Here is a 44,455-nt window from a genome sequence, read left to right as displayed (position 1 = left end):
GACTTCCACGGCGGCTGGCCGGCGCTCGCTCCCGGCGCTGCGCGCCTGAGGGCCTTCGTCGTCGCCAGGGGTTCGAAGAAATGACCGGAGACAAAACATCTCAGCGGTGAGGCCGAGGGCGACGCCCTCGCCCGGATGACCGAGAAGTTCCCGACGTCGGCCTTCGCGGTGCTCGACTTCCACGGCGGCTGGCCGGCGCTCGCTCCCGGCGCTGCGCGCCTGAGGGCCTTCGTCGTCGCCAGGGGTTCGAAGAAATGACCGGAGACAAAACAGTCCCCGGTAGTCCGCACCGATTTCCGTGTCCCAGTCGTCGCTGAGACTCCGGTCCTCGTGCTTTCTGCCGGGGGCCTAACCGGAGTCGAGGGATGGGTCACGCGGATCTTCGGACGTCTCCTCCGACGCGTATGGCTCGTCTCTGGTTCTCTGGTGTAGCTGTAAGTATCCTCCCGATTTGTCCGATGTCAAGAGGGTGCTTCCGTTCGACTGCCGCAGGCGTATGTGCCCAGTTCACCGGGCTGCGGCGTGGCCCGCCTGTCGCTGTCGGCGCGGACCCCGGCGGCCTGCGGTCCGCGGTGGTTGCACCGCCGGGCGTACGGCGGTGCAACCGGCCAGGAGTGAATCAGGCCACTTCCGAGAACGCGTTGCGCATGCTTTCCGCCCCCCGGGGCAGGGCTCCCGATCACCGGTTGTTACTGGTGGGGAACGTAACGGGAACGGAAGGCCAAACGCGACGTGTCGGCACAACTGACCATCCACGTGGGTGAAGAGTGGCGTGAAGCCGCCTGCGGAGCCACACGAGAGATCCTCGATCCCGTCGACGCCACCGTCTTCGCGGTCGTGGCGGAAGGCGGGGCCGAGGACGCCGACGCCGCGATCGCCGCCGCACGCCGTGCGTTCGACCGGGGCCAGGGGGAGTGGCCCCGTACGCCCGTGGCCGAGCGGGCCGCGCTGCTGCGGCGCGTCGCCGGGCTGCTCAGGCGGGACCGCGAGGAGCTCGGGCTCCTGGAGAGCCGGGACGCGGGCAAGACGCTGGAGGAAGGCCGCATCGACGTCGACTGCGTCGCCGACGCGTTCGCGTACTTCGCCGACCTGGTCGTGAACGAGAACGGGCGCGTCGTCGACGCCGGGTCGAGTGACATCCACAGCGTGGTCGTGCACGAGCCCGTCGGCGTCTGCGCGCTCATCACCCCGTGGAACTATCCGCTGCTCCAGGCGAGCTGGAAGATCGCCCCGGCCCTCGCCGCGGGCAACACCTTCGTCGTCAAGCCCAGCGAGCTCACTCCGCTCACCACCGTCGCCCTCGTCCGGCTCCTCCGTGAGGCCGGTCTCCCGGACGGCGTCGCCAACATCGTCACCGGCCCCGGCCACTCCGTCGGAGCCCGCCTCGCCGAGCACCCGGACGTCGACCTCGTGTCGTTCACCGGCGGACTGGCCAGCGGGAGGAAGGTGATGCGCGCCGCCGCCGACAACGTCAAGAAGGTCGCCCTGGAGCTCGGCGGCAAGAACCCCAACGTCGTCTTCGCCGACGCGTGCGCGACCGACGATGCCTTCGACACCGCTGTCGACCAGGCGCTGAACGCCGCCTTCATCCACAGCGGCCAGGTCTGCTCCGCCGGCTCCCGCCTCATCGTCGAGGAGTCCCTGCGCGAACGCTTCGTCGCGGAACTCGCGCGCCGCGCCGAGAAGATCCGCCTCGGCCGCGGCACCGACAAGGACGCCGAGTGCGGCCCGCTCGTATCGGCGCAGCAGCTGGCGAAGACCGAGGAGTACGTGGCCTCCGCGCTGGCGGAAGGGGCGGTGCTGCGCGCCGGGGGAACGCGGCCCGACGGGCCCGGTTACTTCTACCGGCCCACCGTCCTCGACCACTGCCACCGCGAGATGCGCGTCGTCCGCGAGGAGGTCTTCGGGCCGGTTCTGACCGTCGAGACGTTCGCTACGGAGGACCAGGCCGTCGCCCTCGCCAACGACACCGAGTACGGGCTCGCGGGCGCCGTCTGGAGCGGTGACCCCGGACGGGCGCGGCGCGTCGCAGGGCGGCTGCGGCACGGGACCGTGTGGATCAACGACTACCACCCCTATCTCCCGCAGGCGGAGTGGGGCGGCTTCGGCAAGTCGGGCATCGGGCGTGAGCTGGGGCCCGCCGGTCTCGCCGAGTACCGCGAGACCAAGCACATCTATCAGAACCTCGCCCCGCGCCCCGTGCGCTGGTTCGCGGGCTGATCACGGGGAGCACCAAGAGCATGACCGAGCACGAGCACGAACGCGAGTACGAGTACGACTATGTCGTCGTCGGGGGCGGCACCGCCGGATCCGTCATCGCCTCCCGCCTCACCGAGAGCCCGGACGTCACCGTCGCCGTCATCGAGGGCGGCCCGAGCGACGCCGACCGTGAGGACGTCCTCACGCTGCGCCGCTGGATGGGGCTCCTCGGCGGCGAACTCGACTACGACTACCCCACCACCGAACAGCCCCGCGGCAACTCCCATATCCGGCACAGCCGCGCCCGCGTCCTCGGCGGCTGCTCCTCGCACAACACCCTCATCGCCTTCAAGCCGCTGCCGTCCGACTGGGACGAGTGGGCGGAGGCGGGGGCGGACGGTTGGGACGCCGCCGCCATGGGCCCCTACTACGACCGGCTGCTCAACCACATCGTGCCGGTCGACGAGGCTGACCGTAACGCCATCGCCCGCGACTTCGTCGACGCCGCCCAGACCGCGCTCGACGTTCCTCGCATCGAGGGCTTCAACAGGGAGCCCTTCCACGAAGGCGTCGGCTTCTTCGACCTCGCGTACCACCCGGAGAACAACAAGCGGTCGTCGGCGTCCGTCGCGTATCTGCATCCGGTGATGGACGAGCGGCCGAACCTCACGCTGCTGCTGGAGACCTGGGCGTACCGGCTGGAGCTGGCCCCGGGCACCCGGCGCGCGGCAGGTGTCCATGTCCGCGCGAAGGACGGGGCGGAGCGCTTCGTACGGGCGCGGCGCGAAGTCGTCGTCTGCGCGGGCGCCGTCGACACCCCGCGGCTCCTGCTGCACTCGGGCATCGGGCCCGAGGCCGATCTGGAAGCCCTCGGCATACCCGTCGTGCACGACCTGCCGGGCGTCGGTGAGAACCTCCTCGACCACCCCGAGTCGGTGATCGTCTGGGAGACCCACGGGCCGATCCCCGAGAACTCGGCGATGGACTCCGACGCCGGGCTCTTCGTACGCCGTGATCCCGAGCACCGGGGCCCTGACCTGATGTTCCACTTCTACCAAATACCGTTCACCGACAATCCGGAGCGGCTCGGCTACGAACGCCCGCCGCACGGTGTGTCGATGACCCCGAACATCCCCAAGCCGCGCAGCCGCGGCCGTCTCTACCTCACCAGCGCGGACCCGGAGACCAAGCCCGCCCTCGACTTCCGGTACTTCACGGACGAGGACGACCACGACGGCCGCACCCTCGTCGACGGCATCCGCCTCGCGCGCGAGATCGCGAAGACCGCGCCGCTCGCCGAGTGGCTGAAGCGGGAGGTGTGCCCCGGGCCCGAGGTGACGGGCGACGAGGAGCTGAGCGAGTACGCGCGCAAGGTCGCGCACACCGTGTACCACCCCGCCGGCACCTGCCGAATGGGGGCTCCCACCGATGAACGTGCCGTAGTGTCACCGGACTTGAGGGTGCGGGGGCTCGACGGAATCCGTATCGCCGATGCCTCCGTCTTCCCGACGATGCCCGCCGTGAACCCGATGATCGGGGTTCTGATGGTCGGCGAGAAATGCGCGGAACTGCTGCAGACGCAGCCGATGCGGCAGGCGCAGACGCAGCCGCAGACCGGAAGTGAGGCACGATGACCGAGCCGTCCGTATTCGCAGTGCGCGACCTGTGGAAGGTCTTCGGGCCGCGGGCCCGGCGGGTGCCCGGATCCCCGGAGCTCGCTGCGCTGAGCCCCACCGAGCTGCGCGACCGCACCGCCTGCACCGCAGCCGTACGCGACGTCAGCTTCGACGTCCGGCGCGGCGAGGTCTTCGTCGTCATGGGCCTGTCCGGTTCCGGCAAGTCCACGCTCGTCCGGTGCCTGACCCGGCTCATCGAACCGACGTCCGGGTCGATCGCGATCGACGGCGAGGACGTGCTGTCGATGGACAAGTCCCGGCTGCGCGAGCTGCGCCGGCACCGCGCCTCGATGGTCTTCCAGCACTTCGGGCTGTTGCCGCACCGGTCCGTGCTCGACAACGTCGCGTACGGGCTGGAGATCCAGGGCATGCGCCGTGCGCAGCGGCGCGCCAGGGCGGCGGAGGTCGTCGCCAAGGTCGGCCTGGAGGGACTCGAACACCGCCGTCCCGGGCAGCTCTCCGGCGGCCAGCAGCAGCGCGTCGGGCTGGCGCGGGCGCTCGCCGTCGACCCTGAAGTGCTCCTTTTCGACGAGCCGTTCAGCGCGCTCGACCCGCTGATCCGCCGCGACATGCAGGACGAGGTCGTACGGCTGCACCACGAGGAAGGCCGCACGATGGTCTTCATCACCCATGACCTGGGCGAGGCGCTGCGTCTCGGCGACCGGATCGCGCTCATGCGGGACGGACGGATCGTGCAGCTCGGCACGCCCGAGGAGATCGTCGGCTCGCCCGCCGACGACTACGTACGGGACTTCGTCCGCGACGTCCCGCGCGAACAGGTCATGACCGTCCGCACGGCGATGCGCCCGGCGGACGCGTCCGACGCCGACGCGGGCGGGCCCGCGGTGCCGCCCGACGCGACGGTGGCCCAGGCCATCGACGCGGTCGCCCGCGCGGGTGTCCCGGCCCGGGTGATGGACGAGGGCCGGTGCCTGGGCATCGTCGACCATGCGGCGCTGCTCGCGGTGGTGGCGGGCGTGCCGGTGGGGGAGGTGGCGGCGTGAGCGTGTTTTCCCCACCCCGTCCCTTCCCGAACCGGGGCTCCGCCCCAGCCCCCGCCGGAGCTCCGCCCCTGACCCCGACTTCGGGGCTCCGTCCCGGCCCGTGGGCCTCGTTCACGACCGGCGCTCCTTGGGAGCCCGCTCGGCAGGCGCCGATCGATCCCGTCCGTCGTTCGAGGACGGACATGCGGGTCGACTCGTCGGTACCGCCCCACCATCAGCCTGTCCGTCGTTCGAGGACGGACGCTCCGGGCGACGGGGTGGTGCCTGGTCGTCTCGAGGCCGTCCGGCCTTCGAGGACGGACACTGCGGCCGACCGGGCGGTTCCGGGTCTGCTTCAGGCATGGCGGTGTCAGCGATGAGCGTCACCGTGGACGACGTGTCCAAGACCGTCAAGGCCGTGGGCGGGCGCCCGGCACCCGAGCCCGTACGGCGCCGGCGCCGGCTCATGGCAGGCGGCGCGGCCACCGCGTCCGTCGCCGTGCTCGTCGTGCTCGGCATCGCCCTGCTCGGGGGCGGAAGCTGGCCCTCCGGCCTGACCGTCGACATCTCGCAGCCGCTCGACGACGCCAACGCATGGGTCATCGACAACCGCGACACCCACCCCCTCTTCCTGTACTTCCTCCTGCACCTGTCCAACACGGCCACCGACGCGGTCGACGCCGTCCACCGGCTGCTCGACGCGCTCGGCTGGCTCGGCGTCCTCGCTGCCGGCGTCCTGACCGCGTGGCGGGCCGCCGGGCTCGGGCTCCGCGGGTCGCGCGTGGCGCTCACCGCGCTCGGGGCGTTCGCCGTGTGCGGGCTGCTCGGGATGTGGGACGCCACGCTGATCACCATCGCGCTGATGGTGGTGTCCGTGGCCGTCGCCGCTGTCCTGGGCGCGCTGATCGGGCTCCTGGCCGGGGTCTCCGACCGCGTGGACCGTGCGCTGCAGCCGGTGCTGGACACGATGCAGGTGTTGCCGGCGTTCGCGTATCTCCTCCCCTTCGTGCTGGTCTTCGGCACGGGCACGCCGGCCGCGCTCTTCTGCACGGTGATCTACGCGGCCCCGCCGATGGCCCGCCTCACCGCGCTCGGCCTGCGCGGCGCCGACCCGGCCGCGCTGGAGGCTTCCGCGTCGCTCGGCGCGAGCGGCCGGCAGCGGCTGTGGACGGCCCGGCTGCCGCTCGCCCGCCGGCAGATGCTCCTCGGCCTCAACCAGACGATCATGATGGCGCTGTCCATGGTCGTCATCGCCGCCCTCGTCGGGGCGGGCGGCCTGGGCGAGGAGGTGTACTCGGCGCTGTCGACGACGGACGTCGGCAAGGCGTTCGCCGCGGGCGTCCCGATCGTCCTGATCGCCATCTGGCTGGACCGTACGACAGCGGCCGCCGGCGACCGCATCGGCGGCCTGCCCCCGCGCGCGGGGAGTTGGCTGCACGGCGGCCGGGCCTGGGCGCTGGTGCTGGTCGCGGTCGGTGCCGCGGCCGCCGTCCGCACCGCGGCGTGGCCCGAGGCGTGGACGTACGACATCTCGACGCCGGTCAACAAGGCGCAGGAGTGGATCACCGAGAACCTGACGTTCACGGAGGTCTGGGCGCGGGAGTTCACGCTGTGGATCCTCAACCCGCTCCGGGACACCCTGCTCTGGCTGCCGTGGTGGTCGGTGCTGCTGCTCGTCGCCGCCGTGGCGTGGCTCGTCGGCAACTGGACCTCCGCGCTCACCGCGACCGCCGCAATGAGCGCGATCGGGGTGCTCGGCGTCTGGACGAGGTCCCTGGACACGCTCTCCCAGGTGCTGGCCGCGCTGGTGGTCACGCTGGTGCTGGGCTTCCTCACGGGCATGCTGTGCGCGCGGGCCGGGCGGTTGGAGCGCTGGCTGCGACCGCTGCTCGACGCGATGCAGACGATGCCGCAGTTCGTCTATCTGATCCCGGTGGTCGCGCTCTTCGGCGCCACGCGTACGTCGGCGATCGTCGCGGCCGTCGTCTACGCGCTGCCCGCCGTCGTCCGCATCACCACCCAGGGCCTGCGCGAGGTCGACCCGGCCGCGCTGGAGGCCTCCCGCTCGCTCGGGGCCTCCACCCGGCAGCAGCTGCTGCAGGTGCAGTTGCCCCTGGCCCGCCCGGCCCTGCAACTCGCCGTCAACCAGGGCGTGGTGCTCGTGCTGGCCGTGGTCGTCGTCGGCGGCCTCGTGGGCGGCGGGGCGCTCGGGTACGACGTCGTGAAGGGCCTCTCCCGGGGCGAGATGGGCATCGGGATGACGGCCGGGATCGCGATCGTCTGCCTCGGCCTCGTCCTGGACCGGATCACGCAGCGGACCTCCCGCACCGACCGCTGACCCTCACCCTCTCTTGACAGGAGCACCATGCGTACCGTTCGTCCCCTCCGTACCGCTGTGGCCGTCGCCGGCGCCCTCGGCATCCTCTCCCTCACCGCCTGCGGCGCCGCCGACACCGGCAAGAGCAACGACGCGGGCGGCGGGAAAACCGTGAAACTGACCGTCCCCTCGTGGGTCGGCGCCCAGGCCAACGTGGCCGTGGCCCAGCACATCCTGGAGAAGGAGCTCGGTTACACCGTCAAGACCCAGCAGATGGGCGAGGTGCTGGCCTGGGACGCGCTGTCCAAGGGCGACACCGACGCGATCCTGGAGGACTGGGGCCACCCGAAGGAGGAGAAGCAGTACGTCGAGACGAAGAAGACGGTCGTCAAGGGCGGTGACCTCGGCGTCACCGGGCACATCGGCTGGTTCGTGCCCAAGTACTTCGCCGACCAGCACCCCGACGTCACGGACTGGAAGAACCTCAACAAGTACGCCAAGGACTTCAGAACCGCGGAGAGCGGCGACAAGGGCGAGATCCTGGAGGGCTCGCCCGACTACGTCACCAACGACGATGCGATCATCAGCAATCTGAAGCTGAACCTGAAGACGAACTACTCGGGCTCCGAGGCCGCCCAGATCACGGCGATCAAGAAGTACGCGAAGGAGAAGAAGCCCTTCCTGACGTACTGGTGGACCCCGCAGTGGCTCAACGCCCAGATCGACCTCGTCGAGGTCAAGCTCCCCGAGTACACGGAGGGCTGCGACGCCGACCCGAAGAAGGTCGCGTGCGCGTACCCGAACACCCCGCTGCAGAAGTTCTTCAACGCGGACTTCGCGAAGGAGGGCGGCGAGGCCGCCGAGTTCCTGAAGAACTTCACGTGGACGACCGAGCAGCAGAACGAGGTCGCGCTGATGATCGCGGACCAGAAGCTGTCGCCCGAGGCGGCGGCGGAGAAGTGGGTGAAGGCGAACGAGTCCACCTGGAAGGCGTGGCTTCCGAAGAAGTGACGGGGCCGTTGCCCCCGTCCCCCTGTGGGCCCGGGCCGAGGCCGGGCCCACAGGGGGCGCCCCGTGCGGGGCGGTTGCCGAGGACGGCACCGTCAGGTGCGCAGTGATGCCGCCAGGGCGCGGAGGGTCTCCAGCGTCCGCAGCAGCAGGCCGGGGCCGAAGGTGATGCGGGTCGCGCCCAGGCGGCCCAGTTCGGGGTTCTCCGGGGATCCGGGGAACCTGCCCACGTTGATCGGCCCCGTGAGTGCCTCGCGGAGGCGCGGAAGGGCGTCCGCCGGTGCCCCGATCGGGTACACACAGTCCACGCCCGCAGCCTCGTACAGCAGGCCCCGCTCGATCGCCGCCTCCGGATCGGCGACCCCGCTGATGAAGGTGTCGACGCGCGCGTTGAGGAAGAGCGCGCCGCCCGCCTCGGCCCGTACCTCCGCGAGCCGCTCCGCCTGGCGCCGCGGGTCGACGAGGACCCTGCCGGGGCTCGAGTCCTCCAGGTTGATGCCCACCGCGCCGGTGCCGAGGACCCGCTCCACCAGCTCCTCGGCAGGCAGGCCGTAGCCCGCCTCGACATCCGCGGAGACGGGGACGTCCACGGCCCGGACGATGCGGGCGACCGCTGCGAACATCTCGTCCGCGGGCGTCTGCCCGTCCTCGTACCCGAGCGAGGCCGCGACCCCCGCGCTCGGCGTGGCCAGGGCAGGGAAGCCGGCGTCCGCGAAGACGCGGGCGCTCGCCGCGTCCCATGGACCGGGCAGCACGAGGGGGTCCTCGGGGGCGCGGCCGTGGTGCAGGGCGCGGAAGTCGTTCACCGGCATGTGCCGCCCTCCTGGCTCGGTCCGCTGCACAGCTTGAACCGGCCCCGGTCCGCTGCTCAGTGCTTGAACTGTCCCGGCGTGTAGTGGCCGGGCACCAGCCGGTGGGTGACGCCGAAGCGGTTCCAGGTGTTGATCACCGCGATCGCGGCGACGAGCTGGGCCAGCTCCGCCTCCTCGAAGTGCTTCGCGGCCTTCTCGTACACCTCGTCCGGGACGAATCCGTCGGTCAGCACGGTCACCGCCTCCGTGAGCTCGAGCGCGGCGATCTCCTTCGCCGTGTAGAAGTGCTGCGACTCCTCCCACGCGACCAGCTGGATGATCCGGTCCACCGACTCCCCCGCCGCGATCGCGTCCTTCGTGTGCATGTCGAGGCAGAAGGCACAGTGGTTGAGCTGCGAGGCGCGGATCTTGACCAGCTCCAGCAGCACCGGGTCGAGGCCCTTCCGGGCGGCCGCGTCCAGCCGGACCATGGCCTTGTAGACCTCGGGAGCGTGCTTCGCCCACTCCATGCGGGGGGTGTGCTCGGGGTTGAACTCGTCCGTCGTCATGGATACGACCGTACGTGCCATGTGGCACCTCGGTATGGTCCAATCCCATGACGGATGACTGGGCCACTTCCGCGTCCGAGGCGACCAACGGGGCCGACCTCCATATCGAGCTGCGCGGCTCCGGGCTGCGCACGGGCCTCATGGACGCTCTGCGCGACGCCGTGCGCACCGGGCGGCTGGCCCCCGGCACCCGGCTGCCGTCGTCCCGTACGCTCGCCGCCGACCTGGGCCTCGCCCGTAACACCGTCGCCGACGCGTACGCCGAACTCGTCGCCGAAGGCTGGCTCACCGCCCGCCAGGGCTCGGGCACCCGCGTCGCCCGCCGCGCCACCCCGAGCAAGCCGGCGCCCAGCGCCCGGCGGGCGCGGCCCGCGCGCCCGGGGCCCATGTACAGCCTGATGCCCGGCTCGCCCGACCTCGGCTCGTTCCCGCGCGCCGAATGGCTCAAGGCGGCGCGGCGCGCCCTGACCGCCGCCCCGCACGAGGCCTTCGGCTACAGCGACGCGCGCGGGCGCATCGAGCTGCGTACCGTCCTCGCGGACTATCTCGCGCGGGCCCGCGGGGTGTCCGCGGATCCGGACCGCATCGTCATCTGCTCCGGCTTCATCCACGGGCTGATGCTGCTCGCGACCGTGCTGCACCGGCGCCGGGTGCGGGAGGTGGCGGTCGAGTCGTACGGACTCGATCTGCACTGGCAGCGGCTGACGGACGCGGGGCTGAGGCTGCCCGTACTGCCCTTCGACGAGCACGGCACGCGGACCGACGAGCTGGCAGGGCTGAAGGGAGTGGGCGCGGTGCTGCTCACGCCCGCGCACCAGTTCCCGATGGGGGTCGCGCTCCACGCCGACCGGCGGGCCGCAGTCGTCGACTGGGCGCGGAGCGCGGGCGGGCTGATCCTGGAGGACGACTACGACGGGGAGTTCCGCTACGACCGCCAGCCGGTCGGTGCGCTGCAGGGCCTCGACCCGGACCGGGTCGTCTATCTGGGGACGGCGAGCAAGTCCCTGGCACCCGGGCTGCGGCTGGGCTGGATGGTGCTTCCGGAGGGGCTGGCGGCCGAGGTCGCGGAGGCGAAGGGCGAGTCGGACTGGGCGTCGGGGACGCCGGACCAGCTGACGCTCGCGGAGTTCATCGCGTCGGGTGCGTACGACCGGCACGTGCGCGGCATGCGGCTGCGCTACCGGCGCCGCCGCGACCAGCTCGTCGAGGCGCTCGCGGAACGTGCCCCGGACATCCGGGTCAGCGGCATCGCGGCCGGGATGCACGCGGTCCTCGAACTCCCCGCGGGCACGGAGAGCACGGTCGTCCAGGCGGCGGCCTGGCAGGGCCTCGCCCTGGAGGGCCTCTCCAGCCTGCGCCATCCCTCCACCGCCCTCGACCGCGACGCCCTCGTCGTGGGCTACGGGACGCCGCCGGACAGCGCGTGGTCGGGTGCGCTGGATGCGCTGTGCAGGGTGCTGCCGTGAGCGGGGCATCGTCGCGGGCGGACGCAGGGGCCTACCCCCGTGTCGGTGGGCCGTCGTTCGCTCCGGCGGATTCGGGCGCCGGGCCCGGGCCGGGACCCGGCCCCGGGCCCGCGTCCCCCGCCGGCGCCGGGAGTTCGCCGAAGCGGGCCAGCGTCAGCGCCCCGACCACCGAGAGCGCGAACCCCGTGATCGCGAGCCACGCGAGCCCCTCGCGCGTACGGTCACCGAGCCAGATCACCCCCACCGCCGAGGGGATGAGGGTCTCCGCCAGCACCAGACCCGCCGTCGCCGTGGTCACCGAGCCCCGCGCAAAAGCCGAGGTGAGCAGCAGAAACCCCGCCGCCCCGCCGAGCAGCAGCGCGTACAGCGCCGGGCTCGTGAAGTCCACCGAGTCCAGCAGCCGCACCGCCACCTCCGGCACTCCGAAGCCGATGCCGGCGCCCAGGCCCAGCACCAGCGCCCGGGCGCGGCCCGGCAGCCGGCCGGCCGCCACGCCGATCAGCAGGACCGCGACCGACGTGGCGAGCAGCACCCACTTCAGCTCGGGCGGCGCCGATGCCTGGCCCTCGGGACCCGAGGCGAGCCCCAGCATCCCGAGGCCCGCGCAGACCACGCCGACCGCGGCCCACTCGGTGCGGCCGAGCCGCACGGACAGCACCCGCGTCGCGGACACCGCCGTCACCGCCAGGCTCGCCGCGAGCGCCGCGCTCACCGCGTAGATCGGGATCAGCCGCAGCGCCACGATCTGCAGTGCGAAGCCCGCCCCGTCCAGGCAGAGCCCGACGAGATACCGCCACTGCCGCACCGCGCGCAGGAACAGCGCGGGGTCCACCCCCGACGTCGTCGCCGGATCGACGACGGCACGGGCGGCGACCGCCTGGAAGACGGTGGCCAGGCCGTAGCAGACCGACGAGGCGAGAGCGCAGAGCATCCCAAAGAACACAAAGTGACTCTAGTTGCGGACGGTTGGCGGACCGGTCTTACGGCGGGGCGGCGCGGCCATCTAGTCTGTGCGGCGATTCGTTGACTGGCTTGATGTGTACAAGGACGGGGAGGCCGGAAGGATGGCGCGGCGCAGGCTGAGGTCGGGCACAGTGGTGCTCGGTGGGATGGGGGTGCTCGCGGCGACGCTCACATCCTGCGGTTCGGAGCCGGACGAGCGGTGCGTCGACCCGGTGACGTACGAGGTCCTGCCCGACTACGAGTGCGAGGACGACGACGGCGACGGGCACACGTCCGGCCGTCACCACTACGGCGGCAGCATCCGCAGCGGCAAGGTCTCGGGCGGCAGCTACGACAAGTCGGCGGTGGACACCGGCGGTTTCGGCGGTTCCAGCAGCGGCGGCGGCTGAGCCGGGACACGTAGCCACCGATGAAGCGTCACACCACGGAACCGCGCCCCGGCTGGCAGGAGACCGTCGAGGAGCAAGGGCTCGTCTATCCGCTCACCCGCTACCCGGACGGCTCGCTGCGGCCGTACTGGGACGAGAGCGCGTACTACGAGTTCTCGCTGCCCGAGGTCGAGGCGCTGGAGGAGGTCGTCGAGGAACTGCACGCGATGTGTCTGGCCGCGGCCGCGCACATCGTGGAGCACAACCGCTTCGCCGACCTCGGCATCGGCGACCGGCGGCTGGCCAGACGGGTCGCCGAGTCCTGGCGCCGACGCGACGAACTGCCCTCCCTCTACGGGCGGTTCGACCTGCGCTACGACGGCACGGGCCCGGCCAAGATGCTGGAGTACAACGCCGACACCCCGACCTCGCTCGTGGAGGCGGCCAGCCCGCAGTGGTTCTGGATGGAGGATCGCTTCCCCGGCGCCGACCAGTGGAACTCCCTGCACGAGCGGCTCGTCGACGCCTGGAAGCGGCAGGCGCCGCTGCTGCCGCCCGGCCCGGTGCACTTCGTGCACTCCGACGGGGACGAGCTCGGCGAGGACCTGATGACGGTCGCGTATCTGCGTGAGACCGCCCAGCAGGCCGGGCTCGCCACCCAGGCGCTGTCGGTCGAACGGATCGGCTGGGACCGGCTCTCGGGGCGCTTCGTGGACGACCGGCTGCGCTTCATCCGCAGCTGCTTCAAGCTCTACCCGTGGGAGTGGCTGACCACCGACCGCTTCGGGCCGTACGTCCTCGACACCCTGGACAACGGCGGCGGCACCGGCACCACCTGCTGGATCGAGCCCGCCTGGAAGATGCTGCTCTCCAACAAGGCGCTGCTCGCGGTGCTGTGGGAGCTGTATCCGGGGCATCCGAACCTGCTGCCCGCGTATCTCGACGGTCCGCGCGAACTCGCCGCCACCGGCGGCTACGTCGCCAAGCCGCTGCTGGGTCGCGAGGGTGCGGGCGTCACGATCCACGAACCGGGCGCGGAGCCGGTGGTACGGGAAGAGGCCTGCTGCTACCAGGAGTTGGCGCCGCTGCCCGACTTCGACGGCAACAGGGTCGTGCTCGGCGCATGGGTCGTCGAGGGCGAGGCGGCGGGGCTCGGGATCCGTGAGTCGGCAGGGCTGGTCACGGACGAGTACGCGCGCTTCCTGCCGCACGTGATCCTGTAGCGATGTGATCGCTCGGGCCCTGTGCCCGGCCCCCTGTCGCCAGGTTGCCCTGTCCGGCCGATCCGGCCGATCCGGCCGATCCGGCCGATCCGGCCGGACAGGACGGACAGGACGGACAGGACGGACAGTCCGTACAGGCCGGGCCCGCGTGCACTCGTACGCGAGCCCGGCACGTCCTGCCGCGGGCGGTGGGCCGGGCCCCGCGGCCCCGGGCCACCGCCCGCGGGCTCACTCGCCGGCCAGCACCGCGCGCAGCTGGTCGAGGCCCCAGTCCAGGTCCTCCTTGCTGATCACCAGCGGGGGCGCGATCCGGATCGTCGAACCGTGCGTGTCCTTCACCAGCACACCGCGTTCCATCAGATTCTCGGAGATCTCCCGGCCCGTGCCGTGCGACGGGACGATGTCGATCCCGGCCCACAGCCCGCGCCCGCGCACCGCCTCCACGGCCCCGCCGCCGACCAGCAGGCCAAGCTCGTGGTGGAGGTGCTCGCCCAGCTCGGTGGCGCGCTGCTGGAACTCGCCGGTCCGCAGCATCGCGATGACCTCCAGCGCCACGGCACAGGCCAGTGGATTGCCGCCGAAGGTCGAACCGTGCTCACCGGGCTGGTAGACCCCGAGCACCTCGGTCGAGGAGACGACCGCCGAGACGGGGACGACACCGCCGCCCAGCGCCTTGCCCAGGATGTACATGTCGGGGACGACACCCTCGTGCTCACAGGCGAAGGTGCGGCCGGTGCGGCCCAGGCCCGACTGGATCTCGTCCGCGATGAACAGCACGTTCCGCTCGCGGGTCAGCTCCCGCACCCCGGCCAGATAGCCGGCCGGCGGCACCAGGACCCCGGCCTCGCCCTGGATCGGCTCCAGCAGCACGGCCACCGTGTTCGCGCTGCACGCCCGGTGCAGGGCGGTCAGGTCGCCGTACGGGACGATCTCGAAGCCCGGCGTGTACGGGCCGAAGTCGGCGCGGGCCTCCGGGTCGGTGGAGAAGCTGACGATCGTGGTCGTGCGGCCGTGGAAGTTGTTGGCCGCGACGACGATCTTCGCCTGGCCCGGCGGGACGCCCTTGACCTTGTACCCCCACTTGCGGGCGGTCTTCACGGCGGTCTCCACCGCCTCCGCCCCGGTGTTCATGGGCAGCACCATCTCCATGCCGCACAGCTCGGCGAGCTGGGTGCAGAAATCGGCGAACCGGTCGTGGTGGAACGCCCGGGACGTCAGCGTCACCCGCTCCAGCTGGGCCTTCGCGGCGTCGATGAGCCGCCGGTTGCCATGGCCGAAGTTGAGCGCCGAGTACCCGGCGAGCATGTCGAGGTAGCGGCGCCCCTCGACGTCCGTCATCCACGCGCCTTCCGCCGAGGTGACCACGACGGGCAGCGGGTGGTAGTTGTGGGCGCTGTGCGCCTCCGCGGAGGCGATCGCTCTCTCCGTAGCAGACACGGGGTCTCCGTTCGTCCTGCGGCGTGGGTCGGTCGGACAGGCCCGGGGCCCGGATGAGGCCCGGACCAGGCCGGGGTGGTGCCCCTTTCTATCGTCGCTCGGCTACCGCGTGAAGAAACATTGAGCTTCGGAAGCGGCTCGCCGGAGACCTTCCCGTTTCCCTGCGGTTTGGGAACCCGTGGCCGGGCTCCGACGCCGCCGCGAGTAGTGTGGGCGATACGCACGGCGACTGGCGTACGCGGAACGGACCGCGGGGGAGCCGTGTGCGGCAGAACCGACAAGGTGCCGCCCGCCTGGGCACCGAGGGACACATTCCCGTGGGTGCTGCCAATCTCCGCCTTCGGCGGGGACTCCCGGCGGCACCTCGGGGACACCGACTGCCTGCCCGGAGGACGCCATGACACTCCCCACCCAGCCCAACCATCCCGCGCTCACCGCCACCGACCCCGAGCTGGCCGCACTCGTCGGCGCCGAGGAGCGGCTGCAGGCGGACACGCTGCGGCTCATCCCCAGCGAGAACTACGTCTCGCGGGCGGTGCTCGAAGCCTCCGGCACCGTCCTGCAGAACAAGTACAGCGAGGGCTACCCCGGGCGCCGCTACTACGAGGGCCAGCAGAACATCGACAAGGTCGAACTGCTCGCCATCGCCCGCGCGAAGGCGGTCTTCGGCGTCGACCACGCCAACGTCCAGCCCTACTCCGGCTCCCCTGCCAACCTCGCCGTGTACCTCGCCTTCGCCGAGCCCGGCGACACCGTGATGGGCATGGCCCTGCCGATGGGCGGCCACCTCACCCATGGGTGGGGCGTCTCCGCGACCGGCAAGTGGTTCCGCGGCGTGCAGTACGGAGTACGCCAGGACAACGGCCTCGTCGACTTCGACGAGGTCCGCGAACTGGCCCTCAAGGAGCGGCCGAAGGTCATCTTCTGCGGTGGCACGGCCCTTCCCCGCACCATCGACTTCGCCGCCTTCGGTGAGATCGCCCGCGAGGCCGGAGCCGTGCTGGTCGCCGACATCGCGCACATCGCCGGTCTGATCGCGGGCGGCGCGCACCCCTCGCCGGTGCCGCACGCGGACGTGATCTCCACGACGACGCACAAGACGCTCCGGGGCCCGCGCGGGGCGATGCTGATGTCCCGCGAGGAGCATGCGAAGGCCATCGACAAGGCGGTCTTCCCCGGCCTCCAGGGCGGCCCCCACAACCAGACCACCGCCGCCATCGCGGTCGCCCTGCACGAGGCGGCCCAGCCCTCCTTCCGTGACTACGCGCACGCGGTCGTCGCCAACGCCAAGGCCCTCGCGGAGGAGCTGCTCGCCCGCGGCTTCGACCTGGTCTCCGGCGGCACCGACAACCATCTGATCCTGATGGACCTCACGCCCAAGGACGTCCCGGGCAAGGTCGCGGCGAAGGCGCTGGACCGCGCGGGGATCGTCGTCAACTACAACACCGTGCCCTATGACACCCGCAAGCCCTTCGACCCCTCCGGCATCCGCATCGGCACCCCGTCCCTCACCTCCCGCGGCCTCGGCACCGAGCACATGCCGGCCGTCGCCGACTGGATCACCCGCGGTGTCACCGCCGCCCGGGACGGCGACGAGGACGCCCTCGCCGCCATCCGTGCGGAGGTCGCCGACCTGATGTCCGGCTTCCCGGCACCGGGCCTTCCGGCCTGACCTTCTGCCGCAGCGAGCGCTACACGTCCAGCAGCTGCCCGCGCGGGCCCGGCTCCCGGTCCTCGCGGCGGGTGAACGGAGGCCGTGGCAGCCGGGCAGCGAGCGGGCGGAGTGCCAGGCCCACAACCGTCCCGGCAGCCAGGCCCGGTATCGCCCACCACCAGTCGGCGGGGGCGTCGCCTCCGGCGGCCGAGGCCGTCGCCGGAGGTGCCGCCTCCGGCGACGCGCCGCCACCCTCCCACGACGACTGCGGCGGGATGCCCTGGCGGCCGTGCTCGCTGCTCCGCCGGCCCATGACGCCGAGCTTCTTCAGCAGGGCGGTCAGTGCGGCCGGCTCCGTGGCTTTGTGCCACCGGCCGTCGTACGACGCCGGCAGCCCGAGCGCCGAGTGGATCCAGACCGTGCCTCCGTCGTCCGACGGATAGATCCGGTCCAGCCGCCAGGGACTGATGTCGTGCGCCATCCAGGTCACATTGAGCTGCCGCACCCCCGTCATGGAGTCGAGGGACGGCGGCCGGTCCGTGCCGCCCGACGATCCCTGCCCCAGCAGGTCCGTCAGCGCCTGGTACTCCCGGTCGGAGTAGTAGAGCGCGGCCGTCTCGCCGCTCTCCGGGGAGACGACCAGCACGCTGGTCGGGCCCCCGGCCACCGCGGCCGGTGCCAGGAAGAGGGCCGCACCCAGAGACATGACGATCAGCGTCACCAGTGCGGCAAGTCGTCGTAGCGGTCGCATGCTTCCCCCTGCCCTGTCGACGCCCGGTACGGACCGTCCGCACCGTCCGCGTCACCTCTGGTACACCGCCCGAGCCGGTCCGGTTCCCCTCGGCCCGCCGGGGATTTCAGGGCATCGATTCCGCGATCTTCCGCGCCTCGTCCGCGTCCGCCACGCCCTCGAGCCGCAGCGTGGTGCGCTCGTCGGCCGACATCCACAGCAGCGTCGGGCCCGCGGTGCGGCGCGACTCGGTCCACTGCTGCCCGGCGCCGCCGGTCAGCGGGAACCTCAGCACATGGGGCTCGGCGAACCACAGTCCCGTGCGGCCGCGGGACAGCTCCACCCACTGCGGGTGGACCCGCACCTGCTTGGCGAACCAGGGGTCGAGCCGTGCGGCAAACACGTCGAGCCTGAGCGTCCCCGACGGCTCGTACCAGCAGAGACTGACCATCCGGCGCCCGCCGGACGCCACGCTCACCGACACCGCGTCAGGCTCACCCAGCGCGCCGGGCCCTTGTGGCACGAATCCCGCCCGGCGCCCGGCCTCCGCCAGGGACACCGGGTTGCGGCAGCGCGGCACCGTCTCGGGCGGCGGGGGCGTCGCCGACGGCGCGTACCGCACCTCGACGCCGCCGAAGCCGAACCAGTCCGCGACCGTCGCCCGGACCGGGGGAGTGAGCACGAGCACGACCAGGGCGCCGGACAGCGTGACGGTCAGCGCCCGCCACCGCCGCCGGGCCCAGCCCACGGCCCGCCACGCCCGGCCGGGCACCGGTTCCGGCACCGGCGTGGGCACCGACTCCGCCACTATCCGGGCCAGCACCTGCTCGGCCATCGACTCGCCGTCGACATCGGGGACCGGCAGCCGGCGTCCCAGCTCCCGCAGCTCCTCCGGAAGCCCCTGGTCATCCACACTTCTCACCTCCCCCCGAGCCGTCCAGGGCGTCCACGGCCCCGCCCGGAGCCTCGCCCGGCAGCAGCCGCTCCAGCTTCTTCAGCGCGCGGTTCAGCCGGGACTTGACGGTGCCGCGCGGCCAGCCCAGCGCCTGGGCCGTCTCCGTCTCGTCCAGCTCCAGCAGATAGCGGTGGATCACGACCTGCCGCTGCTCCTCGCCCAGTTCGTCCAGGGCGGCCAGCAGCCGTCCGCGGCGCTCCTCCGCCACGGCGGCCGCCGCCGGGTCCGCCGAGTCCGGTATCAGCGGCTCGCCGGCGCCCAGCAGCATCGCCTCCCGCCCGGCGAGGGCCCGCATCCGCACCGCCGACCGCACTGTGTTCCTCGTCTCATTGGCGACGATCCGCAGCAGCCAGGGACGGAACGCCGAGCCGTCCCGGAACCCGCCCAGTGACCGATAGGCCTTGAAGAACGCGGTCTGCACCACGTCCTCCGCGTCCGCGCCCGCGCCGCACGCCACCGCCGCACGCAACGCCACCTGTGTGTACGCGCGCACCAGCTCCGCATACGCCTCGGGCTCCCCGGAACGTACGCGCGCGATCACCGCTGCCTCGTCGACGACGGTCAGAGTGCGGCCCCCCTCCAGGGTCCCCTCCCGCATGCCCACACTCTTGATACACCGCCCACCGGCGATCGGTTCCCGTCCTGTCCGCGGCACCTGAGAGAATGTGGGACATGGCCTCTGACAGTCCTCGCGTGCTCTCCGGAATCCAGCCCACCGCGGGCTCGTTCCATCTCGGCAACTACCTCGGCGCGGTTCGCCAGTGGGTCGCGCTGCAGGAGTCCCACGACGCCTTCTACATGGTGGTGGACCTGCACGCGATCACGGTCCCGCAGGACCCGGCCGAGCTGCGGGCCAACACCCGCCTCGCCGCCGCCCAGCTGCTCGCCGCGGGCCTCGACCCCGAGCGCTGCACGCTGTTCGTCCAGAGCCATGTCCCGGAGCACGCCCAGCTCGGCTGGGTCATGAACTGCCTCACCGGCTTCGGCGAGGCCTCCCGCATGACCCAGTTCAAGGACAAGTCCGCCAAGCAGGGCTCCGACCGCGCCACCGTCGGCCTCTTCACGTACCCGATCCTGCAGGTCGCGGACATCCTGCTGTACCAGGCGAACGAGGTCCCGGTCGGCGGGGACCAGCGCCAGCACATCGAGCTGACCCGCGACCTCGCGGAGCGTTTCAACGGCCGGTTCGGCGACACCTTCACGATCCCCAAGCCGTACATCCTCAAGGAGACGGCGAAGATCTGTGACCTCCAGGACCCGTCCGCCAAGATGAGCAAGTCGACGGCCAACCCCAAGGGCCTGGTCAACCTGCTCGACGACCCGAAGGTCAGCGCCAAGAAGGTCAAGAGCGCGGTCACCGACACCGACACGGTCATCCGTTTCGACGAGGACGAGAAGCCGGGCGTCAGCAACCTGCTCACGATCTACTCCACCCTCACCGGTACGGCAATCGCGGAACTGGAGCAGAAGTACGAGGGCAAGGGCTACGGTGCGCTGAAGACCGACCTCGCCGAGGTCATGGTGGACTTCGTCACACCCTTCCGGGCCCGTACGCAGGAGTACCTGGACGACCCGGAGACGCTGGACTCCATCCTCGCCAAGGGTGCGGAGAAGGCCCGTGCGGTCGCCGCCGAGACCCTCGCGCGGACCTACGACCGGGTGGGCTTCCTGCCCGCCAAGCACTGAGTCCAAGGATCCTGGCCACAGGAGCGGTGCAGCGGTCACACTGGCGCTGCACCGACCGTCCGACGAATGAGGAGAACGACGTGGGGACCGTAACGCTCGGCGTTTCGATCGCGGTCCCGGAGCCCTACGGCAGCCTGCTCCAGGAGCGGCGCGCGGGCTTCGGGGATCCCGCCGCGCACGGCATCCCCACGCACGTCACCCTTCTCCCGCCCACGGAGGCCGAGGCGTCCGCCCTGCCGTCCGTGGAGGCGCACCTCACCCGGGTCGCGGCGGCGAGCACGCCGTTCCCGATGCGGCTGGCCGGCACCGGCACCTTCCGGCCCCTCTCGCCCGTCGTCTACGTCAAGGTCGTCGAGGGCGCCTCGGCCTGTACGCAGCTGCAGCTGCGGGTCCGGGACGCCTCGGGGCCGCTGGTCCGGGAGCTGCAGTTCCCCTACCACCCGCATGTGACCGTGGCGCACGGGATCGCCGAGGAGGCGATGGACCGGGCGTACGAGGAGCTGGCCGACTACGAGGCGGCGTGGACGTGCACGTCGTTCGCGCTGTACGAGCAGGGCGCGGACGCCGTGTGGCGCAAGCTCAGGGTGTTCGCCTTCGGCAGCGGCGCGGCCCTGGCCTCCAACGTGCCCGCGCAGGCCACGTCGGTGGAGGCCCCGGCCGCCACCCCGGTCACCCCCGGTTAGACCTCCGGGCCCCGATCGCCCGGCACGTCGCCGGTCACAGCGGCAGCCGCCGGAAGACCGGCCGTGGCACGTGCCGCAGTGCGGACATCACCAGCCGTAGCTGCCCGGGCACCCACACCGTCTCCGAGCGCCGCCGCAGCCCCGTCTCGATCGCCTCGGCGACCGCCTCCGGGGTGGTGGCCATCGGCGCCTCCGGCAGACCCGCCGTCATCTTCGACCGCACGAAGCCGGGCCTGACCACCATCACGTGCACCCCCGTGCCGTGCAGGGCGTCGCCGAGTCCCTGGGCGAAGGCGTCCAGGCCCGCCTTCGACGACCCGTAGATGAAGTTGGCCCGCCGGGCCCGCTCGGCCGCGACCGACGACAGCACGACGAGCGAGCCATGGCCCTGGGCCTGCAGGGCGGCCGCGCAGACCAGCCCGGAGGAGACCGCTCCGGTGTAGTTCGTCTGGGCGACCCGCACCGCGGAGAGCGGCTCGGCCTCGTCCCGCGCCTGGTCGCCGAGAACCCCGAAGGCGAGCAGCACCATGTCGATGTCGCCCTCCGCGAAGAGCTTGCCGAGGACCTCCTCGTGGGTGGCGGGATCGAGGGCGTCGAAGGGGACCGTACGCACGTCCGCGCCCAGGTCGCGGAGCGAGGCCGCGGCCGAGTCCAGGGCGGGGGACGGGCGGCCGGCCAGCCGGACCGTGCGGGTACGGCGGGCCACCAGGCGGCGCGCCGTGGCCAGGCCGATCTCGGACGTACCGCCGAGGACCAGCAGGGACTGGGGGGTGCCGAAGGCGTCCTTCATGACGAGAAGCTCCTCACAGAGACTCACGGAAACGGGCGGCGGCTCGCAGGGACGGGCGGTGTTCTCACGGGAGAAGGCGGAGACTCACAGGGACAGGCGGCGGGACAGGTCCGAGACGAACACCCCGCGCGGATCGAGCTCGGCGCGCAGCGCCCGGAACCGGTCCAGCCGGGGATACATCGCGGCCAGCAGCTCCGGCCGCAGCCGCGCGTCCTTGGCCAGGTACACCCGCCCCCCGGCCCCCGCCACCTCCTCGTCCAGCCGGTCCAGGAAGGCGCCGAGGCCCGGCAGGCCCGCCGGGATGTCCAGGGCCAGCGTCCAGCCGGGCATGGGGAACGACAGCCAGCCCGGATCGCCCTCGCCGAAGCGCTTGAGCACGGCCAGGAACGACGGACAGCCGTGCCGGGAGATCTGCCGCACGATCCGGCGCAGTGCCTCCTCCTGGCCGTACCCGACGACGAACTGGTACTGGACGAAGCCGCTCCGCCCATAGATCCGGTTCCAGTGCGGGACTCCGTCGAGGGGGTGGAAGAACGTGGAGATCGTCTGCAGCTCGCCGGTGCGCGAGCGCGGCGCCCTGCGGTACCAGAGCTCGTTGAAGAGAGCGACCGACGTACGGCCGAGGAGTCCTTCCGGTACGAAGCCGGGCGCTGCCGGGAGCCGTCCCGGGCGGAACTCCAGCGGGCGGCGCAGGGCGCGCGGCGGGAGCGCGTCGAGGGGCGCGTGCTCCCCGCGGGTGATGACCGCGCGCCCCGTCGCCGCGCCGCGTGCGAGCAGATCGATCCAGGCGACCGAGTAGCGGTGTCGGTGGTCGGTGACGGTGAGCCGGGCCATCAAGTCGTCCAGGTCGGCGGCCCGTTCGGTGTCGACCGACATCAGCGACGTCTCGACGCGGTGCAGCCGGACCGTGGCGGAGAGGATCACTCCGGTCAGGCCCATTCCGCCCGCGGTCGCGTCGAAGAGCTCCGTGCCGGGCAGGGCCGTCCGTGCCTCGCCGTCGGCGGTGAGGAGTTCCAGCGCCTGCACATGGCGGCAGAAGGAGCCGGAGACGTGGTGGTTCTTGCCGTGGATGTCGGCGCCGACGGCCCCCCCGACGGTCACATAGCGGGTCCCGGGCGTGACCGGTACGAACCAGCCGAGCGGCAGCAGCACCTCCATCAGCCGGTGCAGGCTGACGCCCGCGTCGCACACCACGACGCCCGACTCCGCGTCGATGGTGCGGATCCGGTCGAGACCGGTCATGTCGAGGACCGCGCCGCCCGCGTTCTGCGCGGCGTCGCCGTACGCCCGTCCCAGCCCTCGCGCGATGGAGCCGCGCGCCCCGCAGCCGCGTACGGCCGCCGCCGCCTCCCCGTACGTACGGGGGCGTACGAGCAGCGCGGCCGAGGGGGCGGTGCGACCCCAGCCCGTCACGGCCACGGGCAGCTGGTCGGGGGCCGCGGCGAGGGATGGCGACGTCGAGGTCGCACGGGAGTCGGCAGACATGCACGCGACGCTATCGCCCTCTATGAGGCTTTTGCTCTCAATGTCGGCTGACTCGCCGAAATGGGTGATTATCCGAGTGTCATCAAAGATTGCCGTGAATGATGGCGTCCGGTTGAGAAGAGTCGCCCCTGGCTGAGGGAAAGGGGCGGCAGATGCGATACGTCGACCGGGCGGGCCGGGCAGGCCGGGCGGGCTTGGTGGCGGCCGATCACCGGCTGCTGGCGGCGCTGCGCGGCTGCGGTCGGCAGTCGGGCGTGGCCGCGGCGGCCGGCGCGCTCTCGCGCAGCGGCGAGCACAGCGCGCTGTGGATCGCGGCGGGACTCGTGTGCGCGAAGGCCGACCAGGAGCGGCGCCGCGAATGGCTGCGTGCGACCGCGCTGGTCGGCGGGGCGCATCTGGCGAGCATCGGCGTCAAATGGGTGGTACGCCGCCCACGCCCACGGCTGCCCGCGCTCGAGCCGCTCGTCCGCACGGCGGGCCGGTACTCCTTCCCCAGCTCGCACGCCACCGGCGCGGCCGCTGCCGCCGTCACCTTCGGCGCGCTGCGCCCGGCAGGCCGACGGCTGGTGGCCCCGCTGGCCGCCGCGATGTGCGTGTCCCGGCTGGTCGTCGGCGTCCACTACCCGACCGACGTGGCCGCGGGCGCGCTCTTCGGCGCGCTGGTGGCGCGCCTGGGCGTGGCGTGGCTGCCTGTGCCGTCCGGCGGGCCGGGGTGTACGACGCGGACTCGCCGGTGCGGCGGGGGTCTCCATGGCTGAGCGCGGCACCGTCCTTCTGGAGCAGCCGGAGCGGCGGCCCGAGCAGCCCGCGCCCGCGCGCCGGGCCCGGCATGTGCTGAGCCTGCCCGTCGGGCTCGTCCGGACCGCACGCCCTCGCCAGTGGATCAAGAACGTGCTGGTCGTGGCGGCGCCCGCGGCCGCGGGCGAGCTGGCGTCCCGGGACGCCGTCCTCCAACTGGTCCTCGTCTTCACCCTCTTCACCACCGCCGCTTCCGCCGTCTATCTGATCAACGACGCGCGCGACGCCGCGGCCGACCGGGCGCACCCCGTGAAGTGCCGCCGCCCGGTGGCCGCCGGGGACGTGCCGGTGCCCGTCGCCTACGCTGCGGGCGCGCTCCTCGCCGCCGCCACGGCCACCGCGGCCGTGGTCCTGTGCAACGCGATGACCGCCGCGCTGCTGACCGCGTACGTCCTCATGCAGCTCGCGTACTGCGTCCGGCTCAAGCACGTCCTCGTCGTCGATCTGGCCGTCGTCACCACCGGTTTCCTGATGCGCGCGATGGTCGGAGGAGTGGCGCTGTCCATCCCGCTCTCCCGCTGGTTCCTGATCACCACCGGCTTCGGCGCGCTCTTCATGGTGGCTGCCAAGCGCTACTCGGAGGCCGTGGAGATGGCGGACGCGGGTGGTGCGACCCGGGCCCTGCTCACCACCTACACCACCGGATATCTGCGCTTCGTCTGGCAGCTGGCGGCCGGGGTCGCGGTCCTCGGCTACTGCCTCTGGGCGCTGGAGAGCGGCGGCACCGCGAACGGCTCGCTGCTGCCCTGGCGGCAGCTCTCGATGATCGCGTTCATCCTCGCGGTGCTGCGGTACGCCGTGTTCGCCGACCGGGGCGCGGCCGGTGCGCCGGAGGAGGTCGTCCTGCGCGACCGGCCGCTCGCCGTCATCGGGCTGGTGTGGCTGGCGATGTACGGCATGGCCGTGGCGGACCTGTGAGCCGACCGGTGAGCGGACCGGGAAGCCGCTCGCTGAGCCGACCTGCGGGTCCGCCCGCGGGCCGACCCGCGGGCCGACCCGCGGGCGGACCCGCGAGCCGCGCACCGGTGCCGGGGACGGTCCGGGCGCTGGTGGCGTTCGCGCTGGTCGGGACCTGCGCGTACGCCGCCGACCTCGCGCTGTTCGTCGCGCTGCGCGGCGCGCTCGGCCAGGGCCCGCTCACCGCCAAGGACCTGTCTTCGGTCGCCGGCTGCACGGTCGCCTATCTCGGCAACGCCTACGGGACATACCGGCGCCGCCGCGCGGAACAGGGCGCGGGGCTGGGTGCGTACGCCGTCTTCTGCGGCGTGAACGCTGCGGGCACCGTCGTCCAGGTGTGCTGCCTCGCCGTCTCCCGCTACGGACTCGGGCTCAGATCGCCCTGTGCCGACGCCGTCTCCGGGCTCGGCATCGGCATGGCCCTCGCCACGTGCCTGCGCTTCTGGGGAACAAGAACCTTGGTCTTCGGGAGGGCGGGAAGGGAGAACTCATGGACTGGTTGACCCGACTCCCCGTCATCGGGCCGCTCGTGCAGCGGCTGATGAAGACCCACGCCTGGCGCTCGTACGAGCGGCTCGAGCAGGTCCACTGGACCCGGCTCGCGGCCGCCATCACCTTCCTCAGCTTTCTCGCCCTCTTCCCTCTGATCACCGTCGCCGCGGCGATCGGCGCGGCCCTGCTCAGCCCCGAGCAGCTGCGCACCATCGAGGACAAGCTCGCCGAGCAGGTGCCCGGAATCGCCGACCAGCTCGGCATTTCGGCACTCGTCGACAACGCCGGGACGGTCGGCCTCATCGCCGGTGCGCTGCTGCTGCTCACCGGCATCAGCTGGATCGGCTCGATGCGGGACTGCCTGCGCGCGGTCTGGGAGCTCGACGACGAGGAGGAGGGCAATCCGATCGTGCGAAAGGGCAAGGACGCGGTCGTCCTGCTCGGGCTCGGCGCGGTGGTGCTGGCGTCGTTCGCCGCCTCGTCGCTCGGCTCCAGTGCCGTCGGCTGGGGCGCCGACCGGCTGGGCATCGAGCGGGACGGGGCGGGCGGCGTCCTGCTCCAGATCGCCGCCATCGCCGTCGCGGTGCTCGCCGACTTCCTGATGCTCCTGTACGTCCTGACGATGCTGCCCGGGGTGCAGCCTCCGCGCCGCAGGCTGATCGTGGCGGCACTGCTCGGCGCGGTCGGCTTCGAGCTGTTGAAGCTGCTGCTCAGCGGCTACATCTCGGGCGTCGCGGCGAAGTCGATGTACGGGGCGTTCGGCGTGCCGATCGCCCTGCTGCTGTGGATCAACTTCACGGCGAAGCTGCTGCTGTACTGCGCCGCCTGGACGGCGACGCCGGCGGCCGGCGGCGGGGAAGCGCCCGCCGGCGGCGACCGGGCACAGCGGGAGAACTCCTAGGCCGTGGGTGAGAACTGGCGCCGTCCGCCCGTAGGGCGGGGCTCGCGGCGTCCGGTGCGTGCGATCGCAAGGCGGAGGACCATCCCCGTACCGGACGTACGTGGACGACTCCGACAACACGGCGTGGGGGCACCTCCCGTGCCCGAAGGGCTACGGGGTGGGGGCACCTCCCAGGCGCAAGCTCTGGGGGAGCGTGCCAGGCGTCGCGTGCGAGGCAGGAGTCCTCCAACACGGCCTAGCGGCGCGGAAGGCGGCGGACCAGATCGGGGAGCGGCCAGCGGCGGTTGACCAGGAACGCCGCGCCGGCGAGCAGCACCAGCACGCCGCCGACGATGGCCATCGCGACGCCCACGCCGCTGGAGCCGTTGTTGCTCGCGGCCGATGCCTTCGCCGGGCCGGGCCGGTTCTTCTTGCCGTCCTCGCCGGTGCCGGTCCCGGTGCTGGTCCCGGAGTCGGTCGACGACTCGGAACCGTTGGACGGGTCCGTACGCGCGGACTTCGGGGGAACGAGCTCGCCGACCGGCTTCACCTTCCCGGCCGCCGCGAAACCCCAGTCGAAGAGGCGGGCGGTCTCCTTGTAGACGGCCTGGCTCTCCTTCGACGACGGGTTCATGACGGTGACGAGCAGCACCTTGCCGTTCCGCTCCGCGACACCGGTGAAGGTCGCGCCCGCGTGCGTGGTGTTGCCGTTCTTGACGCCCGCGATGCCGTCGTAGGGATCGATGCCGAAGTCACCGGTGAGCAGCCGGTTGGTGTTCTGGATCTCGAACGTCTCGCGCTTCTTGCCCGGCTTCTCATCGCCGGGGAACTTGGCGCGGGCGGTCGAGCAGTACTCCCGGAAGTCCTTCTTCTGCATCCCGCTGCGGGCGATCAGGGTCAGGTCGTACGCGCTGGACACCTGGCCCGTCTCGTCGTAGCCGTCCGGTGTGACGACGTGCGTGTCGAGCGCCTGCAGCTCCTCGGCGTGGTCCTGCATCTGCTGGACGGTCTCCGGGACGCCGCCGTTCATCTCGGACAGGACGTGGACGGCGTCGTTGCCCGAACGGAGGAACACACCGAGCCAGAGATCGTGGACCGTGTAGGTGTAGTCCTCCTTGACCCCGACGAGGCTGCTGCCCTCGCCGATATCGGCGAGGTCGACGTCGGTGACCGTGTACTCCTCGTCCTTGGACAGCTTGGGCAGGACGGTGTCCGCGAAGAGCATCTTCAGGGTGGACGCGGGAGGCAGCCGCCAGTGCGCGTTGTGGGCGGCGAGCACATCGCCGCTCTCCGCGTCCGCCACGATCCAGGAGCGGGCCGTCAGGTCCTTGGGGAGGACGGGGGCGCCGGATGCGAGATCGACCTGGGTGCCTGGCTTGCCGAGCCGCGCGCCGCCGACGGTCGACATGACGGCGGGGGGCTTCGGTCCGGTGTTGTCCTTGCCGGCCGTGCCGGTGACCGCCGATGCGGGCGCGGCGGCGAGGGCGGGCAGCAACGCGGCGGCGGTGACCGTCAATGCGGTCTTCTTCAAAGCAGACACGGTCGAGAAAGTACATGGAGTTGACGCCGATGTTGACACCGGCAGGGTGACCCGCCGCCGACGCCGCCGGTACAGCCCATCCCCGGGACCCCGCCACACCGGTATGGAGGACACCGGTGATACTGAAGATATGAAGCTCAGCCGCCCGGTCTCCTGGTTCCTGCTCGCGTTCGGGGTGTGGAGCTGGGTCATCTGGGTCACTTTCGTCAAGAACCTGTGGCAGGACGCCAGCGGGCTCGCCTTCGACGACGCCGGTGACCCGACTGCGTACTTCTGGGTCCATCTGCTGCTCGCCATCACGTCCTTTCTCCTGGGGACGGCGGTCGGGGTCATCGGGTTGCGTGGCGTACGCGCATTGCGCCGCGACCGCGAATAAGGAAACGGTGCCGTGCTGGTCGTCCTGCTTGTGATCGCTGTGGTCCTCACCGTGCTGGTGGGGGTCCACTGGTACGTCTGGCGTCGCCTGGTCCGCGACACGACGGTGCCGGGCAGCGCCGTACGCCGCGCGGGCACGGTGGCGGTCGTGCTGCTGCCGCTGCTGTCGGTGGGCGCGCTGGTGTCGGGGCGCGCGGGTGCGCCCTTCTGGCTCGAGCAGGTCCTGGCCTGGCCGGGGTACCTGTGGCTCGCGACGCTGCTCTACCTGACGCTGGCGCTGGTCGTGGCGGAGGGCGTACGGCCGCTGCTGCGACGTGCGCTGGAGCGGAGGACTGACGCACGGTCAGGCTCCGGTCCGGCCGTCGCGACGACCGCGGGCGCGAATGTGACCGACGTCACGCAGGGCGGCGGGAGCGCGACGGTCGCATCCGGCGTGAGGCCGCTGGAGCCCGTGGGTCCGTCCTCCGCAGGCGCGGAGCTCGGCGTTCCCGCGGCCGCCTCCGGGCGGACCGAGGCCGCGGGCTCCGTCGCCGTCGACGGCGGGGCCGACGCGGGTGCACGGCCCGGCGGTGGCGTGGCGACCGCGGACGCTCCCGGCGCGGGCACCGGCACCGACGTGCGCGAGGACGCCCGCCCCGAGCTGTCGCGACGGCTGTTCGTCGCGCGCGTCGCCGGCGGCGCGGCCGCCGCGGTCGCCGCGGGGACCGTGGGGTACGGGACGTACGGGGTGATGCGTGGGCCCCGGGTGAAGCGGGTCACCGTGCCGCTCGCGAAGCTCGCGCGCGGGGCGCACGGATACCGGATCGCCGTCGTCAGCGACATCCACCTCGGCCCGGTCCTCGGCCGCGCCCACACCCAGCGGATCGTCGACACGATCAACGGCACGCAGCCCGACCTCGTCGCCGTCGTGGGCGACCTCGTCGACGGCAGCGTCGCCGACCTCGGCCGCGCCGCCGAGCCGCTCGCACAGCTGCGGGCGCGGCACGGGTCCTTCTTCGTCACCGGAAACCACGAGTACTTCTCGGGCGCCGACGCCTGGGTCGACCACGTACGCGAGCTCGGCCTCACCCCGCTCCGCAACGACCGCGTCGAGATCGCCGGCTTCGATCTCGCGGGCGTCGACGACATCGCCGGTGAGAACGAGGGCCAGGGCCCCGACTTCGGCCGCGCACTCGGTGACCGCGACCGGGCCCGTGCGGCCGTCCTCCTGGCCCACCAGCCGATCGTGATCGACGAGGCCGTACGCCACGGGGTGGACCTCCAGCTGTCCGGCCACACGCACGGCGGGCAGCTCTGGCCCGGCAACTACGTCGCGGAACTCGCCAATCCGACCGTCGCCGGTCTGGAGCGGTACGGCGACACCCAGCTCTACGTGTCGCGGGGCGCGGGCGCGTGGGGGCCGCCGGTGCGGGTCGGGGCACCGTCCGACATCACGGTCGTCGAACTGGCGTCCCGCCAGGCCTGACGGACCGCGCGCCCCGGTCGCCGGGGACCGGGGCGCGGCCGCCGCGCCCCGGGTCACTCACTGCGCGCAGGCCCGCGGCGTCCGTGGCGCCCCGGGTCACCCGTCCTGGTCCTTCCGGCTCGCCGTCCGCTTGGGCTTGCCCGAGGCGGCCATTCCGGCCGCCGTCGGCATGAAGTCCCTGAGCAGCTCTTGCGTCTCCTTGACGAGGGGGCGCAGGACCCGGAAGCGGGAGAGCGAGATCGCGCGGGCCGTGACCGGCGCGAGCCGCTCGACCAGGCGGCGGCTGTTGGCGCAGCCCTCGGACCTGTCGTACACCCAGAACAGCACGAGGCCCATCTGCTGGAGCCACAGCAACTGCGGGAGCGCCTCGGCCAGTTCGGGGTCGACCTTGACGGCGGCCCCGGACAGCACACGGCGGTGGACCTCGATCGCCGCGTCCCGGGGCCCTTCCGACTCGGGCGAGAACGGGCTGAGCGGACTGTCCGGGTCGGCGGCGTTCTTGAAGAACTGGGCCGCGAACTCGTGGTACGACTCGGCGATGTCGAGCCAGCCGAGAAGGACCCCGCGGATACGTGCCGTGAGGTCCTTCTCACCGCCCTCCAGGATGTCCGCGACCGCCGCCTGGTGCTGCTCGGCGATGCGGTCGTAGAAACCCTGGACGAGGTGCTCCTTGGACGAGAAGTAGTAGTACGCGTTGCCGACCGAGACACCCGCCTCCTGGGCGATGGCCCGCATCGTCGTCCTGTCGTAACCGCGCTCCTGGAAGAGCCGCAGCGCGGTTTCGAGGATGAGGGTGCGGGTCTGCTCGCTCTTGGCAGGCTTGGCAGGCTTGGCGGGCTTGGAGGGCTCGGCAGCGGACGCGCTCTGCTTCTCGTCCTTCACGTCGTTCACGATGACCGAGCCTAACGGGGCGGGCCCGGTACCTCGCACCGCCCGTCGGCACAGGGCGCCGCGGTGGCCTCCCGGTACTTCGCGGCGGCCAGGACGGTGACCCTGGCGAAGGGCGCTCCGGCAGGAGTCGCCAGCCAGTTGGCCTTCGGCCGGTGCTCGGACAGGGCCCAGAGGCAGACGATCCAGGCGGCGGTGGACCGGTACACCTGGCCCCGGTCGCCGACCACCGTGATCTCCCGCAGGGTGCTGCCGTGGTCGAGTTCGGGGAAGCGCCGCCTGGCCTCTTCCGAGGCCGCCGGGACCAGGTCGAGCGGGACGAGCTGCCGTTGCCGCAGCAGCCAGTGCCGCAGATGGACACAGAGCGGGCACTGCGCGTCGTACAGCACGGTCAGACGCTTCACCGGGACGGCCGCCGCCACCGCCGGTACTGCCGGTTCGCCGCCCATGGCCGCTCACGCCCCCGCGGCAGGCGCGGCCCAGGGGCCCTTGTCGCCGGCGCCGGTCCAGCCCTGCGGCGGGACGGGCGGGGTCTGCTGACGCTCCATCACTCCGCGTCGGCGGATCTTGTTGAGGACGTAGACGTTGACGAGGTGCATGACGCCGAGGACGAGCAGGACGACTCCGAGCTTGACCGAGAGCGCCTCGAAGAGCCCCCGGGCTTCGGTGACGGCGCCGTCCTGGCTGAGGTGGAGCGCGACGAAGCCGAGGTTGACGAGGTAGAAGCCGACCACCAGCAGGTGGTTGACGGCATCGGCGAGCTTCTCGTTCCCGTGCAGGACGTCGGCCAGGAAGATCCGGCCGTTCTTGCTGAGCGTGCGGGCCACCCAGATGGTGAGCGCGACGCTGATCAGCAGGTAGATGGCGTACGCGACAACAGTGAGGTCCATTCCCCACCCTCCCTTGAACGTGTTCAAAAGGTCTTGTCATGAACTGTAGACCCCTTCTTGAACGTGTTCAAGTCGATAGGGAAATCGGGAGGCGCCGGTGCGTGCGGGACCGTAGGGTCGGCGGCATGACGCTCTCTCACGATGTGGCGGGGGACGGCCCCGCGGTGGTGCTCCTGCACTCGTCCGTATGCGACCGGCGGATGTGGGACGCCCAGTGGCAGGCCCTGGCCGACGCCGGCCACCGGGTCGTGCGCTGCGACTTCCGCGGCTTCGGCGCGACCCCGGCCGAGGCGGTACGGCCCTACCGCGACGCCGACGACGTACTCGCCCTCCTGGACGCACTCGGCATCGACCGCGCCGCCTTCGTCGGAGCGTCCTTCGGCGGCCGCGTCGCGGTCGAGATCGCCGCCCGCCGCCCCGAGCGCGTGTCCTCGCTCGCGCTGCTCTGCGCCGGACTGCCGGGCCACGAACCGGGACCGGCGCTACGGGACTTCGGGGCCCGCGAGGACGAACTGATCGAGGCCGGCGATCTCGCAGGCGCCGTCGAGCTGAACGTGACCACCTGGCTGGGTCCCGAGGCGGACGAGGCGGTGCGCGAGCGCGTACGGGCCATGCAGCGGCACGCCTTCGAGGTCCAGCTGGCCGCGGACGCGGAGGCGGCCGGGACGCAGCCCCAGGCCCCCGCGGCCCCGCCCGTCGACCCCACCGCCATCGAGGCTCCCGCCCTCGTCGTCACGGGCGCGCACGACCTGCCCGACTTCCGGACCATGGGCACCCGCCTCGCCACCCTCATCCCCGGCGCCCGCTCCACCGAACTGCCGTGGGCCGGACACCTCCCTTCGCTGGAACGCCCCGCCGAAGTGACGGCCCTGCTCCAGGACTTCCTGCGCGGCAGCGTCGCGTAGCGCCGCCCGGTCGCATCGCCGCCCGCTGTCAGTGCCTGCTCCTACGCTCCACGGCATGGGAACTTCCACAGTCCTCCTCGACAGCTCCGCGGCGTCTTCCTGGGAGGATCCGGAGAGGGTCGACCGGATCGGTGCCCTCGCGGACAGCGGCGACATTCCGGCGCTCGCCGGCGCCCTGTTGGGGGCGGCCTGGTGGCCGCACGAGGGTACGGGGGTCGGTGGACGGCTGCGGGCCATGCCGCGCGTGCGTCGTCAGGCGCTGGCCGAGATCCTCGTCGCCCGTCGCCATGCGGCGGAAGCCATACCCGACGAGAAGGAGCGGGCCCTTGTGCTGCTCGCCCTGGTCGCCGACGGATTCGCGCAGGATGCCTGGTGCGACGCCTGGGCCTCGATGCTGGAGCATCTGGCCGGCAGGTACTACCGGACCGTCACCGGTGACGAAGCGGCCCATCTGGCCCGGGCGCTGCTGTCCGCCGGACGCGTCCTGCCCCCGCGAGTCGTGGGGTTTCTCCGCAGGTCCGCCATCGAAGGGCTCGACTCCGCGGACGCGCTGCTCGCCCTTCTCCCGGACCCGGTGCTCAGCCCGGAGGAGCCGTGGGCCGACCGCATCCTCGCGGAGCTGCCCGAACTCGGTCCGCGGTGGCGACTGCTGATCGCGCATCTGCGTACGGCGTCCGGAACCCCGACCCGTCGCTGGGACCGTGAGACTGCGGCGCTGATCGACGGCATGGACGCCGATGCCGTCCGTCGCACCGCCACCCCCTGGCTCGCCCTGGCCGTCCACGGCGGATCCGATCCGGACGGGGGCTACGACCCGTACAACATCGGGGCCGTGCGCGGACTGGCGTGGCTGCTCTCGCTGTTGCCGCCGCACCCGGAGACCGTCCGGGTGCTCGGCGCCCTGGTGGAGCGGCCTCCCGTGAAGACCGTGGTCGCCGGAGCGGGCGTACGGGCGCTCGCCCGTCTGCACGGCGGCGCCGGGCGCGGTGAGCTGGAGAGGCTGTCCGGGCTCATCACGCACAAGGTGACGCTCAAACAGATAGGCGCCGCGCTCGACGCCGGGCCGGCCGTGACGGGAAGGGGCTACATGCTCAGTGCCCGCGCGTAGTTGAGCCGGCCCAGCACCCAGTGGAGCGTGTCCGGTCCCGTCGCCGGGATCATCGTCGTGTGGTGGCGGCCGGCGCTGGAGACGGTGATCTGGATGAAACCCGTCGTCCTCTTCTCCTTCATCAGCAGGAACAGCAGGCCCAGCAGGCACAGCACGGAGAAGACGACGGCCAGGACGATCGCGTGCGTCGGGATGCTCTCCTCGCTCCGGGACATGTCCGTGGCGTTCCACACCGCGCCCTTGAGCGGCAGCGTCCCGTTAGGCGTCACGATCGAGTCCTGCAGGACCGTGATGTCCCCGAGCACCAGCAGCGGCACCCCGGCCCCTACCCCCGTCCCCGCCGCTCCCAGCGGTGCGAGCGGGCCCTGCGGGTAGCCGTAGCCGTAGCCGTAGCCGTAGTTGTAGTCGTGGGCGGGGCCGTACGGGTTCGCCGGGCCCCACTGGTAGTCGCCGCCGTCCAGGTAGGGGTTCGGGTTCGGCTCGGTCATCAGTCCCCGCTCTCGCACGACAAAGGCCCGTTTCTGTACGGCGAGCGTACAGAAACGGGCCCCTGGCAGAGCGGTGACGCCTCGCTCAGAAGCGGCGGGTGATCAGCGCCCGCTTGACTTCCTGGATCGCCTTCGTGACCTCGATGCCACGCGGGCAGGCATCGGTGCAGTTGAAGGTCGTGCGGCAACGCCACACGCCGTCCTTGTCGTTGAGGATCTCGAGCCGCTGCTCGCCGGCCTCGTCACGCGAGTCGAAGATGAAGCGGTGCGCGTTGACGATCGCCGCCGGGCCGAAGTACTGCCCGTCGTTCCAGAACACCGGGCAGGACGACGTGCACGCGGCGCACAGGATGCACTTGGTGGTGTCGTCGAACCGCTCGCGGTCCTCGGCGGACTGCAGGCGCTCGCGCGTCGGCTCGTTGCCGCTCGTCACGAGGAACGGCATGACGTCCCGGTACGCCTGGAAGAACGGCTCCATGTCCACGACCAGGTCCTTGAGGACCGTGAGGCCCTTGATGGCCTCGACCGTGATGGGCTTCTCCGGGTTGATGTCCTTGATCAGCGTCTTGCAGGCGAGCCTGTTCTTGCCGTTGATCCGCATCGCGTCGGAGCCGCAGATGCCGTGCGCGCAGGAGCGCCGGAAGGTCAGCGAGCCGTCGACGTCCCACTTGATCTTGTGGAGACCGTCGAGTACTCGCTCCTTCGGGTCGATCTCGATCTGGAAGTCCTGCCACTCGGCCTCGGCGGAGACCTCGGGGTTGAAGCGGCGGATCCGGAAGGTGACCGTGATGTAGGGGGTGGAGGCGGCCTCCGCCTCCACCTTGTCCATGGTCGGTGTAGCCATCAGTACTTACGCTCCATCGGCTGGTAGCGGGTCTGGACGACGGGCTTGTAGTCGAGACGGACGGTCTCGGAGCCGTCGGCGCCGACCTCGCGGTACGCCATGGTGTGGCGCATGAAGTTGATGTCGTCGCGGTTCGGGAAGTCCTCGCGGTAGTGACCGCCGCGGGACTCCTTGCGGGCCAGCGCGGAGACGGCCATGACCTCGGCCAGGTCGAGCAGGTTGCCCAGCTCGATGGCCTCCAGCAGGTCCGTGTTGAACCGCTTGCCCTTGTCCTGGATGGACACGTTCTTGTAGCGCTCGCGCAGCTCGGCGATCTTCTCGACGGCCGTCTTGATCGTCTGCTCGGTGCGGAACACCATCACGTTGGCGTCCATCGTCTCCTGCAGCTCCTTGCGCAGCACGGCGACCCGCTCCGCGCCGGTGGAGTTGCGCAGCCGCTCGACCCGCTCCTCGACGAAGGAGGCAGGGCTTTCGGGCAGCTCGACGTAGTCGCTCTTCGCCGAGTACTCGGCGGCGGCGATGCCCGCGCGCTTGCCGAACACGTTGATGTCGAGCAGCGAGTTGGTGCCCAGACGGTTGGCGCCGTGCACCGACACGCACGCGACCTCACCGGCGGCGTACAGCCCCGGGACGACGGTGGTGTTGTCCGCCAGGACCTCACCCTCGACGTTCGTCGGGATGCCGCCCATCGCGTAGTGGGCGGTCGGCTGGATCGGGATCGGGTCCGTGTACGGCTCGATGCCCAGGTACGTACGCGCGAACTCGGTGATGTCCGGGAGCTTGGCGTCCAGCTGCTCCGGCGGCAGGTGGGTCAGGTCCAGGAAGACGTGGTCGCCCTCGGGACCGCAGCCGCGGCCCTCGCGGATCTCCGTGTAGATGGAGCGCGAGACGACGTCACGCGAGGCGAGGTCCTTCATGACGGGCGCGTACTTCTCCATGAAGCGCTCGCCGTCCTTGTTGCGGAGGATGCCGCCCTCACCACGGGCGCCCTCCGTCAGCAGGATGCCCATGCGCCAGATGCCCGTCGGGTGGAACTGGAAGAACTCCATGTCCTCCAGCGGCAGACCGCGCCGGTAGCAGGCGGCCTGGCCGTCACCCGTCAGGGTGTGCGCGTTGGACGTCACCTTGAAGAACTTGCCGGTGCCGCCGGACGCGTAGATGACGGCCTTCGCCTGGAAGACGTGGATCTCGCCGGTGGCCAGCTCGTAGGCGACCACGCCGGCGGACCTGCGGACGCCGTCGACCTCGGTGATCAGCTGGTCCAGGACGTAGAACTCGTTGAAGAACTCCACGCCCTCCTTGACGCAGTTCTGGTACAGCGTCTGGAGGATCATGTGGCCGGTGCGGTCCGCGGCGTAGCAGGACCGGCGGACCGGGGCCTCGCCGTGGTTGCGGCTGTGACCGCCGAAGCGGCGCTGGTCGATGGTGCCGTTCGGGGTCCGGTTGAACGGCAGGCCCATCTTCTCCAGGTCGAGGACGGCGTCGATGGCCTCCTTCGCCAGGATCTCGGCGGCGTCCTGGTCGACCAGGTAGTCACCGCCCTTGACCGTGTCGAAGGTGTGCCACTCCCAGTTGTCCTCCTCCACGTTGGCCAGCGCGGCGGCCATGCCGCCCTGCGCGGCGCCCGTGTGGGAGCGGGTGGGGTAGAGCTTCGTCAGCACGGCGGTGCGGCTGCGCTTCGTCGCCTCGATGGCGGCGCGCATGCCGGCACCGCCGGCGCCGACGATGACGGTGTCGTACTTGTGGATCTTCATGACGTGGATTACCTCAGCCCCGTGCCTAGCGGATGTTCGGGTCGAAGGTGAAGATCACCAGCGTGCCCAGAAGGATGGTGAACACCGTGGCGGTGTACAGCAGGCCCTTGAGCCACAGACGCGTGTTGGGGCGCTCCGCGTAGTCGTTGATGACGGTACGGAGGCCGTTGGCGCCGTGCAGCATCGCCAGCCAGAGCATCAGCAGGTCCCAGGCCTGCCAGAACGGGGACGCCCAGCGGCCGGCCACGAAGGCGAAGCCGATCTTGGAGACGCCGCCGTCCAGGACGAGCTGGATCAGCAGGTGGCCGATGACGAGGACGACGAGGACGACACCGGACAGGCGCATGAAGAGCCACGCGGCCATCTCGAAGTTGCCGCGGGTCGACTTCGGGGTCCTCCCCGTGCGCTTGCGGGGCGCCTCGATGAGGGGAGCGGGGTTGTCGGCGCTGTACGGGCCGACGCCCTCGACGGCACCGATCGCCGAAGCGGAAGAGGTCTCAGCAGACATGTCTGGCGTCAGCTCCCGAACAGTTCACGTGCGGCGTGGCCGAGGACCGGGTAGACGGCGCCCGCCATCAGCACGACCCAGATGCCCATGACGGTCCAGAGCATCTGCTTCTGGTAGCGAGGGCCCTTGGACCAGAAGTCCACGGCGATGACACGAAGGCCGTTCAGCGCGTGGAAGAGGATGGCGGCCACGAGGCCGTACTCCAGCAGCGCGACGATCGGATTCTTGTACGTGGCGACGACCTCGTCGTACGCCTCGGGGGAGACGCGGACGAGAGCGGTGTCCAGCACGTGTACGAACAGGAAGAAGAAGATGAGGACGCCGGTGACTCGATGAGCCACCCAGGACCACATACCTTCCCGGCCGCGGTACAGCGTTCCAGCCGGCACGGAAAAACCCTCCGGGAGCGGGGATTGGAGCCGGCCGCCAGTCTTCTACCAAAAGTGACAGCTCTGTCGGTCTGGCCCGGCCGGGTACGGTCCACCGGCCCTGGCCATCGTAGCGACGAGATGTCGGTTCCCTCGCGCGGGGTCCATAGGTGTGATCAAACAGGCAGTCAAACAGGCACGGACGGGCTATCGGGGCGGTTCCCGGGCGGCGTCGCGCAGCGGTCCGGGTCGTGTGCTCCGGATGTACCGGATGGTCCGGACGGGTTGTGCGGAGCGGCCACGAGATGGGCGAGCCGGGCGCGGGCGAGCCGGCGCAGCTCGTCGGCGGAGACGACCCGCTCCTCGTCCCGTTCGTTGCCGAGCCGTGCGCGGATGGCGGCCAGCACCTGGTCGGGCTGCTCGTCGGGGCGGAAGCCGTCCAGGCAGATCACGAAGGCGTGGCCGAAGCTGCTCTCGTACGCGGCGTGGGCGGCGCGCAGCGCGGTGTGGGCGGCCGTGGGGGCGCCGGGGTTCAGCCCGGAGGAGGACTCGTCGGCGAGGGCCTCGTCGAGATCGGCGGAGCCGAGGTCGTAGCTCGCCTCGTCGGCTGCCGCGAGCAGTGCGTCCAGGTCGGGGTACGGGCGGTGGGCGACGATCCGCCGGCCCCAGCGGCGGCTGCCGCAGCAGGCGAGCAGTGCGGCCTCGGCGGCACCTGCGGGGGCCGTGTTGAAGCGCTCCAGACCCGGCAGCGGCGCGGCGCGGCGGGAGGGCGCGGCAGGAGCCGGGATCCGCAGGGCGCCGGTGTGCGATTCGCTGGACAGCGTGGGCTCCTCGGCTCCTGGACAAGGGCAGTCGGTGGCGACTGTGAGGGGAGGGGTGGATGAGCCTCAACGCTATCGAGGCGCGCCGGGAGTCGTCCGACGGATGCACGAATTTCACCCGGACGTGAGCGTCCGCCGCGCATGATAGACGATCCCGACCTTCTTCGCAGGGTTCATCTTGATTGGCCATACTTCGCCCGGAAGAGGAGGCTGATGGGATGATCTGGCAGTCCAGCGGAAGCTCCGGCGGCACATCCTGGGGCAGGTTCAGCGGAAGATCCAGGGGCAGGCGGCTGGCGGGCTCGGCGGTCGCGGCCGCCGTGGCGCTGACCACGGCCGTGTCCTGCTCCTCCGGCGGCGGTACGCAGCCGGGCGGACACGGTGACGCGCCCGCGGCCGTCACCCCCTCGCCCACACCCACGCCGACCCCCACGAAGACGTATCCGCTCTCCACGGCACCTCGCACCATCCCTTCCGTACGGGAGCACGAGGCGGCCCGCGGGCCCGGCTGGCGGCCGGCGCCCGGCAGTGCCGTCGTGGTCGCCAAGGGCAGCGAGGTGCTGGCCGACGAGGCCAGGCTGCTGTCCCGGGAGCTGAAGACGGATGTGCGCAACGGCGGACCGGTGCGTTCCGGTGACATCGAGCTGGCGCTCGGACCCGCGCAGCCGGACGGGCCCGAGTCGTACACCCTCAGCACCCGCGGCAACCGCGTCCGGATCACCGGCCCCGACGAGGCCGGGGTCTTCTACGGCACCCGCACCGTGAAGCAGGCCCTGCGTTCCGGCGGCGTCGTGCCCGAGGGTGTCGTGCGCGACCGTCCCGAGCGGCCGCAGCGCGGGCTCAACCTCGACATCGCGCGCAAGCACTACACCGCGGACTGGATCGAGGACCGGCTGCGGGAGATGGCCGACCTCAAGCTCAACCAGCTCGGCCTGCACTTCTCCGACGACCAGGGCTTCCGGATCGCCTCCGACTCGCACCCCGAGGTCGTCTCGGCGCAGCACCTCACCAAGGACCAGGTGCGCCGGATCATCGCCCTCGCGCAGAGCCTGCACATCACCGTCGTGCCCGAGATCGACTCGCCGGGTCACCTCGGCGCGGTCCTGCGGGCCCATCCGGACCTCCAGCTCCGCAACACGCAGGGCGTGCCGCGGCAGGGAGCCATCGACATCTCGAAACCGGAGTCGGCGCGGATCGTGGACGATCTGCTGCGCGAGTACTCGGGTCTCTTCCCCGGCGACTGGTTCCACGTCGGCGCCGACGAGTACCAGGCGCTGACCGTGCGCGACCCGGCCGCCTCGTACCCGCAACTGGCCCGGGCGGCGCAGCGGAAGTACGGCCCGCAGGCCGGCGTCCAGGACCTGGCGACCGGCTGGCTCGACGACCGGGCGGCCGTCGTGCGCGCGGCGGACAAGACGCCCAAGGCGTGGAACGACGGCTTCTTCCGCGGCGGTGTCGTGTCCGCCGACAAGGACATCGAGGTCGAGTACTGGACCGGCAAGGAGATCGGGGCGCGGCAGCCGCAGGAGTACCTGGCCGAGGGCCGCAAGGTGGTCAACCTCAACGACGAGTACCTGTATTACGTGCTCGGCGAGCCCAACCAGTTCACCTACCCCACCGGCCGCCGCATCTACGAACAGTGGACGCCGCTCGTGCTGCGCGGCACCACCGCCGTCCCCGAGCGCTATTCCGGCCAGATCCTGGGCGGCCGCCTCGCGATCTGGTCCGACCTCGCCCAGGCGCAGACCCAGGACCAGGTGGCGGCGGGCATCCGGATGCCGCTGCGGGCGCTGGCGCAGAAGACCTGGTCACCCGGGCAGCCTGCGCTCACGTGGGCGGAGTTCACGGCGCTGGCGAACCAGCTGGGCTGAGCGCGCGACACCCTTCGGGGGCGGGTCGTGGCCATGGTGTGACGCCGCGTGGCCGACACTGAGTGACGCTTTTCGGCCATGTGGCGCAGAAAGGAGCGGTACCTTCGTCCGCACCGCGACCGCGCCGCACCGCGTCGTACTGCGGTCCGCACCCGACTGGAGGCGTCGATGAGCCTGGCGGAACTGATCGCTGAGGCGGATGAACGGAGCCTGGCCGCGAGCGGCCTGGCCTGTCTCGACCGCTGCCTGCCCCTGCTGATCGACGACACCGAGGTCCTGCGCCCGCTCTGGGCGGGCATCGCCGCGGGCGAGGACGGCTGGGCGGGGCGGCTCGCCGCCGCCAGGTCCGTGCTGGACGACGCCCCCGACACCGACGAAGCCGCGGCTCCGGTACGGAAGATGATCGGCGCCGCGCCTTCGGAGTGGGCGGCGGGGCCGCTCGCCGAGTGGGCCACGGCATGCTCGGCCCTGGCGCTCGAACTCCACCAGGAACTCGATCTGTCGGGCGGGAAGCAGGGCCCGCTCGTGGCGGGGGAGCAGCGCCGCCAGATCCAGATCCTGGAGGTCCTTTCGGCCACCCCGGACGGTGCGGGCCTGCGCCGGGCCCTCGACCTCTCGACGGAAGGGCAGCGCGTGCTCCGGGCCGCCCTCTCCCGCCGGGCGAGGGCCGCCCAGGGCCCGTCCTAGGGACCTACGGGACCCGGGCGCCCCGTCACTGCGGTGACTCCGCCCGGTCCGCCCCTCGCGACGACCGTCCCGCCGACGACGAGTTCGTCGTACCCGTCGCCGTCGGTGTCGCGCGCCGTGAACGACGCGCCGATCTCCTGACCGCCGCGGTCGAGGCCGTCGCCGTCGGCGCCGTTGACGCCGTCGAGACCGGCGATGACGGGCGCACCCGTGGTGGTGAGCCCGCCGGCCGAGCCGTGGAAGGTGGCGAACCCGCCGTCGGTGCGTACGGCGAGGTCGTCGTAGCCGTCCCCGTTGAGATCACCGGCGGCGACGGCCCGTCCCCCGGCGCCGTACAGAACGGCGGGGGAGCCGGTGTCGTACCCGTCCGCCGTGCCCTGCATCAGCACGAGGGACAAGGAGCCCTGCGCCGCACGGTAGGTGAGGGCGGCGTCCCGGAGACCGTCGGAGTCGAAGTCGCCGATCGCGACGTCGGCGTCCACGGTCGCCCAGTCGTCGGCGCCTGCGGCAAGGTCCGCTTCCGGGTCCGAGCCCGTTTCCCCGGCCGGGCCCGCGCCCGTACCGGTGTCGGTGTCGGTGTCGGTGTCGTCACTGCCGTAGTCCTCCGGGAGCACCCCGGCTGAGATGGCCGCGGCGCGAGCACGGATGTCGGGCAGGTCGTCGTACAGATTGTCGCCGGGGCAGTCGGTCGCGGAACCGTCGCGGTGCCCGGAGATCCGGTGCAGCGTGGCCGACTCGCCCTCCTCGTACTTTCCGTTGTCGACGCTCGGGACGAGGGTGACGGTCCCCGACGGATCGTGTCCGTGGATCCCGAGCTTCCAGGCGGCGACCGCGGCGATCGCCTGCCGCACGACCGGAGTGGTCCTGGCCGTCATGTAGTCGCCGAGGACCGAGATGCTGCTCGTGTCGGTGTTGAGGCCGTACGTGTGCGCGCCCTGGACGGGCCTGTCGATGCCGCCCGCCCGACCCTCGAAGATCTTGCCGCACTTGTCGACGAGGAAGTGGTAGCCGATGTCGTTCCAGCCCTGGCTCTCCACGTGGTAGGTGAAGATGCCCCGGACGACCCTCGCCGACTCGTCGCAGGTGTAGTCGTTCGTCCCGGCGGTGTGGTGGACGAAGACCGCCTTGGTGGTCCTGTTGTACTTGGGCGGGTCGATGACCATCGACTCGTCCGCGCCCCAGCCCGCGCGCGACGTCATGGCCGGCGCACCGGACTGTGCCTCGGCGCGTGCTGACGGGGCCTCGGGCATGTCGTCGCCGCTTCCCGGGTCGACCAGATCGACGCGCAGCCCCTCCGGCAGCGCCTCGCCCCGGACGCGCAGCTGGACCCCGTCGGACGGTCCGGTCCACAGCGGCGACGTCCCGCCGCGCAGCGCGGGGCCCGACCGCTCGGGCCCCGACTCGGGCGCACGCACATCGGCGTCGAGAGTCCGCCACTCGGACCAGACGCCGGTCCCGCTGTCCCTGGTGCGCACCTCGGCGGTGCCGTCCAGCTGTACGGACGCGTCGTCCCAGGTCAGGCCGAGCATGCTGAACGGTGGTGTGGTGCGGGCGGGGAGAGCCCGCAGCGCCGGATCGTCACCGGCGGGCACGGGGAAGGTATGGACGTCGCCGGACGTGGCGACAGGCTCGGAACCGCCTGTGGGCGCGGAGCCCGCCGGTTCGGCGAGACAGAACCCGATGGACATGGCCGCGGCGACGACCAAGGCGGTGCGGGAGCGCCTCATGGGGCGTTTTCTCATGAGGCGCGAGCATAGGGACCGAGCAGCGCAAACTCGCTCAAACAGGCCGCGGTGGTGCCGATGATCGCCCGAAATGAGCAGGTGATTGACGGGCCATCGGAATACGGGGCCGAACGGCCGCCGACACCTCCGCTCAGCGCTCGGCGCGAACGGCTCGTCGTTCACCACGCCTGGCTCGGCCCGCTGGGCTCACTGGGCTCCTTCGGGCGCTGCGGATGCGTCGGATGCGGGGAGCTCACCGCTGCACGTCGTACGCCCCGAGCGGTGCAACGGCGTCTCTGCTCACCGGCCTCGCGGTGTGTGCGACGACCGACGCCCGTGCAAGATAAGGCGAGTTCGGTGAATCAGGGAGTCGACAGCCTGTCACATGCCACTGGTACGGTCCCGCCATGGCCGACGATCACGGATCAGTGAGAAGCCCCGTCACCGCCGACGACGTCCAGCACGCCGTGCGGCTCGCGCTCACGACCCTGCGGAGCCGCCTCGGCGGCGACTGGGACGCGAAGGCCGGGACCCTGGAGTGGACCTGCTGGGAGACCGTCGAGCATCTCGCCGACGACCTCTTCGCGTACGCCGCCCAGATCGGCCCGGACACGCCGCCGCTCGACCGGGAGGTGCCGTTCCACTGGTTCGCGCGACGCGAGGGCGGCCCCGCGAACGTGACCTTCGCGGACCGGGACGCGGGGCCCGCCGGGCTGCTGATGGTGCTGGAGGCGTGCGGGGCGATGCTCACCGCCATGGTCCGTACGGCACCGGCGGATGTGCGCTCGTACCACGGCTACGGGGTGTCCGACCCCGAGGGCTTCGCGGCGATGGGCGTGGTCGAGACCCTGGTCCACACCCACGACATAGCCGAGGGCCTCGGCGTTCCCTGGACCCCACCCGCCGGCCTCTGCGACCGCGTCCTCACCCGTCTCTTCCCCGACGCGCCGGCCGAAACCGACCGGTGGGCCGCCCTCCTGTGGGCGACGGGCCGTGGCGAACTGCCGGGCCGGGAGCGGCTGGAGTCGTGGCGGTGGCACGGGGCGGTCCCCGACTGACCGGTCGCGTACGCGTTGTGGTGGTGGTCAACGCGAGGCGTACGGGGAACTGCCCGCTGCCGTGCGGATTCCCGGGAGGGCGGAGTAGAGGCTCGCGCCGGGGCAGAGCGTGGCGTATCCGTCGCGGTGTCCGGAGACGGTGTTGAGCGTGGCGGCCTGGCCCTTCGTCCAGACGCCGGTGTCGGCGGCGGCGGTGAGCGTCACCTTCGTCTCAGGGTCGACGCCGTGCAGGCCCAGCTTCCAGGCGGCGATGTCGGCGACGGCCTGCTTGGCCGCGGCCGTCGGGGTGCCGCCGTTCTCGTCGTCGCCGAGCAGGGAGATGCCGGAGGAGTAGCTGTTGAAGCCGTAGGTGTGGGCGCCGAGCACGATGCCGGTCGATGCCGCCCGTGGTCTCCCCGGGGTCGGTGCTGGGCGCGCCGATGGCGGGGTCGCTCGTCGAAGCGGCGGGCTCCGAGGGCTCCGAGGCGGAGTCCACGGGGGATTCCAGGGAGTGCCCTGGTTCTCGTCGCGGAAGACGAGTGCTTCGCCGCTTTCGTCGACGTACAGCTCGGCCGGGGCGCGTAGCTCGCCGTTGTTGCTGGTGAGGTCCCGGCGCCCGCCGAGGAGGGCGTGAGCTCTGAGGCGGCGGCGCGCGCAGGCCGGCGACGCGCGCCGGCAGAGGCAAGGCGGGTGGGCTGCCGCCGGGCGGCATACCGTCGCATCATGAGCGAGATCATCGTTGTGCATGAATGCGACAAGCCGGGCCCGGCCGCCGGCCCCGCGCGAGGCCCGGCGGACGAGAGCCGGCGCGTCCGCAAGGTCCACGCGGCACCGGCCGCCCCCGGAAACCCCTTCGCACCCGGTCCACGGACGATCTGCGGCAAGGACACGTTCGGTATGGAAGCGGCGACCTGGAATCCGTCCGAGCATCCCTCCGCGCCGTGGTACGACCCGGCTCACGCGGACCTCGTCTGTGCCGAGTGCGACCTCGCCATGGAAATCTGACAGCAGGGTGCCGCCGGCGCCCCGGTCGCCGTGTCGCACGCTCATCGCGTTGCTGCGGTCGTCGTGC

General features: G+C 71.8%; 45 protein-coding genes and 1 riboswitch. Of the genes, 24 read left to right on the top strand and 21 right to left on the bottom strand.

Features of this window, described 5'->3' with window-relative positions:
- The first annotated feature begins 135 nt into the window (after positions 1-135).
- The 6 genes from ACWCP0_RS01090 to ACWCP0_RS01065 all read left to right on the top strand — a co-directional run bounded on the left by ACWCP0_RS01090 (position 136) and on the right by ACWCP0_RS01065 (position 8,186).
- Positions 136-258, top strand: a complete 123-nt coding sequence (locus tag ACWCP0_RS01090) for a hypothetical protein (protein ID WP_451076773.1) — start codon at positions 136-138, stop codon at positions 256-258.
- A 474-nt stretch (positions 259-732) separates the two neighbouring features.
- Positions 733-2,220, top strand: coding sequence for an aldehyde dehydrogenase family protein (locus ACWCP0_RS01085; RefSeq protein ID WP_451076772.1), 1,488 nt, complete (start codon positions 733-735; stop codon positions 2,218-2,220).
- A 20-nt stretch (positions 2,221-2,240) separates the two neighbouring features.
- Complete coding sequence (locus ACWCP0_RS01080) at positions 2,241-3,833, top strand: GMC family oxidoreductase (RefSeq protein WP_451076771.1); 1,593 nt, start codon at positions 2,241-2,243, stop codon at positions 3,831-3,833.
- Positions 3,830-4,879 carry a quaternary amine ABC transporter ATP-binding protein gene (locus ACWCP0_RS01075; RefSeq protein ID WP_451076770.1) on the top strand — a complete coding sequence of 350 codons (1,050 nt, stop codon included), beginning with the start codon at positions 3,830-3,832 and terminating at the stop codon, positions 4,877-4,879. Before ACWCP0_RS01080 ends, ACWCP0_RS01075 begins: the two co-directional genes overlap by 4 nt.
- A 355-nt stretch (positions 4,880-5,234) precedes the next feature.
- Positions 5,235-7,196 (top strand): ABC transporter permease, encoded by a 1,962-nt coding sequence (locus tag ACWCP0_RS01070; protein WP_451077005.1) that lies wholly within the window; start codon positions 5,235-5,237, stop codon positions 7,194-7,196.
- A 27-nt stretch (positions 7,197-7,223) separates the two neighbouring features.
- A complete protein-coding gene (locus ACWCP0_RS01065) occupies positions 7,224-8,186 on the top strand; it encodes a glycine betaine ABC transporter substrate-binding protein (RefSeq protein WP_451076769.1) in 963 nt (320 codons plus the stop codon).
- A gap of 92 nt (positions 8,187-8,278) precedes the next feature.
- Here ACWCP0_RS01065 and ACWCP0_RS01060 read toward each other — a convergent pair whose 3' ends face one another.
- Both ACWCP0_RS01060 and ACWCP0_RS01055 read right to left on the bottom strand, forming a co-directional pair.
- A complete protein-coding gene (locus tag ACWCP0_RS01060) occupies positions 8,279-8,995 on the bottom strand; it encodes an isocitrate lyase/PEP mutase family protein (RefSeq protein ID WP_451076768.1) in 717 nt (238 codons plus the stop codon).
- 56 nt (positions 8,996-9,051) lie between these two features.
- Positions 9,052-9,543, bottom strand: a complete 492-nt coding sequence (locus tag ACWCP0_RS01055) for a carboxymuconolactone decarboxylase family protein (protein WP_451076767.1) — start codon at positions 9,541-9,543, stop codon at positions 9,052-9,054.
- 47 nt (positions 9,544-9,590) lie between these two features.
- Between ACWCP0_RS01055 and pdxR the strand changes: the two genes are divergently transcribed.
- Positions 9,591-11,009: a MocR-like pyridoxine biosynthesis transcription factor PdxR gene (gene pdxR / locus ACWCP0_RS01050; RefSeq protein WP_451076766.1), complete on the top strand. Its 1,419-nt coding sequence runs from the start codon at positions 9,591-9,593 to the stop codon at positions 11,007-11,009.
- A 31-nt stretch (positions 11,010-11,040) separates the two neighbouring features.
- Here pdxR and ACWCP0_RS01045 read toward each other — a convergent pair whose 3' ends face one another.
- Positions 11,041-11,940: a hypothetical protein gene (locus ACWCP0_RS01045; protein ID WP_451077004.1), complete on the bottom strand. Its 900-nt coding sequence runs from the start codon at positions 11,938-11,940 to the stop codon at positions 11,041-11,043.
- A 133-nt stretch (positions 11,941-12,073) separates the two neighbouring features.
- On the opposite strand from ACWCP0_RS01045, the gene ACWCP0_RS01040 reads away from it, so the two are divergent.
- Positions 12,074-12,361 (top strand): hypothetical protein, encoded by a 288-nt coding sequence (locus ACWCP0_RS01040; protein WP_451077003.1) that lies wholly within the window; start codon positions 12,074-12,076, stop codon positions 12,359-12,361.
- 20 nt (positions 12,362-12,381) lie between these two features.
- Entirely contained in the window at positions 12,382-13,563 is a 1,182-nt protein-coding gene (locus ACWCP0_RS01035) for a glutathionylspermidine synthase family protein (RefSeq protein ID WP_451076765.1), read from the top strand.
- A 228-nt stretch (positions 13,564-13,791) separates the two neighbouring features.
- Here ACWCP0_RS01035 and rocD read toward each other — a convergent pair whose 3' ends face one another.
- Positions 13,792-15,000: an ornithine--oxo-acid transaminase gene (rocD, locus tag ACWCP0_RS01030; protein WP_451076764.1), complete on the bottom strand. Its 1,209-nt coding sequence runs from the start codon at positions 14,998-15,000 to the stop codon at positions 13,792-13,794.
- Between the two features lie 215 nt (positions 15,001-15,215).
- Positions 15,216-15,306, top strand: a riboswitch (ZMP/ZTP riboswitch).
- A 91-nt stretch (positions 15,307-15,397) separates the two neighbouring features.
- Between rocD and ACWCP0_RS01025 the strand changes: the two genes are divergently transcribed.
- On the top strand, positions 15,398-16,672 hold the full coding sequence (locus tag ACWCP0_RS01025; RefSeq protein WP_451076763.1) for a serine hydroxymethyltransferase: 1,275 nt from the start codon (positions 15,398-15,400) through the stop codon (positions 16,670-16,672).
- Between the two features lie 19 nt (positions 16,673-16,691).
- On the opposite strand, the gene ACWCP0_RS01020 is transcribed toward ACWCP0_RS01025, so the two are convergent.
- The 3 genes from ACWCP0_RS01020 to ACWCP0_RS01010 form a co-directional block, all read right to left on the bottom strand.
- On the bottom strand, positions 16,692-17,360 hold the full coding sequence (locus ACWCP0_RS01020) for a hypothetical protein (protein ID WP_451076762.1): 669 nt from the start codon (positions 17,358-17,360) through the stop codon (positions 16,692-16,694).
- 151 nt (positions 17,361-17,511) lie between these two features.
- Positions 17,512-18,297, bottom strand: coding sequence for a hypothetical protein (locus ACWCP0_RS01015; protein ID WP_451076761.1), 786 nt, complete (start codon positions 18,295-18,297; stop codon positions 17,512-17,514).
- Complete coding sequence (locus tag ACWCP0_RS01010; RefSeq protein WP_451076760.1) at positions 18,290-18,937, bottom strand: RNA polymerase sigma factor; 648 nt, start codon at positions 18,935-18,937, stop codon at positions 18,290-18,292. The genes ACWCP0_RS01015 and ACWCP0_RS01010 overlap by 8 nt, the downstream gene beginning before the upstream one ends.
- A gap of 74 nt (positions 18,938-19,011) precedes the next feature.
- On the opposite strand from ACWCP0_RS01010, the gene trpS reads away from it, so the two are divergent.
- Together trpS and ACWCP0_RS01000 are read left to right on the top strand one after the other, a co-directional pair.
- Positions 19,012-20,025 carry a tryptophan--tRNA ligase gene (trpS, locus tag ACWCP0_RS01005; protein ID WP_451076759.1) on the top strand — a complete coding sequence of 338 codons (1,014 nt, stop codon included), beginning with the start codon at positions 19,012-19,014 and terminating at the stop codon, positions 20,023-20,025.
- 80 nt (positions 20,026-20,105) lie between these two features.
- Entirely contained in the window at positions 20,106-20,708 is a 603-nt protein-coding gene (locus ACWCP0_RS01000) for a 2'-5' RNA ligase family protein (RefSeq protein WP_451076758.1), read from the top strand.
- A gap of 34 nt (positions 20,709-20,742) precedes the next feature.
- Here the strand turns inward: ACWCP0_RS01000 and ACWCP0_RS00995 are convergent, their stop codons facing one another.
- Together ACWCP0_RS00995 and ACWCP0_RS00990 are read right to left on the bottom strand one after the other, a co-directional pair.
- Positions 20,743-21,498 (bottom strand): decaprenylphospho-beta-D-erythro-pentofuranosid-2-ulose 2-reductase, encoded by a 756-nt coding sequence (locus ACWCP0_RS00995; protein ID WP_451076757.1) that lies wholly within the window; start codon positions 21,496-21,498, stop codon positions 20,743-20,745.
- Between the two features lie 84 nt (positions 21,499-21,582).
- Positions 21,583-22,983, bottom strand: a complete 1,401-nt coding sequence (locus ACWCP0_RS00990) for an FAD-binding oxidoreductase (RefSeq protein ID WP_451076756.1) — start codon at positions 22,981-22,983, stop codon at positions 21,583-21,585.
- Between the two features lie 152 nt (positions 22,984-23,135).
- Here ACWCP0_RS00990 and ACWCP0_RS00985 point away from each other — a divergent pair, with 152 nt between their 5' ends.
- The 4 genes from ACWCP0_RS00985 (at position 23,136) to ACWCP0_RS00970 (ending at position 26,131) form a co-directional block, all read left to right on the top strand.
- A complete protein-coding gene (locus ACWCP0_RS00985; RefSeq protein WP_451076755.1) occupies positions 23,136-23,741 on the top strand; it encodes a phosphatase PAP2 family protein in 606 nt (201 codons plus the stop codon).
- Positions 23,734-24,699 (top strand): decaprenyl-phosphate phosphoribosyltransferase, encoded by a 966-nt coding sequence (locus tag ACWCP0_RS00980; RefSeq protein ID WP_451076754.1) that lies wholly within the window; start codon positions 23,734-23,736, stop codon positions 24,697-24,699. The genes ACWCP0_RS00985 and ACWCP0_RS00980 overlap by 8 nt, the downstream gene beginning before the upstream one ends.
- 107 nt (positions 24,700-24,806) lie before the next feature.
- Positions 24,807-25,241 (top strand): GtrA family protein, encoded by a 435-nt coding sequence (locus ACWCP0_RS00975; protein ID WP_451076753.1) that lies wholly within the window; start codon positions 24,807-24,809, stop codon positions 25,239-25,241.
- Positions 25,229-26,131, top strand: a complete 903-nt coding sequence (locus tag ACWCP0_RS00970) for a YihY/virulence factor BrkB family protein (protein WP_451076752.1) — start codon at positions 25,229-25,231, stop codon at positions 26,129-26,131. The genes ACWCP0_RS00975 and ACWCP0_RS00970 overlap by 13 nt, the downstream gene beginning before the upstream one ends.
- Before the next feature lie 235 nt (positions 26,132-26,366).
- Here the strand turns inward: ACWCP0_RS00970 and ACWCP0_RS00965 are convergent, their stop codons facing one another.
- Positions 26,367-27,650, bottom strand: a complete 1,284-nt coding sequence (locus ACWCP0_RS00965) for a D-alanyl-D-alanine carboxypeptidase family protein (RefSeq protein WP_451076751.1) — start codon at positions 27,648-27,650, stop codon at positions 26,367-26,369.
- 130 nt (positions 27,651-27,780) lie between these two features.
- On the opposite strand from ACWCP0_RS00965, the gene ACWCP0_RS00960 reads away from it, so the two are divergent.
- Positions 27,781-28,026, top strand: coding sequence for an SCO4848 family membrane protein (locus ACWCP0_RS00960; RefSeq protein ID WP_351229382.1), 246 nt, complete (start codon positions 27,781-27,783; stop codon positions 28,024-28,026).
- 15 nt (positions 28,027-28,041) lie between these two features.
- Positions 28,042-29,490: a metallophosphoesterase gene (locus ACWCP0_RS00955; RefSeq protein WP_451077002.1), complete on the top strand. Its 1,449-nt coding sequence runs from the start codon at positions 28,042-28,044 to the stop codon at positions 29,488-29,490.
- A gap of 96 nt (positions 29,491-29,586) precedes the next feature.
- Here the strand turns inward: ACWCP0_RS00955 and ACWCP0_RS00950 are convergent, their stop codons facing one another.
- The 3 genes from ACWCP0_RS00950 to ACWCP0_RS00940 are packed head-to-tail and all read right to left on the bottom strand — an operon-like array spanning position 29,587 to position 31,268.
- Positions 29,587-30,381, bottom strand: coding sequence for a TetR family transcriptional regulator (locus ACWCP0_RS00950; RefSeq protein WP_451076750.1), 795 nt, complete (start codon positions 30,379-30,381; stop codon positions 29,587-29,589).
- An 11-nt stretch (positions 30,382-30,392) separates the two neighbouring features.
- Entirely contained in the window at positions 30,393-30,827 is a 435-nt protein-coding gene (locus ACWCP0_RS00945) for a thiol-disulfide oxidoreductase DCC family protein (protein ID WP_451076749.1), read from the bottom strand.
- 6 nt (positions 30,828-30,833) lie between these two features.
- Positions 30,834-31,268: a hypothetical protein gene (locus ACWCP0_RS00940; RefSeq protein ID WP_451076748.1), complete on the bottom strand. Its 435-nt coding sequence runs from the start codon at positions 31,266-31,268 to the stop codon at positions 30,834-30,836.
- Positions 31,269-31,393: 125 nt separating this feature from the next.
- On the opposite strand from ACWCP0_RS00940, the gene ACWCP0_RS00935 reads away from it, so the two are divergent.
- Positions 31,394-32,173, top strand: coding sequence for an alpha/beta fold hydrolase (locus ACWCP0_RS00935; RefSeq protein WP_451076747.1), 780 nt, complete (start codon positions 31,394-31,396; stop codon positions 32,171-32,173).
- A 55-nt stretch (positions 32,174-32,228) separates the two neighbouring features.
- The gene (locus ACWCP0_RS00930) at positions 32,229-33,281 is read left to right on the top strand and encodes a hypothetical protein (protein ID WP_451076746.1); all 1,053 of its coding nucleotides are present in this window, start codon (positions 32,229-32,231) and stop codon (positions 33,279-33,281) included.
- On the opposite strand, the gene ACWCP0_RS00925 is transcribed toward ACWCP0_RS00930, so the two are convergent.
- The 6 genes from ACWCP0_RS00925 to ACWCP0_RS00900 form a co-directional block, all read right to left on the bottom strand.
- The gene (locus ACWCP0_RS00925; protein WP_451076745.1) at positions 33,257-33,769 is read right to left on the bottom strand and encodes a hypothetical protein; all 513 of its coding nucleotides are present in this window, start codon (positions 33,767-33,769) and stop codon (positions 33,257-33,259) included. The two genes, ACWCP0_RS00930 and ACWCP0_RS00925, sit on opposite strands and share 25 nt — an antisense overlap.
- A gap of 85 nt (positions 33,770-33,854) precedes the next feature.
- Positions 33,855-34,613, bottom strand: coding sequence for a succinate dehydrogenase iron-sulfur subunit (locus ACWCP0_RS00920; protein ID WP_451076744.1), 759 nt, complete (start codon positions 34,611-34,613; stop codon positions 33,855-33,857).
- Positions 34,613-36,367 (bottom strand): succinate dehydrogenase flavoprotein subunit, encoded by a 1,755-nt coding sequence (gene sdhA, locus ACWCP0_RS00915; RefSeq protein ID WP_451076743.1) that lies wholly within the window; start codon positions 36,365-36,367, stop codon positions 34,613-34,615. Before sdhA ends, ACWCP0_RS00920 begins: the two co-directional genes overlap by 1 nt.
- 25 nt (positions 36,368-36,392) lie before the next feature.
- On the bottom strand, positions 36,393-36,875 hold the full coding sequence (locus ACWCP0_RS00910; protein WP_451076742.1) for a succinate dehydrogenase hydrophobic membrane anchor subunit: 483 nt from the start codon (positions 36,873-36,875) through the stop codon (positions 36,393-36,395).
- Positions 36,876-36,883: 8 nt separating this feature from the next.
- A complete protein-coding gene (gene sdhC / locus ACWCP0_RS00905; RefSeq protein ID WP_451076741.1) occupies positions 36,884-37,264 on the bottom strand; it encodes a succinate dehydrogenase, cytochrome b556 subunit in 381 nt (126 codons plus the stop codon).
- A gap of 167 nt (positions 37,265-37,431) precedes the next feature.
- Positions 37,432-38,037, bottom strand: a complete 606-nt coding sequence (locus ACWCP0_RS00900) for a 2-oxo-4-hydroxy-4-carboxy-5-ureidoimidazoline decarboxylase (RefSeq protein ID WP_451077001.1) — start codon at positions 38,035-38,037, stop codon at positions 37,432-37,434.
- Between the two features lie 245 nt (positions 38,038-38,282).
- Between ACWCP0_RS00900 and ACWCP0_RS00895 the strand changes: the two genes are divergently transcribed.
- Both ACWCP0_RS00895 and ACWCP0_RS00890 read left to right on the top strand, forming a co-directional pair.
- Complete coding sequence (locus tag ACWCP0_RS00895) at positions 38,283-39,935, top strand: beta-N-acetylhexosaminidase (RefSeq protein ID WP_451076740.1); 1,653 nt, start codon at positions 38,283-38,285, stop codon at positions 39,933-39,935.
- 168 nt (positions 39,936-40,103) lie between these two features.
- Positions 40,104-40,622: a hypothetical protein gene (locus ACWCP0_RS00890; protein ID WP_451076739.1), complete on the top strand. Its 519-nt coding sequence runs from the start codon at positions 40,104-40,106 to the stop codon at positions 40,620-40,622.
- Here ACWCP0_RS00890 and ACWCP0_RS00885 read toward each other — a convergent pair.
- Positions 40,619-42,364: an N-acetylmuramoyl-L-alanine amidase gene (locus ACWCP0_RS00885; RefSeq protein WP_451076738.1), complete on the bottom strand. Its 1,746-nt coding sequence runs from the start codon at positions 42,362-42,364 to the stop codon at positions 40,619-40,621. The two genes, ACWCP0_RS00890 and ACWCP0_RS00885, sit on opposite strands and share 4 nt — an antisense overlap.
- A gap of 389 nt (positions 42,365-42,753) precedes the next feature.
- Between ACWCP0_RS00885 and ACWCP0_RS00880 the strand changes: the two genes are divergently transcribed.
- Positions 42,754-43,404, top strand: a complete 651-nt coding sequence (locus ACWCP0_RS00880; RefSeq protein ID WP_451076737.1) for a hypothetical protein — start codon at positions 42,754-42,756, stop codon at positions 43,402-43,404.
- A 27-nt stretch (positions 43,405-43,431) separates the two neighbouring features.
- Here ACWCP0_RS00880 and ACWCP0_RS00875 read toward each other — a convergent pair whose 3' ends face one another.
- Complete coding sequence (locus ACWCP0_RS00875) at positions 43,432-44,130, bottom strand: N-acetylmuramoyl-L-alanine amidase (RefSeq protein ID WP_451076736.1); 699 nt, start codon at positions 44,128-44,130, stop codon at positions 43,432-43,434.
- On the opposite strand from ACWCP0_RS00875, the gene ACWCP0_RS00870 reads away from it, so the two are divergent.
- Positions 44,107-44,388 (top strand): hypothetical protein, encoded by a 282-nt coding sequence (locus ACWCP0_RS00870; RefSeq protein WP_451076735.1) that lies wholly within the window; start codon positions 44,107-44,109, stop codon positions 44,386-44,388. The genes ACWCP0_RS00875 and ACWCP0_RS00870 overlap by 24 nt on opposite strands.
- Positions 44,389-44,455 lie beyond the last annotated feature (67 nt).

The organism is Streptomyces sp. NPDC001970, from assembly GCF_053594115.1.
This window is presented reverse-complemented; position numbering and strand designations above follow the sequence as displayed.

Bases quoted from the DNA above. Each gene is read 5' to 3' on its own strand.
- ACWCP0_RS00935 (WP_451076747.1), top strand. From the start codon at position 31,394: ATGACGCTCTCTCACGATGTGGCGGGGGACGGCCCCGCGGTGGTGCTC.
- ACWCP0_RS00895 (WP_451076740.1), top strand. From the start codon at position 38,283: ATGATCTGGCAGTCCAGCGGAAGCTCCGGCGGCACATCCTGGGGCAGG.
- ACWCP0_RS00980 (WP_451076754.1), top strand. From the start codon at position 23,734: ATGGCTGAGCGCGGCACCGTCCTTCTGGAGCAGCCGGAGCGGCGGCCC.
- ACWCP0_RS01060 (WP_451076768.1), bottom strand. From the start codon at position 8,995: ATGCCGGTGAACGACTTCCGCGCCCTGCACCACGGCCGCGCCCCCGAG.
- ACWCP0_RS00880 (WP_451076737.1), top strand. From the start codon at position 42,754: ATGGCCGACGATCACGGATCAGTGAGAAGCCCCGTCACCGCCGACGAC.
- ACWCP0_RS00910 (WP_451076742.1), bottom strand. From the start codon at position 36,875: ATGTCTGCTGAGACCTCTTCCGCTTCGGCGATCGGTGCCGTCGAGGGC.
- ACWCP0_RS01090 (WP_451076773.1), top strand. From the start codon at position 136: ATGACCGAGAAGTTCCCGACGTCGGCCTTCGCGGTGCTCGACTTCCAC.
- ACWCP0_RS00930 (WP_451076746.1), top strand. From the start codon at position 32,229: ATGGGAACTTCCACAGTCCTCCTCGACAGCTCCGCGGCGTCTTCCTGG.
- ACWCP0_RS01075 (WP_451076770.1), top strand. From the start codon at position 3,830: ATGACCGAGCCGTCCGTATTCGCAGTGCGCGACCTGTGGAAGGTCTTC.
- ACWCP0_RS01025 (WP_451076763.1), top strand. From the start codon at position 15,398: ATGACACTCCCCACCCAGCCCAACCATCCCGCGCTCACCGCCACCGAC.
- ACWCP0_RS01070 (WP_451077005.1), top strand. From the start codon at position 5,235: ATGAGCGTCACCGTGGACGACGTGTCCAAGACCGTCAAGGCCGTGGGC.
- ACWCP0_RS01065 (WP_451076769.1), top strand. From the start codon at position 7,224: ATGCGTACCGTTCGTCCCCTCCGTACCGCTGTGGCCGTCGCCGGCGCC.
- pdxR (WP_451076766.1), top strand. From the start codon at position 9,591: ATGACGGATGACTGGGCCACTTCCGCGTCCGAGGCGACCAACGGGGCC.
- ACWCP0_RS00875 (WP_451076736.1), bottom strand. From the start codon at position 44,130: ATGCACAACGATGATCTCGCTCATGATGCGACGGTATGCCGCCCGGCG.
- ACWCP0_RS01040 (WP_451077003.1), top strand. From the start codon at position 12,074: ATGGCGCGGCGCAGGCTGAGGTCGGGCACAGTGGTGCTCGGTGGGATG.
- ACWCP0_RS00870 (WP_451076735.1), top strand. From the start codon at position 44,107: ATGAGCGAGATCATCGTTGTGCATGAATGCGACAAGCCGGGCCCGGCC.
- ACWCP0_RS00970 (WP_451076752.1), top strand. From the start codon at position 25,229: ATGGACTGGTTGACCCGACTCCCCGTCATCGGGCCGCTCGTGCAGCGG.
- ACWCP0_RS00940 (WP_451076748.1), bottom strand. From the start codon at position 31,268: ATGGACCTCACTGTTGTCGCGTACGCCATCTACCTGCTGATCAGCGTC.
- trpS (WP_451076759.1), top strand. From the start codon at position 19,012: ATGGCCTCTGACAGTCCTCGCGTGCTCTCCGGAATCCAGCCCACCGCG.
- ACWCP0_RS00890 (WP_451076739.1), top strand. From the start codon at position 40,104: ATGAGCCTGGCGGAACTGATCGCTGAGGCGGATGAACGGAGCCTGGCC.
- ACWCP0_RS01045 (WP_451077004.1), bottom strand. From the start codon at position 11,940: ATGCTCTGCGCTCTCGCCTCGTCGGTCTGCTACGGCCTGGCCACCGTC.
- ACWCP0_RS00885 (WP_451076738.1), bottom strand. From the start codon at position 42,364: ATGAGAAAACGCCCCATGAGGCGCTCCCGCACCGCCTTGGTCGTCGCC.
- ACWCP0_RS00990 (WP_451076756.1), bottom strand. From the start codon at position 22,983: ATGTCTGCCGACTCCCGTGCGACCTCGACGTCGCCATCCCTCGCCGCG.
- ACWCP0_RS01080 (WP_451076771.1), top strand. From the start codon at position 2,241: ATGACCGAGCACGAGCACGAACGCGAGTACGAGTACGACTATGTCGTC.
- ACWCP0_RS00985 (WP_451076755.1), top strand. From the start codon at position 23,136: ATGCGATACGTCGACCGGGCGGGCCGGGCAGGCCGGGCGGGCTTGGTG.
- ACWCP0_RS01055 (WP_451076767.1), bottom strand. From the start codon at position 9,543: ATGACGACGGACGAGTTCAACCCCGAGCACACCCCCCGCATGGAGTGG.
- ACWCP0_RS01020 (WP_451076762.1), bottom strand. From the start codon at position 17,360: ATGTCTCTGGGTGCGGCCCTCTTCCTGGCACCGGCCGCGGTGGCCGGG.
- sdhA (WP_451076743.1), bottom strand. From the start codon at position 36,367: ATGAAGATCCACAAGTACGACACCGTCATCGTCGGCGCCGGCGGTGCC.
- ACWCP0_RS00995 (WP_451076757.1), bottom strand. From the start codon at position 21,498: ATGAAGGACGCCTTCGGCACCCCCCAGTCCCTGCTGGTCCTCGGCGGT.
- ACWCP0_RS00925 (WP_451076745.1), bottom strand. From the start codon at position 33,769: ATGACCGAGCCGAACCCGAACCCCTACCTGGACGGCGGCGACTACCAG.
- ACWCP0_RS00945 (WP_451076749.1), bottom strand. From the start codon at position 30,827: ATGGGCGGCGAACCGGCAGTACCGGCGGTGGCGGCGGCCGTCCCGGTG.
- ACWCP0_RS00960 (WP_351229382.1), top strand. From the start codon at position 27,781: ATGAAGCTCAGCCGCCCGGTCTCCTGGTTCCTGCTCGCGTTCGGGGTG.
- ACWCP0_RS01010 (WP_451076760.1), bottom strand. From the start codon at position 18,937: ATGCGGGAGGGGACCCTGGAGGGGGGCCGCACTCTGACCGTCGTCGAC.
- ACWCP0_RS00920 (WP_451076744.1), bottom strand. From the start codon at position 34,613: ATGGCTACACCGACCATGGACAAGGTGGAGGCGGAGGCCGCCTCCACC.
- ACWCP0_RS01035 (WP_451076765.1), top strand. From the start codon at position 12,382: ATGAAGCGTCACACCACGGAACCGCGCCCCGGCTGGCAGGAGACCGTC.